General features: G+C 65.4%; 55 protein-coding genes and 1 pseudogene (2 of these 56 cut by a window edge). 28 read left to right on the top strand and 28 right to left on the bottom strand.

What is annotated here, in order from left to right:
• Positions 1–711, bottom strand: partial view of an efflux transporter outer membrane subunit gene (locus tag IX761_RS08500; RefSeq protein WP_194789155.1) — the 5' portion only. Its footprint begins 816 nt before the window's first position; the window shows 711 of its 1,527 coding nt (coding positions 1–711); it begins with the start codon at positions 709–711; its stop codon lies off the left edge, out of view.
• A 180-nt stretch (positions 712–891) separates the two neighbouring features.
• Here IX761_RS08500 and IX761_RS08495 point away from each other — a divergent pair, with 180 nt between their 5' ends.
• Positions 892–1,839, top strand: coding sequence for a LysR family transcriptional regulator (locus tag IX761_RS08495; RefSeq protein WP_194789154.1), 948 nt, complete (start codon positions 892–894; stop codon positions 1,837–1,839).
• 221 nt (positions 1,840–2,060) lie between these two features.
• The gene (locus tag IX761_RS08490; protein WP_194789153.1) at positions 2,061–3,035 is read left to right on the top strand and encodes a 2-hydroxyacid dehydrogenase; all 975 of its coding nucleotides are present in this window, start codon (positions 2,061–2,063) and stop codon (positions 3,033–3,035) included.
• A gap of 169 nt (positions 3,036–3,204) precedes the next feature.
• Here the strand turns inward: IX761_RS08490 and IX761_RS08485 are convergent, their stop codons facing one another.
• Positions 3,205–4,107, bottom strand: coding sequence for a DMT family transporter (locus IX761_RS08485; protein ID WP_194789152.1), 903 nt, complete (start codon positions 4,105–4,107; stop codon positions 3,205–3,207).
• Positions 4,108–4,369: 262 nt separating this feature from the next.
• Between IX761_RS08485 and IX761_RS08480 the strand changes: the two genes are divergently transcribed.
• On the top strand, positions 4,370–5,245 hold the full coding sequence (locus tag IX761_RS08480) for a helix-turn-helix domain-containing protein (RefSeq protein ID WP_194789151.1): 876 nt from the start codon (positions 4,370–4,372) through the stop codon (positions 5,243–5,245).
• Between the two features lie 128 nt (positions 5,246–5,373).
• Here the strand turns inward: IX761_RS08480 and IX761_RS08475 are convergent, their stop codons facing one another.
• The 6 genes from IX761_RS08475 to IX761_RS08450 form a co-directional block, all read right to left on the bottom strand.
• Positions 5,374–7,776, bottom strand: coding sequence for a TonB-dependent siderophore receptor (locus IX761_RS08475; RefSeq protein WP_194789150.1), 2,403 nt, complete (start codon positions 7,774–7,776; stop codon positions 5,374–5,376).
• Between the two features lie 265 nt (positions 7,777–8,041).
• Complete coding sequence (locus IX761_RS08470; RefSeq protein WP_194789149.1) at positions 8,042–9,013, bottom strand: FecR family protein; 972 nt, start codon at positions 9,011–9,013, stop codon at positions 8,042–8,044.
• Positions 9,010–9,585 carry an RNA polymerase sigma factor gene (locus IX761_RS08465; RefSeq protein ID WP_194789260.1) on the bottom strand — a complete coding sequence of 192 codons (576 nt, stop codon included), beginning with the start codon at positions 9,583–9,585 and terminating at the stop codon, positions 9,010–9,012. The genes IX761_RS08470 and IX761_RS08465 overlap by 4 nt, the downstream gene beginning before the upstream one ends.
• Positions 9,586–9,589: 4 nt before the next feature.
• Complete coding sequence (locus IX761_RS08460) at positions 9,590–9,916, bottom strand: DUF3325 domain-containing protein (RefSeq protein ID WP_194789148.1); 327 nt, start codon at positions 9,914–9,916, stop codon at positions 9,590–9,592.
• Positions 9,910–11,478 (bottom strand): PepSY-associated TM helix domain-containing protein, encoded by a 1,569-nt coding sequence (locus IX761_RS08455; protein WP_194789147.1) that lies wholly within the window; start codon positions 11,476–11,478, stop codon positions 9,910–9,912. The genes IX761_RS08460 and IX761_RS08455 overlap by 7 nt, the downstream gene beginning before the upstream one ends.
• On the bottom strand, positions 11,475–11,780 hold the full coding sequence (locus tag IX761_RS08450; RefSeq protein WP_194789146.1) for a DUF3649 domain-containing protein: 306 nt from the start codon (positions 11,778–11,780) through the stop codon (positions 11,475–11,477). The genes IX761_RS08455 and IX761_RS08450 overlap by 4 nt, the downstream gene beginning before the upstream one ends.
• Positions 11,781–12,079: 299 nt before the next feature.
• On the opposite strand from IX761_RS08450, the gene IX761_RS08445 reads away from it, so the two are divergent.
• From IX761_RS08445 to IX761_RS08425, 5 genes are all read left to right on the top strand, one after another.
• On the top strand, positions 12,080–12,574 hold the full coding sequence (locus tag IX761_RS08445; protein WP_194789145.1) for a sigma-70 family RNA polymerase sigma factor: 495 nt from the start codon (positions 12,080–12,082) through the stop codon (positions 12,572–12,574).
• Complete coding sequence (locus IX761_RS08440) at positions 12,571–13,494, top strand: FecR domain-containing protein (RefSeq protein WP_194789144.1); 924 nt, start codon at positions 12,571–12,573, stop codon at positions 13,492–13,494. Before IX761_RS08445 ends, IX761_RS08440 begins: the two co-directional genes overlap by 4 nt.
• 198 nt (positions 13,495–13,692) lie before the next feature.
• Positions 13,693–16,023: a TonB-dependent Fe(3+) dicitrate receptor FecA gene (gene fecA / locus IX761_RS08435; protein WP_194789143.1), complete on the top strand. Its 2,331-nt coding sequence runs from the start codon at positions 13,693–13,695 to the stop codon at positions 16,021–16,023.
• Positions 16,024–16,201: 178 nt separating this feature from the next.
• A complete protein-coding gene (locus tag IX761_RS08430; protein ID WP_110991697.1) occupies positions 16,202–16,549 on the top strand; it encodes an HPF/RaiA family ribosome-associated protein in 348 nt (115 codons plus the stop codon).
• A 126-nt stretch (positions 16,550–16,675) separates the two neighbouring features.
• The gene (locus IX761_RS08425; RefSeq protein ID WP_194789142.1) at positions 16,676–16,963 is read left to right on the top strand and encodes a DUF3509 domain-containing protein; all 288 of its coding nucleotides are present in this window, start codon (positions 16,676–16,678) and stop codon (positions 16,961–16,963) included.
• 3 nt (positions 16,964–16,966) lie between these two features.
• Here the strand turns inward: IX761_RS08425 and IX761_RS08420 are convergent, their stop codons facing one another.
• Positions 16,967–17,437 carry a phosphate-starvation-inducible protein PsiE gene (locus tag IX761_RS08420; protein ID WP_194789141.1) on the bottom strand — a complete coding sequence of 157 codons (471 nt, stop codon included), beginning with the start codon at positions 17,435–17,437 and terminating at the stop codon, positions 16,967–16,969.
• Between the two features lie 247 nt (positions 17,438–17,684).
• Here IX761_RS08420 and IX761_RS08415 point away from each other — a divergent pair, with 247 nt between their 5' ends.
• Positions 17,685–17,948 carry a YebG family protein gene (locus IX761_RS08415; RefSeq protein WP_012274138.1) on the top strand — a complete coding sequence of 88 codons (264 nt, stop codon included), beginning with the start codon at positions 17,685–17,687 and terminating at the stop codon, positions 17,946–17,948.
• A 147-nt stretch (positions 17,949–18,095) separates the two neighbouring features.
• Here the strand turns inward: IX761_RS08415 and IX761_RS08410 are convergent, their stop codons facing one another.
• Complete coding sequence (locus IX761_RS08410; protein WP_194789140.1) at positions 18,096–19,115, bottom strand: Leu/Phe/Val dehydrogenase; 1,020 nt, start codon at positions 19,113–19,115, stop codon at positions 18,096–18,098.
• Positions 19,116–19,238: 123 nt separating this feature from the next.
• Between IX761_RS08410 and IX761_RS08405 the strand changes: the two genes are divergently transcribed.
• Complete coding sequence (locus IX761_RS08405; protein WP_194789139.1) at positions 19,239–20,045, top strand: SirB1 family protein; 807 nt, start codon at positions 19,239–19,241, stop codon at positions 20,043–20,045.
• On the opposite strand, the gene maiA is transcribed toward IX761_RS08405, so the two are convergent.
• From maiA to hmgA, 3 genes are read right to left on the bottom strand one after another with little or no spacing between them, the layout of a single operon-like run.
• Positions 20,039–20,671, bottom strand: a complete 633-nt coding sequence (gene maiA, locus IX761_RS08400; protein WP_194789138.1) for a maleylacetoacetate isomerase — start codon at positions 20,669–20,671, stop codon at positions 20,039–20,041. The two genes, IX761_RS08405 and maiA, sit on opposite strands and share 7 nt — an antisense overlap.
• A gap of 12 nt (positions 20,672–20,683) precedes the next feature.
• A complete protein-coding gene (gene fahA, locus IX761_RS08395) occupies positions 20,684–21,976 on the bottom strand; it encodes a fumarylacetoacetase (protein WP_194789137.1) in 1,293 nt (430 codons plus the stop codon).
• A 3-nt stretch (positions 21,977–21,979) separates the two neighbouring features.
• Positions 21,980–23,281, bottom strand: coding sequence for a homogentisate 1,2-dioxygenase (gene hmgA / locus IX761_RS08390; protein ID WP_194789136.1), 1,302 nt, complete (start codon positions 23,279–23,281; stop codon positions 21,980–21,982).
• A 194-nt stretch (positions 23,282–23,475) separates the two neighbouring features.
• On the opposite strand from hmgA, the gene IX761_RS08385 reads away from it, so the two are divergent.
• Entirely contained in the window at positions 23,476–24,249 is a 774-nt protein-coding gene (locus tag IX761_RS08385) for an IclR family transcriptional regulator (protein WP_194789135.1), read from the top strand.
• On the opposite strand, the gene IX761_RS08380 is transcribed toward IX761_RS08385, so the two are convergent.
• The 5 genes from IX761_RS08380 to IX761_RS08360 all read right to left on the bottom strand — a co-directional run bounded on the left by IX761_RS08380 (position 24,246) and on the right by IX761_RS08360 (position 31,011).
• Positions 24,246–27,425: a hypothetical protein gene (locus IX761_RS08380; RefSeq protein ID WP_194789134.1), complete on the bottom strand. Its 3,180-nt coding sequence runs from the start codon at positions 27,423–27,425 to the stop codon at positions 24,246–24,248. The genes IX761_RS08385 and IX761_RS08380 overlap by 4 nt on opposite strands.
• 403 nt (positions 27,426–27,828) lie before the next feature.
• Positions 27,829–28,743, bottom strand: a complete 915-nt coding sequence (locus IX761_RS08375; protein WP_194789133.1) for an SDR family oxidoreductase — start codon at positions 28,741–28,743, stop codon at positions 27,829–27,831.
• A 117-nt stretch (positions 28,744–28,860) separates the two neighbouring features.
• Positions 28,861–29,766, bottom strand: a complete 906-nt coding sequence (locus tag IX761_RS08370; RefSeq protein ID WP_194789132.1) for an alpha/beta fold hydrolase — start codon at positions 29,764–29,766, stop codon at positions 28,861–28,863.
• Positions 29,767–29,948: 182 nt separating this feature from the next.
• Positions 29,949–30,635, bottom strand: a complete 687-nt coding sequence (locus IX761_RS08365) for an LrgB family protein (RefSeq protein ID WP_194789131.1) — start codon at positions 30,633–30,635, stop codon at positions 29,949–29,951.
• Positions 30,625–31,011, bottom strand: a complete 387-nt coding sequence (locus IX761_RS08360) for a CidA/LrgA family protein (RefSeq protein ID WP_194789130.1) — start codon at positions 31,009–31,011, stop codon at positions 30,625–30,627. The genes IX761_RS08365 and IX761_RS08360 overlap by 11 nt, the downstream gene beginning before the upstream one ends.
• A 98-nt stretch (positions 31,012–31,109) precedes the next feature.
• On the opposite strand from IX761_RS08360, the gene IX761_RS08355 reads away from it, so the two are divergent.
• Entirely contained in the window at positions 31,110–31,997 is an 888-nt protein-coding gene (locus IX761_RS08355) for a LysR family transcriptional regulator (protein WP_194789129.1), read from the top strand.
• Between the two features lie 272 nt (positions 31,998–32,269).
• Here the strand turns inward: IX761_RS08355 and IX761_RS08350 are convergent, their stop codons facing one another.
• Positions 32,270–32,725, bottom strand: coding sequence for a flavodoxin (locus IX761_RS08350; protein WP_194789128.1), 456 nt, complete (start codon positions 32,723–32,725; stop codon positions 32,270–32,272).
• Positions 32,726–32,902: 177 nt separating this feature from the next.
• Here IX761_RS08350 and IX761_RS08345 point away from each other — a divergent pair, with 177 nt between their 5' ends.
• The 6 genes from IX761_RS08345 to chrA all read left to right on the top strand — a co-directional run bounded on the left by IX761_RS08345 (position 32,903) and on the right by chrA (position 37,108).
• Positions 32,903–33,520, top strand: coding sequence for a hypothetical protein (locus tag IX761_RS08345; RefSeq protein ID WP_194789127.1), 618 nt, complete (start codon positions 32,903–32,905; stop codon positions 33,518–33,520).
• Positions 33,521–33,736: 216 nt separating this feature from the next.
• On the top strand, positions 33,737–34,306 hold the full coding sequence (locus tag IX761_RS08340) for an antibiotic biosynthesis monooxygenase (RefSeq protein WP_194789126.1): 570 nt from the start codon (positions 33,737–33,739) through the stop codon (positions 34,304–34,306).
• Positions 34,307–34,382: 76 nt separating this feature from the next.
• The gene (folM, locus tag IX761_RS08335; RefSeq protein ID WP_194789125.1) at positions 34,383–35,075 is read left to right on the top strand and encodes a dihydromonapterin reductase; all 693 of its coding nucleotides are present in this window, start codon (positions 34,383–34,385) and stop codon (positions 35,073–35,075) included.
• A 10-nt stretch (positions 35,076–35,085) separates the two neighbouring features.
• On the top strand, positions 35,086–35,382 hold the full coding sequence (locus IX761_RS08330; protein ID WP_194789124.1) for a DUF1244 domain-containing protein: 297 nt from the start codon (positions 35,086–35,088) through the stop codon (positions 35,380–35,382).
• Positions 35,375–35,716, top strand: coding sequence for a HopJ type III effector protein (locus IX761_RS08325; protein WP_194789123.1), 342 nt, complete (start codon positions 35,375–35,377; stop codon positions 35,714–35,716). Before IX761_RS08330 ends, IX761_RS08325 begins: the two co-directional genes overlap by 8 nt.
• Positions 35,717–35,800: 84 nt before the next feature.
• On the top strand, positions 35,801–37,108 hold the full coding sequence (chrA, locus tag IX761_RS08320; protein WP_194789122.1) for a chromate efflux transporter: 1,308 nt from the start codon (positions 35,801–35,803) through the stop codon (positions 37,106–37,108).
• A gap of 64 nt (positions 37,109–37,172) precedes the next feature.
• Here chrA and IX761_RS08315 read toward each other — a convergent pair whose 3' ends face one another.
• From IX761_RS08315 to IX761_RS08305, 3 genes are all read right to left on the bottom strand, one after another.
• On the bottom strand, positions 37,173–38,081 hold the full coding sequence (locus IX761_RS08315; RefSeq protein ID WP_194789121.1) for an alpha/beta fold hydrolase: 909 nt from the start codon (positions 38,079–38,081) through the stop codon (positions 37,173–37,175).
• Between the two features lie 158 nt (positions 38,082–38,239).
• On the bottom strand, positions 38,240–39,439 hold the full coding sequence (gene fabV / locus IX761_RS08310) for an enoyl-ACP reductase FabV (RefSeq protein ID WP_194789120.1): 1,200 nt from the start codon (positions 39,437–39,439) through the stop codon (positions 38,240–38,242).
• Positions 39,440–39,692: 253 nt separating this feature from the next.
• Positions 39,693–40,553: a LysR substrate-binding domain-containing protein gene (locus tag IX761_RS08305; RefSeq protein ID WP_194789119.1), complete on the bottom strand. Its 861-nt coding sequence runs from the start codon at positions 40,551–40,553 to the stop codon at positions 39,693–39,695.
• A 134-nt stretch (positions 40,554–40,687) separates the two neighbouring features.
• On the opposite strand from IX761_RS08305, the gene IX761_RS08300 reads away from it, so the two are divergent.
• From IX761_RS08300 to IX761_RS08285, 4 genes are read left to right on the top strand one after another with little or no spacing between them, the layout of a single operon-like run.
• The gene (locus IX761_RS08300) at positions 40,688–41,743 is read left to right on the top strand and encodes an agmatine deiminase family protein (RefSeq protein ID WP_194789118.1); all 1,056 of its coding nucleotides are present in this window, start codon (positions 40,688–40,690) and stop codon (positions 41,741–41,743) included.
• Positions 41,740–42,636, top strand: coding sequence for an N-carbamoylputrescine amidase (gene aguB / locus IX761_RS08295; protein ID WP_194789117.1), 897 nt, complete (start codon positions 41,740–41,742; stop codon positions 42,634–42,636). Before IX761_RS08300 ends, aguB begins: the two co-directional genes overlap by 4 nt.
• A 3-nt stretch (positions 42,637–42,639) precedes the next feature.
• Positions 42,640–43,734 carry an extracellular solute-binding protein gene (locus IX761_RS08290; protein ID WP_194789116.1) on the top strand — a complete coding sequence of 365 codons (1,095 nt, stop codon included), beginning with the start codon at positions 42,640–42,642 and terminating at the stop codon, positions 43,732–43,734.
• A 4-nt stretch (positions 43,735–43,738) separates the two neighbouring features.
• Positions 43,739–44,857, top strand: coding sequence for an agmatine deiminase family protein (locus tag IX761_RS08285; protein ID WP_194789115.1), 1,119 nt, complete (start codon positions 43,739–43,741; stop codon positions 44,855–44,857).
• Between the two features lie 166 nt (positions 44,858–45,023).
• Here the strand turns inward: IX761_RS08285 and IX761_RS08280 are convergent, their stop codons facing one another.
• On the bottom strand, positions 45,024–45,557 hold the full coding sequence (locus tag IX761_RS08280) for a cytochrome b/b6 domain-containing protein (protein ID WP_194789114.1): 534 nt from the start codon (positions 45,555–45,557) through the stop codon (positions 45,024–45,026).
• Positions 45,554–45,823: a PepSY domain-containing protein gene (locus IX761_RS08275; protein ID WP_194789113.1), complete on the bottom strand. Its 270-nt coding sequence runs from the start codon at positions 45,821–45,823 to the stop codon at positions 45,554–45,556. The genes IX761_RS08280 and IX761_RS08275 overlap by 4 nt, the downstream gene beginning before the upstream one ends.
• A gap of 196 nt (positions 45,824–46,019) precedes the next feature.
• On the opposite strand from IX761_RS08275, the gene IX761_RS08270 reads away from it, so the two are divergent.
• Positions 46,020–47,198, top strand: coding sequence for an acetyl-CoA C-acetyltransferase (locus tag IX761_RS08270; RefSeq protein WP_194789112.1), 1,179 nt, complete (start codon positions 46,020–46,022; stop codon positions 47,196–47,198).
• 100 nt (positions 47,199–47,298) lie between these two features.
• Here the strand turns inward: IX761_RS08270 and IX761_RS08265 are convergent, their stop codons facing one another.
• Positions 47,299–47,841 (bottom strand): nucleotidyltransferase family protein, encoded by a 543-nt coding sequence (locus IX761_RS08265; protein WP_194789259.1) that lies wholly within the window; start codon positions 47,839–47,841, stop codon positions 47,299–47,301.
• Between the two features lies 1 nt (position 47,842).
• On the bottom strand, positions 47,843–48,550 hold the full coding sequence (locus IX761_RS08260; RefSeq protein WP_194789111.1) for an SDR family oxidoreductase: 708 nt from the start codon (positions 48,548–48,550) through the stop codon (positions 47,843–47,845).
• A gap of 76 nt (positions 48,551–48,626) precedes the next feature.
• On the opposite strand from IX761_RS08260, the gene IX761_RS08255 reads away from it, so the two are divergent.
• The gene (locus IX761_RS08255; RefSeq protein WP_194789110.1) at positions 48,627–49,583 is read left to right on the top strand and encodes an arsenic resistance protein; all 957 of its coding nucleotides are present in this window, start codon (positions 48,627–48,629) and stop codon (positions 49,581–49,583) included.
• Between the two features lie 156 nt (positions 49,584–49,739).
• Here IX761_RS08255 and IX761_RS08250 read toward each other — a convergent pair whose 3' ends face one another.
• Positions 49,740–50,264, bottom strand: a complete 525-nt coding sequence (locus tag IX761_RS08250; RefSeq protein ID WP_194789109.1) for a histidine phosphatase family protein — start codon at positions 50,262–50,264, stop codon at positions 49,740–49,742.
• Positions 50,265–50,362: 98 nt separating this feature from the next.
• Positions 50,363–51,463 (bottom strand): annotated as a pseudogene (locus IX761_RS08245) (5-methyltetrahydropteroyltriglutamate--homocysteine S-methyltransferase); the annotation flags it as partial.
• 182 nt (positions 51,464–51,645) lie between these two features.
• On the opposite strand from IX761_RS08245, the gene IX761_RS08240 reads away from it, so the two are divergent.
• From IX761_RS08240 to IX761_RS08225, 4 genes are all read left to right on the top strand, one after another.
• Positions 51,646–52,569, top strand: coding sequence for a hypothetical protein (locus IX761_RS08240; protein WP_194789108.1), 924 nt, complete (start codon positions 51,646–51,648; stop codon positions 52,567–52,569).
• A gap of 167 nt (positions 52,570–52,736) precedes the next feature.
• Positions 52,737–54,224 (top strand): methylenetetrahydrofolate reductase C-terminal domain-containing protein, encoded by a 1,488-nt coding sequence (locus IX761_RS08235; RefSeq protein WP_194789107.1) that lies wholly within the window; start codon positions 52,737–52,739, stop codon positions 54,222–54,224.
• Between the two features lie 139 nt (positions 54,225–54,363).
• A complete protein-coding gene (locus tag IX761_RS08230) occupies positions 54,364–55,383 on the top strand; it encodes a hypothetical protein (protein WP_194789106.1) in 1,020 nt (339 codons plus the stop codon).
• Positions 55,362–55,511, top strand: the start of a protein-coding gene (locus tag IX761_RS08225) for a hypothetical protein (RefSeq protein WP_194789105.1). It continues 654 nt past the right edge of the window; only the first 150 of its 804 coding nucleotides appear in the window; the start codon lies at positions 55,362–55,364; its stop codon lies beyond the right edge, outside the window. The genes IX761_RS08230 and IX761_RS08225 overlap by 22 nt, the downstream gene beginning before the upstream one ends.

Genomic DNA, 55,511 nt, shown 5'->3' with positions numbered 1-55,511 from the left:
CAGCGGCGCTTCGGCCTGGCTGACCTCGAAATGGGTGCCGATACCGCCGTCCAGGCGGCGCTTGGCCAGGGCGACGATCTGCTCCTGCTGGGCAAGCTCGGCCTGGACGATATCGCGCTGGGCGAACTGCAAGCTGAGCTGGATGTAGCTGCGCACCACGTTGTTCTCCAGCTCGAGCTGGGCCTGGCGCGCCTCGGCGACGCTCATGTGCGCCTGGTCCACGGCCTGCTCGCTGGCATTGCGTTCGCGGCCCCATAGATCAAGGGCGTAGCTGAAGCCGATGGCGGCGTTGTTGTCCCAGGTGTTGGCCCCCGACAACGCGCCCGGGCCGTAGAACTGATCCTCGGGCCAGTTGTGGCGCTTGAGCGTGGCGTTGCCATTGGCCTGGAGTTTTTCCGCCGACTCGACCACGCCGGCCATGGCCTTGGCTTCACGTACCCGCGCGGCGGCCATGGCCATGCTCGGGCTGCCCTCCAGGGCCTGCGCCAGCCAGTCGTTCAGCTGCGCATCGCCATAGCCGCGCCACCACTGTTGGGCGGGCCAATGGGCATCGCGCTCCGCCTCGCGGATGGCGGCGTCGGTGGTCAATTGGTTGGCTTGGATTGTCTTGCTTTGCGGGGCAATGCCCCAGGTTCCGATACAGCCGCTCAAGGACAAGCTAAGGGCACAGGCACTGAGCGCGCTAAGCGCTCTGATGTTGCGACGCGGCACAGCTGCGATTTCCCGAGGAAGAGGTGGAGGGGCTGGGCCATTCTAGGGGTGGGTTGGATTGGCGATAAGCGCATATTCCTGCGAATCTTTGTTACCAAAACAGCGATAATCCGGCTTTAGTCGGACGTGCAAAGTCGTTACTTCATGTCACAATTTTGCCCTCTAAACCGAGAGTGACCCATGGACACCCTGCAAAACATGCGTGCTTTCAGTTGTGTGGCCCAGCTCGGCAGTTTCACTGCCGCCGCCGTGCAACTGGATACGACCACCGCGAACGTGTCGCGGGCGGTCTCCAACCTGGAAGCCCATCTGCAAACCCGCCTGCTCAACCGCACCACCCGGCGCATCGCGCTGACCGAGGCTGGCAAGCGCTACCTGATGCGCTGCGAACAGATCCTGAGCTACGTCGAGGAGGCCGAAGCCGAGGCCAGCGATGCCCATGCCCGCCCGGCCGGGCAGTTGAAGGTGCATTCGATGACCGGGGTGGGCCAGCACTTCGTGGTCGACGCCATCGCCCGCTACCGCGAATCGCACCCGGATGTGACCTTCGACCTGACCATGGCCAACCGCGTGCCGGACTTGCTCGACGAGGGCTATGACGTGTCCATCGTGCTGGCCACCGAGTTGCCGGACTCGGGCTTCGTTTCGCAGCGCCTGGGCATCACCTACAGCATTGTCTGCGCCTCGCCCGAGTACGTGGCACGCCACGGCACCGCGCACAAGCCGGCCGACCTGCTCAAGCATGCCTGCCTGCGCATGGTCAGCCCGGTGATCCCGTTGGAGAAATGGCTGTTCGACGGGCCGGAAGGCCAGGAGATGGTCAACATCACCAGCTCGCCGTTCCAGGTGAACTCGGCCGATGCGATGAAGACCGCGATCCGCAGCAGCATGGGGGTAGGCGTGCTGCCGATCTATTCGGCCATCGATGCCCTGCGCGACGGCAGCATCGTGCGGATCATGCCCGACTACCGTTTGCAGGAGCTGAACCTGTACGCGATCTACCCGTCGCGCCAGTACCTGGATGCCAAGATCAAGACCTGGGTCGAGTACCTGCGCAACTCGTTGCCGGAGATCCTAGCGGCCCATGAGGCGGACCTGAAGACCCACCAGGTGCTGATCGCCAACTGAAAAAGCTGCTGCATTTGGAGTGGGGACAATGGTAGGTTGCTAACCATTGACTTCAGCGTCTGGCAGACAGGCCTATGGGAGGGCTACGCCCTCCATCGCGGGCAAGCCCGCTCCCACAGGTTTACGCGCTCACTGTGGGAGCGGGCTTGCCCGCGAAAGGGCCGCAACGCGGCCCCCGCTTTTCTGCCCGACTCCACTCCCCAGCCTTGCAGAGAAGCCCGATGAAAAAGACCGTCCTGGCCTTCAGCCGCATCACCCCGGCGATGGCCGAACGCCTGCAGCAAGACTTCAACGTGATCCTGCCCAACCCGAAACTGGGCGACATCGCCGCCCAGTTCAACGAAGCCCTGCCCGAGGCCCACGGCCTGATCGGGGTGGGCCGCAAGCTCGGCCGTGCGCAGCTCGAAGGCGCGGGCAAGCTGGAGGTGGTGTCGAGTGTCTCGGTGGGTTACGACAACTATGACCTGGATTACTTCAACGAGCGCGGCATCGCCCTGACCAACACCCCCGACGTGCTCACCGAAAGCACCGCGGACCTGGGCTTCGCCCTGGTCATGGGCTGCGCCCGCCGCACCGCCGAACTCGATGCCTGGACCAAGGCCGGCCAGTGGCAGGCCACCGTGGGCCCGGCACACTTCGGCACCGACGTGCACGGCAAAACCCTAGGCATCGTCGGCATGGGCAACATCGGCGCGGCCATCGCCCGCCGTGGCCGCTTCGGTTTCAACATGAACGTCCTGTACGCCGGCAACAGCCGCAAGGCGGCGCTGGAGCAGGAGCTGGGCGCTCAGTTCCGTAGCCTGGATCAGTTGCTGGCCGAGGCCGATTTCGTCTGCATCGTGGTGCCGCTGTCCGAGGCCACCCGCAAGCTGATTGGCGCCCGTGAACTGAAGCTGATGAAGCCCAGCGCGTTCCTGATCAACATCGCCCGTGGCCCGGTGGTGGATGAGGCGGCGCTGATCGAAGCCCTGCAAAACGGCACCATTCGCGGCGCCGGGCTGGACGTGTACGAGAAGGAGCCATTGGCCGATTCGCCGCTGTTCAAGCTGCCCAACGCCCTCACCCTGCCCCACGTAGGTTCGGCCACCGCTGAAACCCGCGAGGCCATGGCCAACCGGGCGATAGACAACCTGCGCGCGGCGCTGCTGGGTGAGCGGCCGCGGGACCTGGTGAATCCGCAGGTGTGGAAAGGCTAATAGCTGCTTACTGACTGGGCTGGCCCTATCGCCTGTAGGAGCGGCCTTGTGTCGCGAAAGGGCCGCATAGCGGCCCCGGCGATCTTGCGTGATGCCGAAATCCTGGGGCCGCTACGCAGCCCTTTCGCGACACAAGGCCGCTCCTACAGGAAAGCGGCGCGGCGCAGCCTTATTTCATTGCCAGCGCACCGCTCACCGGCTTTGCCTTTGGCTTGCGAAACACCAGCACATTCCCCGCCATCACCACCACCAGCCCCAGCAGCGCCGGCGGTGTCCACTGATACCCCTCGGCGAACGCCGACACGTTCAGCGCCACCAACGGGAACAGTACCGTGCAATAGGCCGCGCGCTCCGGCCCCATGCGCCCGACCAGGGTGAGGTAGGCGGTGAAGCCGATCACCGAGCCCGGGATCACCAGGTACAGCAGCGAACCGATATAGCGCATGTTCCATTCCATCTCGAAGGGAATGCCGCTGACCAGGCAGTACCCCGCCAGCATCGATGCGCCGTAGAGCATGCCCCAGGCATTGGTGGTCATGGGCTTGAGCCCGGCCCGCTGCTGCACGCTGGAGAGCATGTTGCCGGCCGAGAAACACAAGGTGCCGAGCAGCGCCAGGCCCAGGCCGTAGAGGGTTTCGCGGCTGGCGGCGTGGTGTGACAGCTCCGGCCAGAACAGCAGCCCCAGCCCCAGCAGGCCCATGGCACCGCCGGCAAGTACGTTAGCGGCGATCTTCTGGCCGAAGAAGATCCGCGCATTGAGGGCGTTCCACAGGGTGGCGGTGGAAAACACCACGGCGATCAGACCGCTGGCGACCCATTGGCTGGCGGTGAGGAAGCACATGAAGTTGACGCAGAACAGGCAAAAACCCTGGGCCATGCACACCAGATGGCCGCGCCTGTCCATCGGTTGCAGGCGCCGGGTGAGCAGCAGGATGGCGAACAGGATCAACCCGGCCAGGGCGAAGCGGTAGACGATCGACACCGGAATGGCGACCACGCCCAGCTGCAATTTCAGGGCGATCCAGGTGGTGCCCCAGATCAGGACGGTGAGCAGGTAGAGCGACAGGTTCATGGCGACATCCTCAGGCATTGGAACCCGGGGCCGCTGTGCGGCCCATCGCCGGCAAGCCGGCTCCCACAGGAAAAGTGCAAACCTCCTGAGCTGCACACTCCTGTGGGAGCTGGCTTGCCAGCGATCGAGGGCGCAGCCCTCGCCAGGCCTTACAGTCTTCACCGGGCACCTGCCCTGCGCTTGCACAAACTTGCGCTTTTGCTCGGCAGGTAGCTGTCAGCCCCTCGCCATCGCAGTACGATGGCCACCAGAGGATCCGCCCATGCCCGCACTCGACCACCTGCAAGTCTTCAACGCCATGCACGCCTCGCCCCACGCCCGCCTGGAATTGAGCGCGCACCTGGGCGACGGGCTGGCGGCGGCGTTGTGGAGCAACCGCGACGATGCCCGCGACTACCAGGCCCCCAGCCACCACACCCTGTCCTGCTACATCGCCGACGGCACCGGCACCTTCCGCCGCCAGCGCCCCGGCGACAAGGGCGCGCCGGACAAACTGTGCATCATGCCCGCCGGGCAGGAGTCGAACTGGGTGGTCAACGGCTCGATCCGCCTGGCGCACCTGTATATCAGCGAGGAACAGTTCGCCCTGGGCTGCACCCGCCTGCTCGACCGCGAGCCGCGGGAGATGCAGCTGCGCGAGGCGACCTTTCTCGACGATGCCCAGCAGGCGGAACGTTTTCGCCAGCTGATCCAGCTGCACTGGGCCGAGCCCGGCGAACGCCTGCTGGCCAGCAGCCTGGCCCATGCCATCATCGACCACGCGGTATTGAACCAGGCTGGTTTGCGCCAAGGGCTCAAACTCAAAGGCGGGCTGGCGCCGCACCAGCGCCGGCAGTTGGTGGACTACATCGAGGCCAACCTCGACCAGCCCCTGACCCTGGGGGAGCTGGCGCTGCGCTGCAACCTGTCCGAATACCACTTCGCACGGATGTTCCGGGCGAGCTTCGGTCTGCCGCCGCACCAGTACCTGCTGGCTCGGCGCCTGCACCGAGCGTGCGAGCTGTTGCGCCTGGGTGAGTTGCCGCTGGGGCAGGTGGCGTTGATCTGCGGGTTTGCCAGTGCCAGCCATTTCAGCAACCGGTTCAGGCAGGCGCTGGGGGCGACGCCGGGGGAGTATCGGGCGGCGTTTGCCTGTTGATCGCTGGGGCCGCGTTGCGGCCCTTTCGCGACACAAGGCCGCTCCTACAAGAGACCGCGATCAATTGTAGGAGCGGCCTTGCCGGTGCGCCGGACCGGCCGGTAAGGACCGCAAAGCGGTCCCAGTCTTTAGAACTCCAAAGTACTCGACAGGCTCACCTGCCGCGCATCCCCTACCGCGACGAAGTACCGGTTCACCGCCGAGCTGTAGTACACCTTGTCGAACAGGTTCTTCACGTTCAGTTGCAGCAGCACTTTGTGCTCGTCGAGCTTGGTCTCGTAGCTGGCGAAGGCATCGGCCACGGTGTACGCCGGCAGGTCGAAGTCATTGGTCGGGTTGCCGGCTCGCTCGCCCACGTAGCGGGCACCGGCACCCAGGCGCAGGCGGTCGCCGCCGAACAGGCTGCCGTAGTCGTACACCGCCGACAGCGAACCGCTGTGGCGGGCGACGTTCTGCAGGCGGTTACCCTCCAGCACCGGGTCCTTGGTCACTTCGGCATCGGTAAAGGCGTAGGCGCCGATCAGGCTCCAGCGCTCGCTGAGCTGGCCGCTCAGGTCCAGCTCGACACCGCGTGAACGCACTTCGCCGGCGTTGCTGTAGATGATCGTGCCGGGCTGGGTGTCGCCATCGGCCACCAGCACGTTGCGTTTGTTGATATCGAACAGCGCCAGGGTGCCGGTGATCCGGCCCGGGATATCCAGCTTGGCGCCGATTTCCCAGGCCTTGCCCTGCTCCGGCTCGATCCCCGAGTCGAGGGTGAGGGTCTGGCCACCGCCGATGCTCAACGGCGCGATGGTCGAGTTGGGTTTGAACGACTCGCTGTAGCTGCCATACAACGACAGCTGCTCATCGACCTTGTACACCAGGCCCGCATGGGGCACCCAGGTCTGGCCGCTGTTGTCGGTGTTGACGTTGAATGGGCGACCGCGGCCAGCGTACTGGTCGAACTGCTGGAAACGCCCGCCGGCGACCAGGATCCAGTGATCGTCCAGGTGCCAGGCATCCTGCAGGAACAGCGAGTCGGTGCGCAGCTTGTCGGTCTGGTCGCTGTCGCTGGCGCGCACCGTGGTGCCTTCCACTTCACGGCCATAGACCGGGTTGAGGTAGCTGAAGGTCGAGCGGCTGTTCTGGCGGATCAGGTCGGCGCGGTAGACCTTGCGGTCTTCGTGATCGACACCGACCAGCAGGTCGTGGCGCTGGCCGGCCAGCTCGACGGTGCCATTGAGGCTGAAGGTGGCGAACTGGTCGCGGCTCATGGCGCCCTGGGTGCCGTCGATGCTGCGGGTCAGCGTGCCTTTCGCCTCGTTGACGCCGGTCACGCGGACCTGGCTGGCATCGTAGGTTTCGCGGTTGAAGCTGTAGCCGAAATGGGTTTTCCAGGCGTCGGTCAAGGCGTGGTCGACCTCCAGGCGATACAGGTCGGAGCGGCCCTCCATGTCATTGAACGGCTCGTCCAGGCGGCGGGTGGCCGGGATGTCCAGCGGGTGGCCGTTGCTGCCAAAGGCCGTGCCGCGGTCGAACGGGTACAGGAACTCGCGGTGTTCGTAGGCCAGCACCACTTGGGTGTCCTCGCCCAGCCAGGCCAGCGACGGCGCCACCAGCGACTCGCGGTGCACACCGTAGTTGCGCCAGTAATCTTCATCCTCGTGGTCGACGATCAGCCGATAGGCCAGGTTGCTTTCGCCCAGTGCGCCGGTGCTGTCCAAACCGCCGCCGCTGCCGTTCTTGCCGCTGCCGTAGGTGGAGCCGCGCAGGGTCAAGGCGTTGTACTGCTCAAGTTGCGGGCGCTTGCTGACCACGTTGATCACCCCCCCCGGGTCCTGGATGCCGTACAGCAACGAGGCCGGGCCCTTGAGCACTTCGACCCGCTCGGTGCTGGCGTTGAGCGCGCGGCCCTGCACGATGGGCATGCCGTCGCGCATGATCGAGCCGTCGCGGTTGTCGCCGAAGCCGCGCTTCATCACGGTGTCGGCGGTGCCGCCGAAGTTGTTGCCCTGGGTGATGCCGCTGACGTTGTACAGCGCGTCGTCGAGGTTACGCGGCGCCTGGTCGCGGATCACCTGCGCGGGCACCACGTTGATCGCCTGGGGGATGTCCTGGGTCGGGCCCTGGCCGCGCATGATCGAGGCGCTGGCCGGGGGCTGGTAGCTAAAGTCGTCGGCCTGGGAGGTGATGGTGGTGGCTTGCAGGTTGAGCGCGCCGGCGCTGTCAGGTTGCTCGAGGGTCAGGGTGCGGGCGTCGAGGCGGCGCCAGGCCAGGCCAGAATTGCCCAGCAGCTGCTGCAAGGCCTGCTCGGCGCTGAACGCGCCGTTCAAGGCAGGGGCTTGCTGGTCAGGCAGCGCCAGGGTGTAGACCACGCTTTGCCCGGTGGCGCGGCTGAAGGCATTGAGCGCCTGGGCCAGGGGCTGGCTCGGCTGGGCGAAGGTATAGACCTGGCTCTGCTGCTCGGCCATTGCCTGGGGGGCCATGGCCAGCACGGACGAGGTGGTGAGGCCGAACCAGAGCGGGACGCAACGCGGGGTGAACTTCATGGACGCTGACCTGTGAGAGGGATGAACGCTTGCGAATGAATCGCACTTCCACTCACTACACGGATGCCGAGAGCGGGTACCTCACCTCCCCCTTGAATTTTTTTCCGCGCGACCTGTAGGAGCGGCCTTGTGTCGCGAAAGGGCTGCGTAGCGGCCCCAGGTTTTCGGCGGCGACGCAGGAATTGCCGGGGCCGCTCTGCGGCCCTTTCGCGACACAAGGCCGCTCCTACAGGGGCGTGTAAGCCCGTCGGACGGGGCTCACGCATCAGCGCAGAAGGGTCAACCGCCCCAACAGCGTCTGGCGCGAGAAGCCCAGCACCTTCCCCAGCGAGTCCAGCGCCACCAGCGGCTCGGCCACCGGGAAGCTGCCGCTGACCTTGCGCTGCGCCAGCTCGCCATCGAGCAGCAGGATGCGCCCGGGGTAATAGCGCCCGAGGTCATCGAGCACCTGCCCCAGCGGCACTTGGTAGTAGTTCAGCCAGCCCTGGCGCCAGGCCAGGCGGCTGTCGCTGTCCACAACACCGATCTCCCCGGCCACGCCATCGACATAGGCCAACTGCTGGTTGGCGGTCAGTTCGCGAGCGACCTGGCCTTGGGCCGCAGTGACCGCCACCCGGCCGTTGCGCACGGTGACCTGGGCACCATCGTCCTGGTCGCGCACCTCGAACTGTGTTCCCAGCACCCGCACCTCGCCGCCATTGGCCTCGACCAGGAACGGCTGGCCGGTGTGGGTCACCTCGAAGAACGCCGCACCACGCAACAGCCGCACACGCCGTTCGCCGTGGTCGAAGTCCACGGCAAGCGCGGTACCGGCATCCAGCGTCAGCTGTGAACGATCCGCCAACGTGACCTGGCGCACCTGATCACCGCTGGTGTAGTCGGCGCGCAGGTCCTGCAACCAGTGCTGCGGCTGCCAGCCGGCCACACCACCCAACCCCAACACCAGGCAGGCGGCCACGGCGAAGCGTGGCCAGCGCGGTTTGCGCTCGGGGCGATTCATCGCGCGCAGGTACTGCTGCAAGCTGGCCTGCTCTTGCGCCGCCAAACGTGCGGCCGGGGCCTCGGTCTGGCGCCACAACACTTCGGCCTCGGCATAGGCCCGGCGATGGGCCGGGTCCGCCAGCAACCAACGCTTGAACGCGGCGCTGTCGGCCTGCTGCGGCTGCTGGTGGATGCGCCCCAGCCAACGCAAGGCGGCCTGGGACTGTTCGGCGGTGATCGGCGGTTCGAGGCTCATCGACGGGCGCTCCCTGGCCGGCGCGGTGGGGGTGCGGCTTCGGCGACGCTCGCCTTGCACGCTTCGAGGGCGCGCATCATATGCTTTTCCACCGCACTCTGGGACAGCTGCATGGCCTTGGCGATCTCGCCATAGGTGCAGCCGTGGATGCGGTTGAGCAAGAAGATCTGCCGGGTGCGTTCGGGCAGTGCACGCAGCGCCGTCTCGATGCGCTGCAGGTCATGGTCGACCTCCAGGGCCTGCTCGGGCGCCTGGGCGAACGGTTCGTCGTCAGTGTGCTGCAAGCCTTCGGCTGCGCGGTCGCGGCTGCCCTCGCTGCGCAGGTAGTCGATGGCCAGGTTGCTGGCACTGCGTAGCAGGTAGGTGTCGAGGGCCTCGACCTTGACCTCGGGGCGGCGCCAGAAACGCAGGAACAGGTCCTGCACCAGGTCGGAGGCGGTGGCGCGGCAGCCGATGCGCCGGCTGACCAGCGCCTCCATGCGTGCGCGCTGGGCGAGGAACACCTGGACGAAGCGCGCCCGGCCAGTGCCGGCCTCGGCGTCTGGCTCGATCAGCTCCCCCGGTTCGCGCAACACCTCACACCGCCAGCACGGCCAGCAGCGGCCCGAGCACCAGGCTGGCCGCGGCCAGGCCCAGCAACAGCCGTGGCTGGTAAGGCAAACCGAATACCCAGAGCGTCACCCCGGCCATCAGCACGGCGATCCACTCCACCAGGCCCAGGGCCCAGCCCTGAAAGTGCACGGCCAGCACCAGCGACAGCGCCAACAGCACCCAGCCGCCAAGGCGCAGGGCCTTGAGCTGAAGGGCCGTGGGCTTGCGCCCAAGCAGGTCGTTGAAGTGTTTTTCCATGGCCAGGCACAGGCCGGCGAAACCGGCGAAGCCGAGCAGCGCGACGCTCAGCATCCGCTCACCTCCACGGCTTTGGCGACCTTGGGCGCGCGCTTGGCCACGGCCTTGGGCGCACGCAGCATCTTGCCGGCGGCCCAGGCCAGGAACACAGCGGTGCCCAGCGCGGTCAGGTCGAAACCGGCCATGGCCCAGTCACCCACGGCCACGGAATGGTTCAGGCCCTGGCCGGTGGTCAGGCCATTGAGCAGGGGCAGCAGGGCGAAGGCCAGCGCGCCCAGCGCCAGTTGTTCGCCCCAGGCCCGGCGCCCAGGGCGCAGCACGGCGTGCACCAGCGACAGCGCCCAGGCCAGGAAGAAGCTGTTGATCTCCCAGTCGGCGCGGCCTTGCAATGCCGTCGGCAGTAACCGGTTGGCCCAGAAGAACGCCGCCACCGCCAGTAGCAGGCCGCTCATGCTGGCGATATTGAGCACCTCGACCAGACGCAATTCGACCGGCATGTGCGCGCTCTTGGCATGCTTGAGCTGGCGCTTGCCCAGCCACATCACCAGGCCGGTGCCGATCACCGCCGTGCCGGCCACGCCAAAGGCGAAGTACAACCAGCGCAGCCAGGGGCCGGCGAAGTTGCCCATGTGCAGGCCGACGAAAGTGAACGAGGTCATCATCGCTGCGCTTTCCGGCGCACCCTGGCTCAGCAGTGCGCCGCTGGCGCCGTCGAAGGTCCAGTTGGCGCTGCGTTGGTAGGCCACGCTGTCGGCCGAGGCGCGGGTGAAGGTGACCCGGGCGTTGGCATCGCCAGGGTTATGCACCTGGATGAAACCCATGCGCGCCCCGGGGGCCTGTGCCTGGACCTTGGCGTAGAGCTGCGGCAGGGGTGCCAGCGGCGCCGCCACGCCGGCCAGCGCGGGCTCGTCGTCGCGGCCGAACAGGTCGCTGAAGTAGCCGTCGCTGTCGCCGTAGCTGGCGATGATGCTGGCCGGCATCACCATGGCCATGAAGATCACCAGGCTGCTGTAGCTGATCATCAGGTGGAACGGCAGCACCAGCACACCGATGGCGTTGTGGCCGTCGAGCCAGGACCGCTGGCCCTTGCCGGGGCGGAAGGTGAAGAACTCCTTGAAGATCTTCTTGTGGGTGATGATGCCGGTGACCAGGCCCAGCAGCATGATGAAGGCGCAGAAGGTCGACAACCAACGCCCCCAGGGGTGGGGCATCTGCAACTGGAAGTGGAACCGGTAGAAGAACTCGCCGCCGCGGCTGTCGCGGGCCTCGACGGGTTCGCCGCTGCGTGCGTCCAGCTCTTTGCTGACGAAGCCGCGCCGCCCGCCGCCATTGGGGTCGCGCCAGCTCACGCTGAGCGCCGGCTCGCGCTCGCTGGGCAGGCGGATGAACCAGCCGCTGGCGTGGCCGGCGTGTTGCTGCAGGTAGCCCTGGGCCATGGCCAGGCTGGCCGCCGCATCCAGCGGGTGATGGCTGATCTCGGGCTGGCTCCAGTGGTTGATCTCGTCCTTGAAGTACGACAGCGTCCCGGTGAGGAAGATGGCGAACAACAGCCAGCCGAAGATCAGGCCGGTCCAGGTGTGCAGCCAGGCCATGGCCTGGCGGAAGCCTTCTTTCATCCGTTTTTCATCCAGTAGGCCAGCCCGTCGATCACCCCCAGCACCAAGGCCGGCAGCAGCACGCCCAGCCAGGCGCGCCAGGCACTGCGGCAGGCGAAGCACCAGATGAACGCCAGCAGGTAGACCACGAACGACAGCATCGTGCCGGTGAGCACCGCGTCGACCTGGGCCATCGGTGTGAGCAGGGTGATGCACACGCCGGCCAGGGACGCCAGCAGGTAGCCACCGAGCAGCGCGGCCAGGCTGCGGGAAGCCACGGCCAGGCGGTAGCGTGCGGTGATGCCGGTGGCTTTGCTGGACATGGCGGTGGTCCGGGGGAATGGGGGTGCAATAGTAATGATTTCAATTCTCATAAGCAAAATTGACGAGATGGATTGCCTGCGCCGCTTTTGTGTAGGAGCGGCCTCGTGTCGCGAAAGGGCCGCAAAGCGGCCCCGGCAGTCTTGAGGCGTGGTTGTAATCCTGGGGCCCTTTCGTGGCACGAGGCCGCTCCTACAGGGGGCGCGCAAGCTGCCTGAACGATTGCCGAATAGTTCGCATACCACTACAATGCGAACAATTCTTACTTCCAGTTGCGTCATCAGGCGCCGGAGTCGTATCGGTGTCCAGCGCCCTCTCTTCCACTGTCGAAGGCCTCTACCGCAACCACCACAGCTGGCTCACCGGTTGGCTGCGGCGGCGCCTGGGCTGCCCGCAAAGCGCCGCGGACCTGGCCCAGGACACCTATGTACGCCTGCTCCAGGCCCGCGAAGCGCCGCAACTGGCGGAGCCGCGCGCCTTCCTCACCACCGTGGCCAAGCGCGTGCTGTGCAACCACTTCCGCCGCCAGGAGCTGGAGCGCGCCTACCTCGAAGCCCTGGCCCAGGTGCCGGAGCAGGTAGCGCCGAGCGAGGAAGACAAGGCGATCATCTTCGACACCCTGCTGGAGCTCGACCGCCTGCTCGACGGCCTGCCACCGCTGGTCAAGCGCGCCTTCCTGCTGGCCCAGGTCGATGGCCTGGGCCAGGGCGAGATCGCTCGCGAACTGGGCATCTCGCTGGCAACGGTCAAGCGCTACCTGCACAAGGCAGCCCTGCGCTGCTACTTCGCCCTATGAACACGACGTTCGCGCCGCAAATCGCCGAGCAGGCCGTGCACTGGCTGATCGAGTCGCAGACCGAGGGCTTCGACCAGCAGCAGGCCCTGGAGCACTGGTTGCAGGCCGACCACGAGCACCAGCGTGCCTGGGCCCATATCCAGCAGGTCAACCAGCGCCTGCGCGGGGTGGCCGCGCCGGTGGTGCACGCCACCTTGCAGGCGCCGCCCTCCCCGGCCCGACGCCGGGCGCTCAAGGCGCTGTTGCTGGTGGGCATGGCCAGCGCCACCGGCCTGGGCTTGCAGCAACACAACCCGCTGCCGGGGCTGATGGCCGACTACCGCAGCCCCGTGGGCCAACGCCGACGCCTGACCCTGGACGACGGCAGCCAGCTGCACCTGAACACCCGCAGCGCCGCCGATGTGCGCTTCGATGGCCAGCAGCGGCTGGTGCACCTGCAAGAGGGCGAGTTGCTGCTGGACGCGCTCGATGACCCACGCCCGTTGCGCCTGCGCACCGCCGAAGGTGACATGCAGCTGGGTCGTGGCCGCTTCGATGTGCGCCAGTTCGAAGGCTTCAGCCTGGTCTCGGTGTTCAGCGGCAGTGCCAGCGTGGCCGGGCAGACGCTGCTGGCCGGGCACCAGGCGCGCTTCGCCCGCACGGGCTGGCAGGCGATCGCCCCGCTGGACCCGAACCGCGCGGCCTGGGTGGACGGCATGCTGGTGGTGTCGCAGCTGCGCCTGAGCGATTTTCTTGCCGAACTGTCGCGCTATCGCCTGGGGCAACTGGGCTGTAGCGAACGGGTGGCCGACCTACGTATCTCCGGGTCGTACCCGCTGGACGACAGCGAACGGATCCTGGCCATGCTGGAAGTGGCGTTGCCGGTGAAGGTGCGGCGGTTTACCCGGTATTGGGTGTCGGTCGAGGCGGCCATAGGCTGAGCCTGTGCCGGCCCTATCGCCGGCAAGCCGGCTCCCACCCCGACCGCATTGACTTCAAACCATACGCCACCCTGTGGGAGCTGGCTTGCCAGCGATGAGGCCGGTGGAACCTCAAAAATAGTTGAAGCAACTTGAGCCATTTCCCGAACCTCGCGTGACAGAGAAGGCAGAACCCCCTTCTCACAGGACCACCGCCCCATGCTTCTGCGCCTCAGCCCCCTCGCCCAAGCCCTGCTGCTCGCCACCAGCCTCGGCCTTGCCGTGCCTGCCGCCCAGGCCGCCGACAGCCGCGCCTACCACATCGCCCCCGGTAACCTGGAAGCGGCGCTCAACCAGTTCGGCCGTGAGAGTGGCGCGCTGATCTCGTTCGGCTCGGCCCTGACCCAGGGTCTTGCCAGCCCAGGCCTCGAGGGTGAGTACGACGTCAGCCAGGGCCTCGACGCGCTGCTGCGCGGCAGCGGCCTGCAAGCCCGACAGGAGGCGGATAACGCCTACAGCCTGCAACCGCTGCCTGCCGCTGGTACCGGCGCGGCCGTGGAGCTGGGCGCCTCGACCGTGGTAGGCGACTGGCTGGGCGAGGCGCGCCAGGACAACGTGTTCGAGCACCCCGGCGCGCGCGATGTGGTGCGCCGTGAGGAGTTCGAACGCAGCGGCGCCAGCACGGCCCGTGAAGTGCTCAACCGCATCCCCGGGGTGAACGCCCCCGAGAACAACGGCACCGGCAGCCATGACCTGGCGCTGAACTTCGGCATCCGCGGCCTCAACCCGCGCCTGGCCTCGCGCTCCACGGTGCTGATGGATGGCATCCCGGTGCCCTTCGCGCCCTACGGCCAGCCACAGCTGTCGCTGGCGCCGATCAGCCTGGGCAACATGGACGCGGTGGATGTGGTGCGCGGCGGTGGCGCGGTGCGCTACGGGCCGCAGAACGTCGGCGGTATCGTCAACTTCGTCACCCGCGCCATCCCCGAAGAGGCAACGTTCAAGGCGGCGATGCAGAACCAGGTCAGCCCGTCGTCCAGCCAGGACGGTTTCAAGAACAGCGCCAACCTGCTGGTGGGCGGCACCAACGCCAACGGCCTGGGCGGCGCGCTGCTGTATTCCGGCACCCGGGGCGGCGACTGGCGCGAGCACAGCGACACGCAGATCGACGACCTGATGCTCAAGGGCAAGCTGCAACTGGACGAGGCCAACAGCCTGCATGCCATGGCCCAGTACTACGAGGGCGAGGCGCAGATGCCCGGCGGCCTGAGCGCGGCAGCCTTCGATGACGACCCGTACCAGTCGACCCGCCTGAAGGACAAGTTCTGGGGCCGCCGCACCCTGGTCAACTTCGGCTACGACCACAAGCAGGACGACCGCCAGTTCAGCGTCAACAGTTTCTTCACCAAGACCCTGCGCAGCGGCTACCTCGACCAGGGCAGCTTCGTCTCACTGTCGCCCCGCGAATACTGGGTGCGCGGCATCGAGACGCGCTTCTCGCAAGGCGTGGCGCTGGGTGACAGCTGGCACGAGCTGGGCATCGGCTACCGCTACATCAACGAGGCCGGCCACGAGCTGCGCTACCGCGAGCCGAGCCGCAGCAACCTGCTGCCCACCACCGACAGCCGCAACGACCGCGACACCCGTGGCAGCACCGAGGCCCACGCGATCTACCTGGACGACCGCATCGACATCGGCCGCTGGACCATCACCCCGGGCATCCGCTACGAGATGATCGACTCCGAGCAAAGCAACAAGCTCAGCAACCAGCGCTACCAGGGCAGCTACAACACCGCGCTGCCGGCACTGAATGTGATGTACCACCTGACCGACAGCCTGAACCTGTACGCCAACACCGAAGGCTCGTTCGGCAGCGTGCAGTACAGCCAGATGCCCAACCGCGTGAGCAGTGGCGAGGTGAAGCCGGAGAAGGCGCGCACCTGGGAAGCCGGCATGCGCTACGACAGCGGCGACCTGCAGGCCGAGCTTGGCGCGTTCCTGATCAACTTCGACAACCAGTACGAGAGCAACCAGACCAACGACTCGGTGATCGCCCGCGGCGAGACCCGCCACCAGGGCATCGAGACCAGCGTGCGCTACGCCCTTGACGGTCTGAGCCCGGCCCTGGCCGGTTTCGACGTGCACGCCGGCTACGCCTTCGTCGACGCCACCATCCGCGAAGACGGGCCGAACAAAGGCAACCAGGTGCCGTTCTCGTCGCGCCACAAGGGCACCCTGGGGGTTGGCTACACCGACGGCCCTTGGCAGCTGAACCTGGACAGCAGCTTCCAGAGCAGCCAGTACGCCGACAACGCCAACACCAGCAGCGAGAGCGCCGACGGCAGCACCGGGCGCATCCCCGGCTACATGCTGGTCAGCACCCGCGCCGGCTACGACTTCGGCGCGCAGCTTTCGAACCTGAAGGTGGCGGTGGGGGTGAAGAACCTGTTCAACCGCGAGTACTACACCCGCTCGTTCGATGACAACAACAAGGGCAAGTATGTGGGGGAACCCCGTACTCTATACTTGCAGACCTCGGTTGAGTTCTGACCGACGACAACAAAAGCCCGGCCAATGCCGGACTTTTTGCAACAGGAAATTTTTCTTGCGCAGGGGGTTGAATTCGTCGCGCGGATGCCTGACCTTAGAGTCAAGAGGCGCAAAAAGACCAACGCCCTCAGTGGCTTGAAAGTGCCTCCCGCGAGCAAGCTGAATAAGGATTGAAGTCATGCAAATCCAGGTCAACAGCAGCAACCATTTCGAAGGCAACAACCGTCTCGACGAGTGGGTCCGCGCCACGCTGCACAGCAGCCTTGAGCGCTACGAAGAAGACCTCACCCGCATCGAAGTTCATTTGCGCGACGAGAACGGCGCCAAGCCCGGACCGCACGACAAACGCTGCCAGATGGAGGCTCGCCCCAAAGGCCACCAACCGATTTCCGTGACCCATACCGCCACTTCGCTGGACCAGGCGGTCGATGGCGCCGCAAACAAGCTTAACCACGCGCTGGAACATTTCTACGGCAAGCTGCGCAGTAAACGTGGCGTGCTTGAACTGAGTGATCCGGACGCCTGATCCAACCGCGTCACACAAAACGCCCGGCCTTGCGCCGGGCGTTTTCGTTTGTACCGATCAGCGGACCTGAACCAACCCAAGGTCGACCCGGTCAACTTCAGCAGTCATTAATTGCAGGCCTGGACCATGAACAACCCCTTCGAGCAGATCAGCGCGGCGTTCGCCCCCGAATACCGGGTCAACCTGAGCATCGAGCGCCTGGACGGCAGCATCATGCTGACCCTCTCGGACGACAGCGGCGTGGTGGCCAAGCGGCTGATCAGCGAGGCCCAGCGCAACGACCCGGTGCGCCTGCAGCGGGTCATCGACAGCATCCGCCTGGGGCTGGCCATCGAGCTTGGCCAGAACCCGCTGCAAGTACTGGCCGCATTGACCCGCGACCACCGTCACCCGGCGTCCAACCTGGCCAACTGAGGGTTACTTGCCCTCGTCCACTTCCTTGCCGTTGGCGTCCAGCGCCTTGGTCGAGGGGTAGCGATACGAGGCGTAGCGCACCACCAGGATGGCGAACGCCAGCAGCAGGATGCCCCCACACACGTACAGCAGCCCGACATCCGGCGCCTTGTGGTGCGACACGTCACCGATCAGCAGGCGAGTCAGCGCGGTGATCGCCACGTAGAGCAGGAAGCGGATGGGCATGTGGTTGGTCTTGAAGTAGATCCCCACCATCGCCCCCAGCTCCAGGTAGATGAACAGCAGCAGGATGTCGTCGACGCTGACCCCGCCCTTGCCCAGCATATCCAGGAAGGTGACCACCGCCGCATAGGCGGTGATCGCGCCGATGCCGAACAGCGCCAGGTAGTGGAACGCCTCCACGCACAGGTTGCCCAGCGAGTCGGCGGAGCCGTGCAGGCCCTTGCGCAGTTTGTCTGCCCATTTGATGTTCACGATGTTCGATTCCCCGATACGGCTGAAGGATGGTGCGTCACGCCTGTGACATTTCTTGTGCATGCAGTTAAAGGGCCATGGCCCCTGTCTTGGAAGGCGGTCGATTGCCGCAGGGCACCTGTGGGCTACGCTGTTTTTCTGCACAAATGGCCATCATCATGGTTGCAGCGGGGTGGCCGGCCCATGTACTGTATAAAAACACAGTTAACCACTACCCCCAAACAGCAAAAAGGCACAGAGGTGATGAATGGCCGTCGAAGTGGTGTACCGCAGCAGCCGCGACCCGGAGCGCTTGTTCATGGATAAGGCCGAAGCCGATCGTCACGACAAGATGCTCGAACTGGCCGAGCGCCTGGCTGAAGTGCTGCACAAGGCAGTGCCGTCGCTGAGCGAGCAGCAGGTCGAGGAAGCTGGTATCTACATGGCCAAGAATCGCGATGTGTTCGCCCGGGCGTTCAAGAGCCAGCCGGATGCGCTGGCGGAACTGCTCGAAGGTGGGGCGGCCGAGTAACATCGGCACTGCCCCTGTAGGAGCGGCCTTGTGTAGCGAAAGGGCTGCGCGGCGGCCCCAGAATTCTGGTAAGCCTCCAACAGCTGGGGCCGCTTTGCGGCCCTTGCGCGGCACAAGGCCGCTCCTACAGGGATCGCGCAAGCCTTTTCAGCCGTACAGCAACCGCTCCGCCAGCATTTGCGCCACGCGCGCTGGCGAGCGCTTCTCTGCCTGGGCGTGGGCGAACACCTCGGTCAGCCGCGTGGGGATCCGCGCCAAGTGCGCGGTGATGGTGCCAACATCCTCGCCGCGATGGGTCAGCGCCACATAGATCAGCCCGCCGGCATTGATCACATAATCTGGCGCATACAGGATCCCGCGGGCCTCCAACTGATCGGCCACCTGCAAGGTGGTCAGCTGGTTGTTGGCCGAACCGGCCACCGCCGCACAGCGAAGTTGCATCACACTCTGCCCGTTCAGCACCGGCCCCACCCCGCACGGTGCGAAGATGTCGCAAGGGGTGCTGATCAGCGCATCGTTGGCCACCGGATGGGCATTGAACTGCTCCACCGCCAGCCTCACCCTGCCCGGGTCCAGGTCACTGACCAGCAACTCGGCGCCCGCTGCGTGCAGTTGCTCGGCCAACGCATAGCCCACGTTGCCCAACCCCTGCACCGCCACCCGCAAACCCTCCAGATTGTCGCTGCCCAGCCGAGCCACGGATGTTGCCCGGATACCGGCAAACACGCCCATCGCGGCATGGGGGGAGGGATCACCCGAGGCGGTGGTGCTGGTGACATGTGGGGTGGACTGCGCGATGCAGTCCATGTCCAGGGTCGAGGTACCACTGTCTACAGCCGTGATAAAGCGGCCCTGCAACGTGTCGACGAAACGCCCGAATGCCTCGAACAGCGCAGCTCGGTTCTCGACATGCGGGTTGCGCACGATCACTGCCTTGCCCCCGCCCATCGGCAACCCCGCCAGGGCAGCCTTGTAGCTCATGCCCTGGGCCAGGCGAATGGCATCGGTCATGGCGCTTTCGTCATCGGCGTAAGGCAGGTAGCGGCAACCGCCCATGGCGGGCCCCAACTGCTCGCTGTGGATCACCACAACGGCCTTGAGGCCCGTGGGCGGGTCGATGAACAAGTGCAGCGACTGAGTGCGGGTGCTTTGCATGAGCGCGAACATCGACGGGCTCCCCCGAGAGGTGCTCCTACCAGTATAGGCAGGTCAAGGCCGCACACCGCGCGGGCGGACCACTGGACGAAAAGCCCCGCCAGAGCTAATAGTTAAGCGTGATGGAGAGGTCCCATGAACTCACGCCAAGCCTGCCTGGCCTGCCTGGAACGCGAGCCGATCGCCCTGCTGGAGGCCACCTTGTGGATCGCCGCCGAGCATGACCGCAGTGTCGAGCCGGCCACGTGCCTTGCACGTGTGCACGAGCTGCAACGCGAGGTCAGCACCCACCTGCCGATCCTGCCGCTGAATGAACTGGCCCAACCCTTGTTGCGCCAACTCAACGCACTGGGTTTCCAGCAGGATGAATACCACCCCTTGCGACCACAAGCGGCGCTGATGGACAAGGTGCTGCAACGCCGTCGCGGCCAACCATTGTTGCTGGCGATCCTGGCGCTGGAACTTGCGCGGCGCCTGTCGATCCCGCTCGAAGGGGTCAACTTCCCCGGCCACTTCCTGCTGCGCGTGCCGGGGGCCGACCACTTGCTCGACCCGTGCGGTGGTCGCCGCCTCTACCCCGCCGATTGCCGTGAACTGCTGGCCCGCCAGTTCGGCCCGCAGATGCAGCTGAGCGCCGAACACATGCGCAGCGCCTCGCCCCTGCAGATGCTGCAACGCCTGTCACGCAACCTGCGCCAGCTGCACAGCAGCAACGACAACCACCTGGCCGCGCTGGTCGATGCCGAGCGGGTGATGCAACTGGGCCCGGTGCAAGTCGGCGACTACCTGGCCCGGGCCACCCTCTACCAGCACCTTGACTGCCCCCAGGCCGAGCGTTTCGACCTGGAGCATGCCTTGCTGCTGACCGATGACCCGATCCAGCGCCTGAAGCTGAGCGAGCGGCTTGGCCAGCTACCCTCGGCCAAGCGCTCGATTCACTGAGCGGGTGTGTCCGGCTGGTTTGCCGGGTGGGCCTTGGCGAACGCTGGATGTTCCGCTGCCAACGCGGCGACCCGGCGGATACGCGGATAGCCACTGAGGTCGGTGTTGAAACGCTCGGCGGCATACAGCTGCGGGATCAGGTAGACATCGGCCAACCCCGGTGCAGTACCAAAGCAGAAACCGTCCTCGCCTATCAACTGCTCCACCGCCGCCAGGCCCTGGCCAATCCAGTGAGCAATCCACTGGTTGACCTGGCCCTCATCGTGCCCCAACTGACGCAACTGGTTGAGCACACTGACGTTGTGCAGCGGGTGGATGTCGCAACCGATGATCGCCGCCACGCCACGTACCTTGGCCCGAGCCTCGGCCGATGCCGGCAGCAGCGCAGGTTGTGGGTACTGCTCCTCCAGGTACTCGATGATCGCTGGCGACTGCACCAGCAGCTCACCGTCGTCGGTGCGCAAGGCTGGCACCCGCCCCTGGGGGTTGAGCGCCAGGTACTGCGCGCCTCGTTGCTCACCCTTGAGCAAATTCACCGGCAATGCCTGGTAGCCCAGGCCCTTGAGCGCCAGGGCGATGCGCACCCGATAGGACGATGTGGAGCGGTAGTAAGTGAACAGTTCCATCGCCCCGCCCCCTCAGTTGGCCGCAACGACAGTGCCGCGGCACTCGCCGAAGCCGATGCTGGCCACGCCATCCGCCACGCAACGGGCGCTCAGGATGATCTCGTCGCCATCCTCGAGGAACTTGCGCACCTCGCCACTGGCCAGCTCCAGCGGGTGCTTGCCACCCTCGGTGATCTCCAGCAGGCTGCCGAACGAGCCCGGTGCTGCACCCGACAGGGTGCCCGAACCGAACAGGTCGCCCGGCTGCAGCTGGCAACCGTTGACGCTGTGGTGGGCGACCATCTGTGCCACGGTCCAGTACATGCTGCGGGTGTTGCTGAGCGTGAGGCGATGGGCTGGCAGGTTCTGCTCGCGCATGCGCGCGGTCAGCAGCAACACTTCCAGCTCGATGTCGAAGGCGCCGCCCGCCTGGTCGCGTTTGTCCAGCAGGTAAGACAGCGGCTGTGGGTCGCCTTCCGGGCGCGCCGGCTGGGCGCAACGGAACGGCTCCAGGGCCTCGGCGGTGACTACCCAGGGCGAAACCGTGGTGATGAAGCTCTTGGACAAGAACGGGCCCAGCGGCTGGTACTCCCAGGCCTGGATATCCCGCGCCGACCAGTCGTTGAGCAGGCAGTAGCCGGCTACATGTTCGGCGGCATCGCCGACCGGGATCGACTGGCCCATTTCGTTGCCCTGGCCGATCCAGATACCCAGCTCCAATTCATAGTCCAGGCGCGCACAAGGGCCGAAGTTCGGCTCGGTCTGGCCGGCAGGCAGGGTCTGGCCCTTGGGGCGACGCACGTCGGTGCCCGATGGACGGATGGTCGAGGCTCGGCCGTGATAACCGATGGGCACATGCTTGTAGTTCGGCAGCAATGGGTTGTCCGGGCGGAACAACTTGCCGACGTTCTTGGCGTGCTCGATACCGACGTAGAAGTCGGTGTAGTCACCGATCTTCGCCGGCAGGTGCAGCTGACATTCACTGGCCGGGTACAGGGCGGCTTTCAGCGCGGCCTGGTGCTCGCTACCTTCACCTAGCAGCACCAGCAGGCGCTCGCGCAGGGCCACCCGGGCCGAACGGCCGAGCGCGAAGAAGGCGTTCAGCGCACCACCGACAGTGGCCTGGACCGCAGCCTTGGCCGCGCCCTCGAACAGCCCGGCAGCCAGCACGGCCTCCAGGTCGAGGATGGCGTCGCCGATGGCCACGCCGCAACGCGGTGCCTGGCCCGGGCGGCTGAAGATGCCCAGGGGCAGGTTCTGCAGCGGGAAGTCGCGGTGCCCGTTGGCGTGCTCGACCCAGCTACGGGCAATGGCGGTGTGGTTCATCGGTTATCTCCGGTTCGGGGTGAAGGTGCTCGGCAAGGTGGCCCAGCAACTATCGTAGTCGGTCTGCAATTGGGGGCTTTCCAGGGCCTGCACGCTCGCACGCAGCACCTGGCTGGTCTCGAACATGAAGGCCATGGTGTTGTCGATCTTGTGTGGCGCAAGGTCTGCGGCAATGGCCTTGTCGCAAGTCTCGGCGTCCGGGCCATGGGCACTCATCACCCCGTGCAGCGAGGCGCCACCGGGCAGGAACCCTTCGGCCTTGGCGTCGTAGGCGCCCTGGATCAGGCCCATGAATTCGTTCATCAGGTTGCGGTGGAACCATGGCGGACGGAAGGTGTTCTCGGCCACCATCCAGCGCGGCGGGAAGATCACGAAGTCCATGTTGGCCAGGCCATGCACGCTGGTCGGTGAGGTCAGCACGGTGAAGATCGACGGGTCGGGGTGATCGAAGCTGACCGTGCCGATGGTATTGAAGCGGCGCAGGTCGTATTTGTACGGCACGTTGCTGCCGTGCCAGGCGACCACGTCCAGCGGCGAATGCGAAAGCTCGCAGGCCCAGTGCTCGCCGAGGAATTTCTGCACCAGCTGGACCGGGCCGTTGGCCTCTTCGTAGTGGGCCACCGGGGTGAGGAAGTCACGCGGGTTGGCCAGGCCGTTGCTGCCGATGGGGCCAAGGTCCGGGATGCGCAACGGCGCACCGTGGTTCTCGGCAATGTAGCCCCGGGCCTGGGCATCGAGCAGTTCGACGCGGAACTTCATGCCACGCGGAATCACCGCGATCTCCAGCGGCTCGACCTCCAGCACGCCCAGCTCGGTGGCGATGCGCAGGCGACCGAGTTCAGGCACCAGCAGCAACTCGCCGTCGGCATTGAAGAACACCCGCTCCATCGAGCGGTTGGCGCGGTAGATGTAGATACTCACACCGGCCGGTTTCTCCGACGCCGAGTTGGCCACCATGGGTAACCAGCCGTCGATGAAATCGGTGGGTTCGGCCGGCATCGGCTGGGGGCTCCAGCGCAGGCGGTTGGGGTTGACCGGCCCCAGCGCGCCGGTCAGCGGCTGGCGCTCCAGGCGCTCGAAACGCGGGTGCAAGGCAGACGGGCGGATGCGGTACAGCCAGGTGCGGCGCAGCTCACTACGGGCCATGGTGAACGCCGTGCCCGACAGCAGCTCGGCGTACAGCCCGTAAGGGGCCTTCTGCGGCGAGTTCTGCCCGACCGGCAGCGCCCCGGGCAGGGCTTCGCTGGCGAATTCGTTGCCGAAGCCGCTCAGGTACTCAAGTTCAGGTGAGGTGTCGCGGGTCATCTCGGGGCCTCCGGGCGGCTGGGCGCCGTCATGGGCAGCTGGCTGCGAAGCCCGATCCTGAAACCGGCACCTGGAGCGGCAGCGCGTCTGCATTGTTATTTTCGTAATCAGATTACGAATAACGTAATTTGCTCCTGTGCAGGCGTCAAGCTATAAAGGCGCCACCCCGTAAAATCTGGATGAACGTGTCCCCCATGGCCAAAGCCAGCAGTACCGATAACGGCAAACAGAAAGTCCGCTCGGCGGAAGTCGGCACCGACATCCTCAAAGCCCTGGCCGAACTCTCCCCCTCCACCTCGCTGTCGCGCCTGGCCGAGCATGTCGACATGCCGGCGAGCAAGGTCCACCGCTACCTGCAAGCGCTGATTTCAAGCGGTTTCGCCGAGCAGGACGCAGCCACCAACCATTACGGGTTGGGCCGTGAAGCGTTGCGCGTGGGGATGGCGGCGCTGGGCAGCATCGATGTGCTGAAGGTGGCGGCACTGCCGTTGTCGCAATTGCGCGATGAGCTGAACGAGAGCTGCTTCATCGCCGTGTGGGGCAACCAGGGGGCGACGGTGGTGAGCATCGAGCCGGCGGTGCGCGCGGTAACGGTGGTGACCCAGATCGGCTCGGTGTTGCCGCTGCTCAGTTCGTCCACCGGGCTGGTGTTCGCCGCCCATTTGCCGGAGCGCGAAACCGTGGAGCTGCGCGACCGGGAACTGGCAACGCTTGGCCAGGCCGCCAGCGACTACGCGCCCCTGCTGGAGCAGATCCGCCTGCGCGGCCTGCACCATGTGCATGGCCTGCTGATGCCCGGGGTAGACGCGCTGTCCGCCCCGGTGTTCAACGCCATGGGGCAGGTCGCGGCGGTGATGACCGTAGTCGGTCCCACCTCGATCTTCCATGCCGACGAGCAAGGCCCGGCGGCGCAGCGCCTGCTGGCAGCCGTGGCGGCAGTCAGCAGGCGCATGGGGCATCAGCCTTAGGTCGCCGAACGCGCACTCTGGTCTAACTGCGACAGTGCCGCCCGTTCGGTAAGCAAGGCCATCTGCTCGTCGAATTTGCTGTAGAGCACCTTGGCCACATCCACCTCCAGCTTGTACCGCTCATACAGCGCTTTGAGGTACTCGCAGATCTTCTTGAGCCGCAGGCTCAGGCTGGAGGAAGGGCCGGGGAATATGATCGACCAGAGTTTGCTGCCGTAGGTGAACAGCCGGCCAGCGTAGTGCGAGACCACGCCAGTGAACCCTGGCAGTTCGGTCAGGCTTGTGAACAGGAGCCGGATCGCCCCGAGCCTGTCACCATCGCGCAAGGCCACGAGGCTGCGATAGAGGCCAATACCCGCGTTGATGAAACCGATCACGACACTTGCGGGGGGGTATACCAGCGCCACCACATCGCCCACCAGCTTCACTGTCGACCACAACACCTGGGCGATGCGTCTGGCTGCGCTGTAGGCATCACGCTGGGCCTCGTCCAGCAACAGCTTGATACGCTCGCGCAGGGCATCGCTCAAATCTTTGATGTTATGCAGAACCTGCAGCGCGTCCGCGATACATTTGTCGCCCTGCTCAAATGAATCATCATTGTCGTTGTTCTCAACGCACTCATTGAGTTTCCGAATCTTTTCCTCGTCATCGACGTCGATGCGCTCATAGACCCAGTCCTGCATGGGGGCGCCACGCCAGTGCTCGATGAAGTCCTGAACCGTGAACAGCGACCGCCCTTCGGGGCCGTCACTGAGGTAGATCAACGTACCGCGCGCCTCGCTCGACTGCAGCAGGTAGGCGCCGGAAATACCGGCGCCATTGATCTGCAACTCGGCGAGCTGGCAGTCCTGAACGAAACTCCCAGCATGGAAACGCAGGCAGGCCGGTATCAACCAACGGGTATGCTCTTTGTTAAGCGTGCCGCGCTGCACCTCGAGCAGGCAGTCGCGTTGGATCTTCATCCCCATCAAGTGGCGATGCAGTTCAAGAGGCCTCGATTGGGCACTGCCATCCGGGTGAAGATAAGTTTGGGCGATCTCATCGCAGTAGCCTTTACCCAGCTTTGCGGCGCGAATATAGCGGTCGATCAAGCGCCTGTTCAGGTGCGACAGATCCTGCCCCACTGTCGAACTGAACCGGGCGTAGGCCGAGAAGTTGAAGTCTGCCGGATAACCGCTGGCCACGACCTTGGTCAACGATTGCCTGATACCCCCTTCCAGCTCGACCAGCACCGTATCGGCGTCGATCCAGCCACCCCGATTACCCGAATACTGGTTTATCCGCTCACTCACCTTGTTGCGGGCATACGCCATGAAGGTTGGGATCTCTGCTACCGCTTGATAGTCCACCAGCAGCGCACTCAGCTCATGATCAATATCAGCCACTCGCCGTTGCAATGACGCGTCAGCGTTCGCCAACTGCTCCGGACGCACCATCTGCAGGTCATCGATGATCTTCAATACCCTCAATTTGGCCCAGTGCTCAATGGTCTGGCCCCAGCTAGCGATCGGCAGCGGCTCTACGACCACAGTTTCTTCAGACCACTCTTGAGGCAGGCGCTCGATCAACTTCAGGTAAGTGTTCATCTCAACGCGTTCGTCATGCAGGACATGTTCCAACAAATATTCGCGTCCATGGGGGATAGCGCAGAGCAAGCCGATCTGCTGGCTCATGGACAAGGCTGAATTGAAGACCTGGAAATCACCCATCGGCGAACCCGGGGCATAAAGAACATGGGTGTCGTTATCGTGCAGGTACAGATGGTCGGTCAGCAGCTGCATCCCATTGATAGACAGTCGCCCAACCGTGATGTCGGGTTGCTTCGGGTCCTGTGCCCAGCCCTCCCGGGTGATCGTCTGCAGAAGTGCCACTGCATTGCGGTCCAGCCCCTGGAAGTCAGCGGCCAACATGGAGAGCCGCAACTTGGTATCGAGCGCCTTCGCCAACAATTGCACGACCTGGTCATTCTGGTAGATACCCTCCACCTCATCGACATAGCGCTGACGCAGTTGCAGGTCGTGCGCCATCCTCGACAACCCATCGCCACCCAAGGCTTCACGCAGATCGTCGTGTCGAATCTCTATGGCAAGGCGCTCACCGTGATAGGCGCCGGCGCACACCCAGTCGAGCAACGTGGTCACCTGTACCTGCGCGTCAGCGGTGAAGTCATGCCTGACGTGCAGCGCCACGTCGGCAGGTTCCACGTGCTCGACGCCCTCGTTGAGCAACCACATCTTGATCTGTCGCACGGCGTAATCATGGAAGTCACTATGCCCGGACACCCTCACCAGCAGCGCCTCTGCGTCATTGAGTTGCGTGTCCAGAGCCTCCAATCGCTGGCGCTCGTCACCCGACAGATTGCGTAGCCATTCCGGGGCTTGGTCGTTGCGCAGCAGGGCGAGGATGTCAGCGACCTGGCGCTGTAGCCCCTCAAGCAAGGGTTCCAGTACCACTGCCGCATCGGCATCACCCGCTTCGGCGTGCAACGCCTGTACGACCAGCTGGAGCTGGAGCGTGCGCATATCCTTGAGCAGATAGTCCTCCAGGCCATCCTCCTGCGGTGCACGTACCAGCTCGACGTGCTCGGCGGCCATCAATGCCTCGCGCTCGGCTGCGGTTACGGCAAGCAACCAGCGCTCGTCGTCGCGCAGACGTTCGAGCAGCTTATCGGCCACAGACTGCGGCCGGGCGAACCATGTGCCCAACCCGAGGCCGAAAAGTAACAGAGGCTCCTCGTCATCGAACAGGTTGTGAGCCAACACCAGGCAACCTGGGATCCGCACTTGTATACCGTCCGGGGTATGCAGCATGACCCGGCCCAGCACCGGCTCCTCCGGAGCATCCGGCAACAGCGCCTCGATGTCCGCTTTCGGCGCGCCATGACGCATCGCCTGCGCACGGATAAGCAGGCTCGACAGTTGGCGCAGTTGCTCCTGCAGGCTGCTGGTTTGCTCCTCCCACCACTGTGCCGTATCGGCCTGCCACTGTGGCAGGTGCTCCTCCAGCCACTGCGCCGGATCTTCAACGGGCACTTCGCGGTCGGGCAGTGTCGGCGTCAAAGCCAGATGCGCCTGCAAAGCCAAGGTATGCACAACCAGGGCACTCAGCACCGTTTGATCAAAATGTGCGAGTGAATCGTCCGACTCAAAGGCAGAAAAAGACTTCAAATTCATGGGGCATCTCCGGGATCAATGTAGGAGCCCGAACGATGCAGAAACCGTGATAAACAAAGAGGAGGGAAGTACTTACGTACTAGTTAACAACCTGCCTACAGGTGTTTATGACTTTATTGGCGCGAACGCCGGAAATACGGGGGATTATCGCGGGATATGTAATAGAGAATGTCACGAGCAGCTATTTTTCCTACGAAGACGATTGCTTATTCTTACCTCACTGGCCGGCACGAAGGGCTCTCCCCCGCCGCTCGCGCTGGCCCAGGTTCACCGACGTTGATTTTGAAGCTCCTTGATCTGACGTCTCGATTGGCCGCTGCCTTTGCAGCGGCCTTTTTTATATGTGCAAGCATCATCAGACCGGCGTTACCCCATCACGGGCAAGTCGCAGCAGCGAAGGGCTTCAACTCGATGGATACTGCTGCAAGTTCGCCATCAACTGCTGCAACGCTTGCATGCTGTCACGCGGGTGCAACGCCGCTTCGAAATCGCCAATCCGCCCCCAGTTGTCCGCCACCTGCTCCGGGGTGAAACCCTCGCGCGGGTCAAAGCCCACGCCCTGGCTGCGCTCCCAGCGCACCTTGCCCACCCAGCCGCCGCCCACCTCGTACAGCTCGCCGCTGTCCTGGCACTGCTCGCTGCCGAGAAACACCACCAGCGGGCTGATCAGCTCAGGCTTGAGGCGTTCGAACACCTGTGGCGGGATCAACCCCTCGGTCATCCGGGTAGCGCCGGTGGGGGCGATGGCGTTGACCAGGATGCCGTGCTTGCGCCCTTCGATGGCCAAGGTGCGGGTCAAGCCGTACAGGCCAAGCTTGGCCATGCCGTAGTTGGATTGGCCGAAGTTGCCGTAGATACCCGACGTGGAAGACGTGAAGATCACCCGCCCCCAGTTCTGCTCGCGCAGATGCGGCCAGGCGGCGTGGGTGACCTTGTAGGCGCCCTCGACATGCACGCGATAGACCAAGTCCCAGTCGCTGTCTTCCATCTTGTGGAAGCTCTTGTCGCGCAGGATGCCGGCATTGTTCACCAGCACGTCCACCTGGCCGAAGCTGTCCATCGCCTGCTCGACGATGCGCGCACCGTCGGTCACCGAATCGTGGTTGGCCACCGCCGTGCCGCCGGCAGCACGAATTTCCTCCACCACACGGTCAGCAGCGGACTGGTTGGCGCCCTCGCCCTGGCTTGAGCCACCCAGGTCGTTGACCACCACCCTCGCGCCGCGCGCAGCGAACAGCAAGGCATGAGCCCGCCCCAGGCCGCCGCCGGCCCCCGTGACGATCACCACTCGATCTTGCAGACGTACCGGCTCGCTCATGCTCAAGGCTCCTGGCAAATGAAGGGATGCCGGGGAGTCTCCGCCAGCCGCCCGGCGCGGGCAATCAAGCCCACCCAGGCGAATGCCGGTGGATAACGCAGGGCGATGATCACCCGGTCACGACCAGGCGACTTTCAGCGGCACGTAGCTCAGCGGCTGTTCACGAAAGGCCAGGTAGTGACGCAGCACCTGCACCGGCGCCTCGGTGTGCGGGTAGTGGCCGATACCCTGCAGCACCACGGTATCGGGGTCGGGTACCACTTGCCGGTAGCGCTCGACCATGTGCGCCCCTGACAACGGATCGACCGCGCCGTTGATGAAGCGCATCGGCACGCCCTCGCGCTGCATCGCGCTCACCCAGCGCTCGCGCTGCGCACGGCGCTCGGGCAAGAAACCGATCAGCTTGTGCAGGATGCGCTGGCCGCGGTTGGCGGCGATCAGGCTCCAGCAGTCGTCCAGCGCACTTTCGCTAGGGTGGGTGCAGGGCCCGTAGACCTGGGTGACATTGCGCACCAGGTCGTCACGCCCGAACGAGCGCCCCACCAGCCAGCCCAGGCGGCTGAGCAGCAGCTTCTGGATCAGCAGCACACGGCAGCTCTCGGGGAACAGCCCGCTGTTGAGGAATACGCAGCTGGCGATGTCCAGGCGCTGCTCGTGATGCCGCGCCAGCAGCTCCTGGGCGACACTGCCACCATAGTCGTGGGCCAGCAGGTGCACCGGCTGGTGGATGTTCAGGTGTTCGAGCAGTGCCTGCTGCAGGTCGGCCTGCTCCAGCAGGCTGTAGTCGTGGTCGGCGGGCTTGGCCGAGTCGCCAAAGCCCAGCATGTCGCAGGCCACCACGCGAAAGCGTTGGGTGAGCGGGCCCCACAGGTAGTGCCAATCCCAGCTGGCGGTGGGGAAACCGTGTAGCAATAGCAGAGGCTCTCCTTGCCCTGCCGTCCAGTAGCGGATGCTCTGGCCCCGGAAGGTGAAACCCTGGCTCCGGGTGCGCCAGACGCACAATGGAATCTCGGCCAGTGGCATCAGGGTCGTCCCGGGTGTTGTTGCGTGCAAGTGTCGGAATAGGGCAAGGCTGCGTTCATTGCATTTCACCTCGGCACATACATGTGCTCTCTATGTCGAGGCTGAGTCTAGAAGGCAAAACGAAAGTATTAAGTCGCCTTGGCAGCCAGCCTGATGACCGTGCGAGTCAGTGGCACGAACGGTCAGATCAGCCACACCAGCAGGGGCGCGGCGAACAGGTTGAGCAGGCCGGTGAGGACCATGACCAGGCCGGCCACCGAGCCCTCCTCGCGGCCAACCTCCTGCGCCCTGCTCACCCCGGCGCCATGGGCGCCCACGCCGAACAGCGCGCCCCGCGCCAGCGGCGTGCGCAGCGGCAACCAGCGCAGCAGGATGCCGCCGAACATCGCCCCCAGCACCCCGGTGAACATCACGAACACTGCGGTCAGCTCCGGCACCCCGCCCAAGTCCTGGGCCACCGGCATGGCGAAGGGCGTGGTGATCGAGCGCGGCAGCAGCGACAGGCTGACCGACTCATCCAGCGCCAGGCCGTGGGCCAGCGCCCAGGAGCTGCCGATCGACGCCACGCTGCCGGCCAGCATGCCCACCAGCAGCGCCGGCCAGTGCCGCGCCAGCAGTGCCCGCTGTTGCCAGATCGGTATGGCGAAGGCCACCGTCACCGGGCCCAGCACGCCCATCAGCCAATGGGTGTTGCGGGCATATTCGGCGTAGGCCGTATGCAATGGCACGGCTACCGCCAGGAGCAGGGCCGGCACCAGGATCAGCGGCGAAAGCAGGTAGCGGCCGCTGCGCCGATACAGCCAGCGGCTGCTCACATACGCGCCCAGGGTCAGCGCGAGCCAGAACAGCGACATGGGTTCAAGGCTCATGGCGCAACCTCCACCGGCACACCAGCTCCACGGTCAGCGCAGTGACCACCATCACCAGCAGGGTGCTGATGGCGATCACCAGCAGGATGCGCCAGCCCTCGCTGCGCAGCAGGCTGCCGTAGTCCAGCAGGCTCATCAGCGCGGGGATGAAGAACAGCAGCATCTCGGCCATCAGCCAGCCGGCCCCCATTTGCAGGGTGGTGGGCTTGATCAGGCCAGTGGCGAACAGCGCCAGCAGCAGGGCCAGCCCCATCACGCCACCGGGGATCGGCCAACCGAGCCAGGCGGCGAGCTGGCCGCCGATCAGGAACAAGGCGAGCAGTACGGCCAGTTCGGCAAGCAGGCGCAGGGTTTTCTTGAGCAATACAGGATTCATGGCGGGGTTCCTCGACAACGCCCCCATTGTAAAAGTCGCTCTACCAGGCCAGAAGCGAATTGTTAGACTTGAAGCCATTCCACAATGGAATCCAGAGCATGGAATTCAAGCAACTGCGCAGCTTCATCGAAGTGATCCACCGTGGCGGCTTCACTCAGGCGGCAGGCACCTTGCACATCAGCCAGTCGGCTGTGAGCAAGCAGGTCGCCCAATTGGAACAGGACCTCGGCCAGCCCTTGCTGGAGCGCCAGGGCTCGCAGTTGTTGCTGACCGAGGCCGGGCGCATCGTGCTCGCGCGCGGCGAAGTGCTCATGCGCCAGCGCCAGGAGCTGCTCAACGAGTTGGACGACCTGGGGCAGATGGCCCGTGGCGAATTGCACCTGGGCCTGCCGTTGCTGGGCAGCGATGCGCTGTTCGCCGGGTTGTTCGCCGAATACCGGCGGCGCTACCCGAACATTGCCGTGCACTTGCTCGAAGGCGGCAGCCGGACCATCGAGCAAGCCGTGAAAAGTGGCGAGCTGGAGTTGGGCGGCAGCCTCACGCCAAGCGACCCGGCATTTGCGTCCGAGCCTTTCTGCAATGAACCGTTGGATGCCCTGCTGCCGGTCGACCATGCCCTGGCGGGCCAGGCCGAGGTCGCACTGGCGCAGCTGGCCGACACCCCCTTCCTGCTGTATCAGCGCAGCTTCGTGCTCAACGACCGGCTACTCAACGCCTGCCAGCAGTTGGGCTTCACACCGAAGGAAGGGGGGCGCAGCGGCCAGGCGGACTTTCTCGCCGCGCTGGTGGCGGCGGGACAAGGGGTGGTGCTGTTGCCGAGGATCGTGGCCCAGGCGCTGGAGCGGCCGGGGGTGGTGCGCTTGCCATTGAGCGCACCAGATTACCTGCGCTGGGACATTGCCTTCATCTGGCGGCGCGGGGCGTATCTGTCGCGGGCGGCGCAGGCGTGGCTGGCGTTGATGCGTGAATCCAGTCGAAAAGTGTAAAGCCCTGAAGGCCCAATCGCCGGCAAGCCGGCTCCCACAGAAATTGCCCAGGGCTCGAATGGGAGCAACTGTCTTGCACAGGCCTTCTGTAGGAGCGGCCTTGCCGGGGCGCCGGACCGGCCGGAAAGGGGGGCGCAGCGCCCCCAGGATCTCGAGTACGCCCCAGATCGCCGGGGCCGCTTTGCGCCCCTTTCGCGGCACAAGGCCGCTCCTACAGGTGACGTGCAAACTTCAGGGTGGGGCTTGCCGGCGATTGGCCAGCAAGGGCGGCATCAACCCTTGAGAGCCGCCGCGAACTGCGCCAGCCACGGCTCGGCATCGGTCTCCGGCGTCACGGTTTCGCTGGCATCCAGGCGCAACATCGGCAGCACCTCATTGACGCCCAGCTCGGCGAACAACTCGCGCATCTGCTCACCGCCGCCGCAATAGGTGTCGCCATAGCTCGAATCGCCCAGGCCGATCACCGCCCCCGGCAAACCGCGCCAGGCGGCCGGCAATGTGTCACGGATAGTGCTGTACAGCGGCATCAGGCTGTCCGGCAGCTCGCCCATGCCGGTGGTCGAGGTCACCGCCAGCAACGCTTCGGGGGCGAAACCTTCGAGGTCCTGCAGGGTGGCGCGGGCGGCTTGCCAGGCTTCGAAGCCGGCAGCCTTGAGCTGCGCTTCGGCGTGACGGGCAACTTCTTCGGCGGTGCCGTACACCGAACCGGAAATAATGGCGACTTTCATCGAACGAGGATTCCGAAACTGAGTGAAAACGTAGGATACTAGCACCCGACAGTGGCAAAAGGCCGCATCCGTCGAAAGTCACATCACTGATGACCATCCGACGAATGGCTTGAACGAAGCGCATTCGCCACGGTCAATCGCCGTGCAGTCACCCTATCGATCGACCCGAGCTCGACCATGCAAGCAGACGCCCTCCTCTCCCAGGCCGAACTGGATTTCATCCAGGACATGCAGCATTCCCCCCAGCTGAACCTGGCCGACCCGGTGTCGAGCCTGCGGGTCAATGGCGACCGTCGCCTGAATGAGCTGCTCACCCGCCTGATCGCCAACGAGCAAGTCACGCTGCAGGCCAACTTCAACAACCAGCAACTGAGCTTCCCCCTGCAACTGGTCGAGGACGAGTTCCACGCCCTGCACCTGCAACTGGGCTCACCGGACATCTACGAAGACGGCCCCATGCTGCGGCCATGGCGCCTGTCGCTCGAGCGCCCATCACCGCTGCTGGGCGACCACGGCCAGGCAAGCGACTTGTGGGTGCGCGATATCTCCTTCAAGGGTGTGCTGCTGGAAGTGCGTGGCAACGCCAAGGCCCCCAGCCGTTTCGACCTGCGCTTCGCCCCCGGCGATGTTCCGCCGATCGGCCTGCGTGGCGTACTGCGCCGGCGCATCAACGCCCGGCATGCCGCCTATGATCTGTCGCAAACCCCCGCCGAGGAAATCGAGCGCCTGCGCGAGTACATCCTCCAGGCCCACCGCCAGGCCCACCCCGAGCTGCACGCGCAACCTGCCTTCTGACGACCTGAACCGCGATGGGCCCTGAGGTTTTTTGCTCCATCCGAGACTGCTGGGGCCGCTGCGCGCCCCGATCGCGACACAAGGCCGCTCCTACAGTCATGATCGATCGGCGATAATCCGTGCCCGATTCTTGCAAGAGCGCCTGCGCCGCCCACCACCCCGGGCCGCATGCCAAGGGGCCGGCTACCCGCCAGCCCCGTCGCCAGGAGATACACGATGTCTACCCCCGTCACCCTGATGGTGTCGCGCCGCGCCGCCCATGGCCGCTACCAGCACCTGCTGGCCTGGCTGCACGAAGGCGAGCAGCTGGCCACCGACTTCCCCGGCTACCTTGGTTCGGGCATCCTCGCCCCGCCCAGCGAAGGCGATGAATTCCAGATCATCTTCCGCTTCACCAACGAACAGACCCTGCACGCCTGGGAGCATTCGGCTTCGCGCCGGGCCTGGCTGCAACGCGGCGACGGCCTGTTCGAGCGCCCCAAAGAGAGGCGCGTGAGTGGCATCGACGACTGGTTTGGCACCAATACGGTGCAAAAACCGCCGCGCTGGAAGCAGGCCACGGCCATCTGGCTGGCGTTCTTCCCGGTATCGCTGCTGTTCAACCTGCTGTTCGGCCACTGGCTGGCGGCCCTCGACCTGTTGCCGCGCGTGCTGCTGAGCACCCTGGCCCTGACCCCACTGATGGTGTACCTGTTCATCCCGCTGTCCACGCGCTTGCTGGCCGGTTGGCTGAACGCCACACCACGCCCCGCCGACAGCAGCCCGCAAGGCCTGCGCAGCCGCTGAGGCACGGGCTCGCAAGGCGGTGCAGTTCGGGTATGCTGGGGCATCACGCACGGACAGACGAACAGACCGCCCGAACATGAACAGCCCAATCCTCATCACCGGAGCCAGCCAGCGCGTCGGGCTGGCCCTGGCCCTTGAGCTGGCACAGGCCGGCCATACGGTGGTCAGCGCCAGCCGCAGCCTCAACCCGCAGGCCGAACACCCGAACATCCACCCATTCCAGGCCGACCTCACCCACACTGCCGACCGCCAGGCCCTGATCGACCACCTGCACAGCCACTACGACGGCCTGCGCGCGATCATCCACAACGCCTCGCTGTGGCTCGACGACGATCTCGACAACCTCGACACCATGTTCCGCCTGCATGTCGAGGCGCCCTACCACCTCAACCTCGCCCTGGGTGAGCTGCTGGGCAAAGTGGACAAGGCCGACATCATCCACATCTGCGACGAGACCTCCTCGCGCGGCAGCAAGAGCCATATCGGCTATGCCGCGACCAAGGCCGCGCTGCAGAACATGGTGCTGTCGTTCGCCGAAAAGTACGCGCCCACGGTGCGCGTCAACGGTATCCTGCCCGGGCTGCTGATCCTCAAGGAAGGGGGCGACGAGCACTACCGCCAGCAGACTCTGAAAAAAGCCTTGCTGGAGTTCGAACCCGGCGCCCGCCCGCTGATCGACGCCGTGCTGTTCCTGCTGCACAGCCAGTACAGCACCGGCAGCCAGGTGGTCATCAACGGTGGCCGCCATCTGAAGAACCGCATGACCTGAGAGACCGCCCATGACCCCGCAACAACAGCTCGAACTCGAAGCCGCCGCGTTCCGGCGCCTGGTCGACCATCTGCAAAAGCGCACCGACGTGCAGAACATCGACCTGATGAACCTCTCCGGCTTCTGCCGCAACTGCCTGTCGAAATGGCTCAAGGCCGCCGCCGACGATCGCCAGATCGAGCTGAGCCTGGACGATGCCCGCGAGCAGGTGTACGGCATGCCCTACAACGACTGGAAAGCCCAGTACCAGAACGAAGCCAGCGCCGAGCAGAAAGCCGCATTCGAACAAGGAAAACCCCGTGACTGACCTGAACACCCTGCGTGCCAGCCTGGCCGGCGGCGAACACGTATTCGCCGACACCCTGGCCTTTGTCACCGCCCACTACAGCTACCAGCCCCAGGCCTTCGACAATGGCGACGTGCACAACGCCGCCGGGCAGAACGAAGGCTCGTGCAAGACCCTGGGCCTGGCCCTGCTGGAAGGGCTGAGCGACCAGGAAGCGCTGCTGGCGTTTGGCGAGCATTACCGCAGCGTCGTGGCCACACCTGAGGGCAGCGACCACGGCAACATCCGCGCGCTGATCAAGCATGGGCTGGCGGGGGTGAAATTCGCTGCGCAGCCGCTGGCGCGCCTGGGCTGATAGCCCATCGCGGGGCAAGTCGCAGCGGCGGTGCGCCGATGCGACTTGCCCCGCGATTCCCCCTCACTGCCGGAACTCACCAGCATGCAAACCAACAGCATCCCCTTGCGCCAGGCGCTGCTGTTCTGGCTCAAGCTCGGTTTCATCGGCTTCGGCGGCCCCGCCGGGCAGATCGCCCTGATGCACCGGGAGATCGTCGAGCGGCGCCGCTGGCTCAGCGAGTCGCGCTTTCTCCACGCCCTCAACTACTGCATGCTGCTGCCCGGCCCCGAGGCCCAGCAACTGGCCACCTACCTGGGCTGGCTGATGCACCGCACCTGGGGCGGCATCGTTGCCGGCGCACTGTTCATCCTGCCCTCGCTGTTCATCCTCATCGGCCTGTCCTGGGTGTATGTCGCCCACGGCCAGCAACCCCTGGTGGCCGGCGTGTTCTACGGGCTCAAACCGGCGATCACCGCCATCGTTTTGCAGGCGGCCTGGCGCATCGGCTCGCGGGTACTGCACAACGCCGCGCTATGGGGCATCGCCCTGGCTGCGTTCGTTGCCCTGTTCGGGCTGGGGCTGCCGTTTCCGTTGATTGTGCTGGGCGCCGGGTTGATCGGTTACCTGGGCGGGCGCTGGCGCCCGCACCTGTTCCGTACCACAGCCACTGCGGTCGAAGACACTGACACGCAGCAGCCGGCCCCGGCGCACACGCGGTTTCGCTGGTCGCGGCTGGTGCTGCTGGTGCTCTGCGGCGCTGCACTGTGGTGCCTGCCAATGGCCACGCTGACGGTGCTGTTCGGCTGGCAAGGCACCTACACCCAGATGGCCTGGTTCTTCACCAAGGCCGCGCTACTGACCTTCGGTGGCGCCTATGCGGTGCTGCCCTACGTGTACCAGGGCGCGGTCAGCCACTATGGCTGGTTGACACCGACCCAGATGATCGACGGCCTGGCTTTGGGGGAAAGCACGCCCGGCCCACTGATCATGGTGGTGGCGTTCGTCGGCTTCGTGGGTGGCTACGTGCAGGCGCAGTTCGGCCCGGAACAGGCATTCCTCGCGGGTGCGCTGGCGGCCTGCCTGGTCACCTGGTTCACCTTCCTGCCATCGTTCCTGTTCATCCTGATCGGCGCGCCGCTGGTGGAAAGCAGCCGCCGGCAGTTGCGCTTCACTGCGCCGCTGACGGCGATCAGCGCGGCAGTGGTGGGGGTGATCCTCAACCTGGCGCTGTTCTTTGCCTACCACGTGTTCTGGCCACATGGGTTTGCCCAGCAGGTGGACTGGGCCGCGCTGGGGATCGCGGTGCTGGCCGGGGTCGGGTTGATGATATTCCGGCGCGGGGTGCTGGAGGTATTGATCGTCTGCGCGCTGGCCGGGCTGGTAGTGGCGTTGTACGGCTATCCCATCTGAACGCCATCGCGGGGCTGACGTGGGAGCGGCGGTGCGCCGATGCGACTTGCCCCGCGATGGCCCCTCAGCCGATAACCCGGCCCGGCACCTGTTCCGGTAACCGCCCGGCCTGCAACCAACCCAGCGCGGTTGGCCACAGGCTGTCGCGAAAGCGGTCATGGAAGAAAGCGAAATGACCGATCGCCTCCACCTCGATATCCCCAGGTGCCACCCGCAGATGGCTGCGTTGGGCCGGGTGAAGATACCCCAGCAACCGTTCGGTGGCCGCCACTGTGCCAAACGGGTCATCGGTCAGGCTGATCGCCAAGGTCGACGCATTGACCTGGGCAAAGGGCAACGTCTCCAGTGAGCGCCCGCTGGGCCGCTGCTCGTAGCGCGGCGTGCGGGTGCTCCAGTCCCATACCACGCCAGCCGGGGTGTCTTCCAGCCAGCCCAGGCGCTTGCCCGGGAAATAGCCAAATAACCGGGTGAGCAATGGCATCAGCACATGCCATTTGCCATAGAGCTGCCAGCGCTGGCCCGCCGCGTAATCGCGCCAATAGGCGAACTGCGCCCCCACCAGTACCGCGTGCCTCACCTGCGCCGCCGACGGCGCCAGCCCCAGCGCCCAGCCCCCGAAACTGTGCCCGACCACGTGCACCGGCTGCTGCGGGTGCTCGATGGCGGCCAGTTGCAGCATGGCTTCGAAATCCAGCCGGCCCCAGTCGCTCCAGGTGGCCTGGAACCCGCGCAACGACGCCGGGCGCGACTCACCGATGCCCCGGTAGTCGTAGGTCAGCACATCGAAGCCCTGGGCGAACAGGTAGTCGGCGAAACGGGAGTAGTAGCGGCAGCGCACCGAGGTGGCGGCGTTGATGATCACCAGCGGGCGCTGGCTATCGGGGGTGGCGTGGCGCCAGCGGAAACCGCCGAGGCTGTAGCCGTCGGGGGCGATGTGGCGAAAGGCGGTGGCGGGTTGGGTAAGGCTGCTCATGGCGCGCTTTGTGTGTTGTTGTGCGCCAACGCTAGCAAAAAATCTGTCGCCTGTACCGGCCTCATCGCCGGCAAGCCGGCTCCCACAGGATCACCACTTTCTTAAACATTGTGGAAGTCCTGTGGGAGCTGGCTTGCCAGCGATAGGGCCGGGTGCGCTTACAGCTCGATGCAGTCGAACTTCACATCGGTGGCCACGTCTTCGTCGTAGTTGACGTCAGCGCGCTCGAAGCCGAACAGGTTGAGGAACTGTTTCTTGTAACCGGCATAGTCGGTCAGTTCGAACAGGTTCTCGGTGGTCACGTTCGGCCACATGGCCTTGCAGGCGTCCTGCACGTCGTCGCGCAGTTCCCAGTCGTCCAGGCGCAGGCGGCCCTTCTCGTCCAGCGCCGCCGGGGCGCCGTCGGCGCGGTACATGCGGTCGCGGAACATGCGGTCCAGCTGGTCCTGGGTGCCTTCGTGCACGCCCTTCTCCTGCATGATCTTGAAGACCATGGACAGGTACAGCGGCATCACTGGGATGGCCGAGCTGGCTTGGGTGACCACCGACTTGAGCACGGCCACGTTGGCGCTGCCACCGACCTTGCCAGCCAGGCGCTGGGCGGTTTCGTCCAGGTCCTGCTTGGCCTTGCCCAGGGCGCCGTGCCAGTAGATCGGCCAGGTGATTTCGGTACCGATGTAGCTGAAGGCCACGGTGCGGGCCTGTGGCGCCAGTACGCCGGCAGCGTTCAGGGCATCGATCCACAGCTCCCAGTCCTGGCCGCCCATCACGGTGACGGTGTCGGCGATTTCCTGCTCGGTGGCCGGCTCGATACTGGCCTCGATGATGGTGTCCTTGTTGGTGTCGATGGCGGTCGACTTGTACGGCTGGCCGATCGGCTTGAGCGCCGAACGGATCACTTCACCGGTCTGCGGCAGCTTGCGCACCGGCGAGGCCAGGGAGTAGATGACCAGGTCGACCTGGCCGCCCATTTCGTTCTTGATCAGCTCGATCACTTTGGCACGGGCTTCGTCGGAGAAGGCGTCACCGTTGATCGACTTGCTGTACAGGCCCTCGGCCTTGGCGAACTTGTCGAAGGCTGCCGAGTTGTACCAGCCGGCGGTGCCAGCCTTGGTCTCGGTGCCCGGCTTTTCGAAGAACACGCCCAGGGTGTCGGCCTTGAAGCCGAACGCCGCGGTGATGCGGGCGGCCAGGCCGTAGCCGCTGGAGGCGCCGATTACCAGGACTTTCTTCGGACCATCCTCGCGCACGCCCAGCTTGCGGGTGGCTTCGATCTGGTCACGGACGTTGAGCTCGCAGCCCTTGGGGTGAGTCGTGGTGCAGATGAAACCGCGAACCTTGGGATGAATGATGGCCAATGTCTGTACCTCGTCAGGTTTAGGCTGGGGCAGCGCCCGGATCCGGGGGCTGCCGGTTGATCTAGAGGGTGAGACTACCCTCGCATGTCATCCGACACATATTACGGGGTGATTCGAAATGCTGCATGGTCGCACTCACTCTTGTAGGAGCGGCCTTGCGTCGCGAAAGGGCCGCAGAGCGGCCCCGGCGATCTTGAGGTGATTCACAAATCCTGGGGGCGCTTCGCACCCCTTTCGCGACGCAAGGCCGCTCCTACAAGGGCGCCGCTGGCTGCAGGGCTTGGCGCACCCACGCCAGGAACCGCCGCGCCTGCGGGTCGTCCTGGCTGTCGCGATGCACCAGGCAGCTCCACGCCGGGCCCCGCACGCGCTGGGCAGACAACGCCTGCAACCGCCCCTGCTCCACCAGCCGCTGCGCCAGCAGCTGGCTGACCAGGGCAACCCCCAAGCCCTCGCCCGCCGCCTCCAGCAACAACCCCGGGTCGGAAAAATTCAGCCCCTTGCCCTGCTGCCCGACGTCCTCGCCGCCTTCGACCTGCCAATGGCTCCAGTCCATCTCCCGCTCACCATGCAAGGTGGTGCGCCCCTGCGCGGGCACCTCCGGGTGGCACGCCGGGTACAGCTGGTCCTGGTGCAGCACGGTGAAGCTGCACTCGGCCTGGGCGCCGATGTCGTCGCGGATCGCCAGGTCGATGGTCTCGCTGGCCATGTCTGGTGCCTCGAAGCTGGTGAACAGCCACAGGTCCACCTCCGGATAGCGCTGGTGAAAGTCCGCCAGGCGCGGCAGCAGCCAGTGCCGGGCGAACGCCGGGGTGGTGTTGACCACCAGCTGGTTGGGCTTGCGGTACTGGTCGAGCCGGCGGATGCCCACCGCCAGCTGCTGCAACAGCGTCTGCGTGGTGCTGAGCAGGTCATGCCCGGCATCGGTCAGGCTGACACTGCGGCCATTGCGATGGAACAGCGGCTGCTCCAGGTAGCCTTCCAGGCTGCGAATCTGCTGGCTGATCGCCGATTGGGTGAGGTTCAGGGCCTCGGCGGCCTTGTGGAAACTGCCCAGGCGAGCGGCGGCTTCGAAACCGCGCAGGGCGTTGAGCGGGGGCCAATGCTTGAGCATGCTGATAAGCCTGACTGATCAGAAATACGCTAAATCTATCGTTTGTCGCGCAGGATGCCCAGCCATAACATGGGCACCAACACCCGCGACGGCGGGCTTCGTTGATAAAAATCCCTAATAGATCGGAGTTCACTATGACCCTGTCCCACGACAGCGGCTGGCGCATGCCTGCCGAATGGGCCCGCCACGCCGCCACCTGGATGATCTGGCCGCACAATAAACCGCTGTGGGAGTCGGGCTGGGGCGTGACCCTGGCCGACGTGCAGCGCGACTATGCCCGGGTGGCCGCCGCCATCGCTCGCTTTGAACCGGTGAAGATGGTGGTCGACCCGTCCGCCATGGCCACCGCCCGCGACCTGTGCGTGCCGGGCATCGAGCTGATCGAACTGGCCGTCGACGACAGCTGGTGCCGTGACAGCGGCCCGAGCTTCCTGGTGCATCCGCAACAGGGCGTGGCCGGCCTGAGCTGGCGCTTCAACGCCTGGGGCAACAAGTCCGAGCACGGCAAGGACCGCAGCCTGGCCCGGCGCATCCTCGACCAGCTTGGTTTCGAGGGCTTGAGCACCCCGCTGTGCAACGAAGGCGGCGCCATCCATGTCGATGGTGAAGGCACGCTGATCACCACCGAATCGGTGCTGCTCAACCCCAACCGCAACCCGGGCGTGAGCAAGGCCGACTTCGAGGACTGCTTCGCCCGCCTGCTGGGCATCCGCAAGACCATCTGGCTGCCGGGCGACCCGCAGTACGTGACCGGCGACATGACCGACGGCCATGTCGATGGCGTGTGCGCCTTCGCCCGCCCCGGGGTGCTGTTGGTGGATGCCACCCACGACGAGGGTTCGGTGTATGCCGAAGTGGCTCGCGAGAACCGCCGCGCCCTGGAACTGGCCACCGACGCCCAAGGCCGCCGTTTCGAACTGCTCGACCTGTACGAAGCCACGGCAGCGGTCGACACCGACGCCGAAGTGTTCTGCGCCTCCTACACCAACTTCTACCTGGCCAATGGCGCGGTGATCATGCCGGCCTATGGCATCGACGCCGACCAGGCCGCCGCCGACCAGCTGGCCCGGGCCTTCCCCGGCCGCGAAGTGGTGCCGGTGCGCATCGACCACATCGCCCACGGCGGCGGTGGTATCCACTGCATCACCCAGCAGCAGCCGGCCTGGCCGGTGCAGGGAGAACGCCCATGACCGTACTGCGCATCGCCACCACCCAGATGGCCTGCAGCTGGGACCTGCCGGCCAACCTCGATCGCGCCGAGCAACTGGTGCGCCAGGCCGCCGCGGACGGCGCCCAGGTGATCCTGCTGCAGGAGCTGTTCGCCACCCCGTACTTCTGCATCGAGCAGTGCCACAGCCACCAGGCGCTGGCCGAGGACTACCACGACAGCCCGCTGCTGCGCCGCTTCGCCGCCCTGGCCAAGGAACTCGGCGTAGTGCTGCCACTGAGCTGGTACGAACGGGCCGGCAACGCCTTCTTCAACTCGCTGACCGTGGCCGACGCCGACGGCACGCTGCTGGGGGTGTACCGCAAGAGCCATATCCCCAACGCCATCGGCTACCAGGAAAAAGAGTACTTCAGCCCCGGCGACACCGGCTTCAAGGTCTGGGACACCGCCTTCGGCCGCCTGGGGATCGGCATCTGCTGGGACCAGTGGTTCCCAGAGACCGCCCGCTGCCTGGCCCTGATGGGCGCCGAAGTGTTGCTGTTCCCCACCGCCATCGGCTCCGAGCCCGGCGCCGCCGGGCTGGACTCGCGCGACCATTGGCAGGTGGCCATGCGCGGCCACGCCGCCGCCAACCTGCTGCCGGTGGTGGCGGCCAACCGTGTCGGCGTGGAAGTGGCCAACAGTGACGACAGCCTGTCGATGCGCTTCTACGGCTCGTCGTTCATCTGCGACCACAAGGGCGCCTTGATCGCCGAAGCCGACCGCGACAGCAGCGGCGTGTGGCTGCACGACCTGGACCTCGACCTGATGCGCGAGGACCGCCTGAGCTGGGGCGTCTACCGCGACCGCCGCCCCGACCTGTACGCGCCGTTGATGACCCTCGACGGCCGCACCCAGCCAACCGCGAGGGCCTGAACCATGCCACGCCATCCATCACGCCTGCTGGCCATCGCCGCGCTGCTGGCCTGCACCAGCGCCGCCCACGCCGAACAGGACGCCCTGCGCCTGTACAACTGGGCCGACTATTTCGCCGAGGACACCCTCAAGCAGTTCACCGCCGAAACCGGTATCCCGGTGATCTACGACGTCATGGATGGCAGCGAGGTGCTCGAAGCCAAGCTGATGTCCGGGCGCAGCGGCTACGACCTGGTGTTCCCCGGCGACACCGTCGCCGAGCGGCTGATGCGCGCCGGCAGCCTGCAACCGCTGGACCACAAGCAGCTGACCGCGCTCGACGACATCGACCCCAGCCTGCGCAAGTTGCACGACCGCTACCCCAAGGCCAGCCAGGCCACCGTGCCCTACACCTGGGGCACCATCGGCCTGACCATGGACGCGAAGAAGATCCGCGAGCGCATGCCCGACGCCCCGCTGGACAGCCTCGACCTGCTGTTCAAGCCGGAGCTGGCGGCCAAGTTCGCCGATTGCGGCATCTCGATGATCGACTCGCCCGACGAAGTGCTCGCCGTGGTGCTCCACTACCTGGGCCGCGAGCCGCGCAGCGCCAAGCGCGAAGACCTGGCCGCCGCCAGCGAGCTGCTCAAGGGCATCCGCCCCTACGTGCGCAAGCTGCAGTCGCAACCGGTGACCGAGCTGGTCAACGGCAACACCTGCCTGTCGCTGGGCTACAGCGGCGACGTGATCCAGGCTCAACGCACCGCCGAGGCCGCCGGCAAGGCCATCGACTTCCAGTACCGCGTGCCCCGCGAAGGCACCACGGTGTGGATGGACACCATGGCCATCCCCGCCGACGCCAAGCACCCGGAGTACGCCTATCGTTTCATCAACTTCGTCATGCGCCCGCAGAACATGGCCGCCATCAGCAACTTCACCGGCTACCCCACTGCCAGTGCCAAGGCCCGGCCAATGGTCGATACGCGCCTGCGTGACAACCCCGACATCTATTTGAATGACGCTGCCTTCACCCGGCTGATCCCGGGCAAGGACATCCCCCAGGCCGACATGCGTGCGCGCATGCGCGTCTGGACCCGCTTCAAGACTGCACAGGACTGACCCCATGCCCACTCGCCGCACCTTCCTGCAACACATGAGCGTGATCGCCGGCCTTGGCGCCGCCGCCAGCTTCGGCCTGCCCCTGGGCAGCGCCCACGCCGCCGAGGCCGGCCGCTGGTTCATGCCCGACGAGGGCGAACCGCAGCAGCGCGCCTACATCGCCTTCGGCGCCCAGGATGCCATCTGGGAAGACTTCACCGAGGACGTCCAGGCCGCGCTGGGCCGTATCGCCCGGGCCATCGCCGCCTACCAGCCGGTGACGGTGTTCTGCCGCGCCAGCGAGCGCGACATCGCCGAGGAAGAATGCGGCAGCCACAACATCACCTATGTCGAAACCGAGCTGGACGACATCTGGATGCGCGACATCGGCGCCAACTTCGTGGTCGACGACGATGGCGCGCTGAGCGCGGTGGACTTCAACTTCAACGGCTGGGGCGGCAAGCAGCAGCATCGCTACGACGCCAAGCTGGCCGCCCGCGTGGCCAAGACGGCTAATGCTGCGTACCAGCGCAGCGAGCTGGTGGGCGAAGGCGGCGGCATCGAGGTGGACGGCCACGGCACCGGGATCATGACCGAGAGCAGCTGGATCAACCGCAACCGCAACCCCGACTGGAGCAAGGCCGAGGTCGAGCAAGAGCTGAAGGCGCGCCTGGGGCTGCGCAAGATCATCTGGCTGCCGGGCATCAAGGACAAGGACATCACCGACGCCCACGTGGACTTCTATGCCCGCTTCGCCGCGCCCGGGGTGGTGGTGGCGAACCTGGACAACGATCCGGATTCCTACGACTACGCAGTGACCCGCAAGCACCTGGAGATCCTCAAGAACGCCACCGATGCCGATGGGCGCAAGTTGCAGGTGCATACGATGTCGCCGCCGTTGAAACCGCGCAGCAACAAGTTCAGCAAGGGCAACCCGGACTTTGCCGCGGGGTACATCAACTACTTCTTGATCAATGGCGCGGTGATCGCCCCGCAGTTTGGCGATCGCAGTGCCGATGAAAAGGCTCGGGCGTTGCTGGTGCAGTTGTACCCGGGGCGCAAGGTGGTGCAGCTGGATATCGATGCGATCGCAGCCGGAGGGGGTGGGATTCACTGCGTGACCAACCAGTGCCCGGCGGGGTAAATGCTAATGCAGGGGCTGCTGCGCAGCCCTTTTCGCCGGCAAGCCGGCTCCCACAGGTCCGAGTGATTCCCTATGGGTGCAACTGTCCTGCTCACAATTTAAAGACCTAGCGCGATCCCTGTGGGAGCGGGCTTGCCCGCGGAAGGGCCGCAAAGCGGCCCTACGTTCACGGATCCTCAGACGACCGCCGCCGCCCGGTCACCATCGACAGCGGCAGGTTCTCCCGCAACCTCACACTCTCCACCACCGCCGCCAGCAGATGCACGCCCACCAGCGCCAGCAGCGCATCGGCCAGCCAGCTGTGCAGGGTCTCCAGCCACTCGGCGCCCCACAGCGCATCCACCTCCAGCATCATCCAGCCGGTCACACCTAGGCTGGCGATGCCGGTCATCATCAGCACCATCACCAGCGCGCCGATCGGCGTGTGCCCCATGCGGTGATAGCGCTCGCCGCGCCACAGCGCCCGAGCATGGATTTTCAACCGCGCCCGGGTCGGCCAGAAATCCGCCCAACGCGCACTGCGCGGCCCCACGAAGCCCCACCCCAGGCGCAGCACCAGGCAGGCGCAGGCGTAATAGCCCAGCCACTGGTGCCAGTCGTCCCCGGCCTCGTTGAAAAAGTAGTTGGCGAAGAACACCCCAGCGAGCGACCAGTGGCACACCCGCAGCAACGGGTCCCACAGCCGCACGCTGGCGGTCATTTGTGGATCTCGGTCTTGACCGCCTTGCCCGTGACCGGGTCGTGGTAGATCTCGACCTTGCGACCGTCCTTGTCAAAGCCGTAGATCTCGTAGCAATTACCCTTGGTGACCTGGAACTTGTTGATCGTGTAGCCCTGCTCCTTGAGCCGGGCCTGGAACGTGTCGGCATCCTGCCAGGTGCTACGGTCGGCCGTAGTGCATTCGGTCTTGGCGAAGGTATTGGCGCTGGCGAGCAGCAGGGTGATGGCAATCACTGAGTAGCGCATGGCAGGAAGCTCCGATCGGCTGATTGAAAACGCTCCCCCCGAAGCTGATGCCAAGCTTAGTTGCCGGCGGTGCAAGCGTGGCCCTGCCCCACTCATTCATTTGAAATTCGGATCAATGGCAAAGAAAAACAAACTTCTCAAATAAGCACCCAGCAAGGATGCTGTGGCGATCACGCCCGCATTCCGGAGAACAACAATGAACGAAGTCGTCATCGTCGCCGCCACCCGCACTGCCATCGGCAGCTTCCAGGGGGCCCTGGCCAACGTGTCCGCCGTCGAGCTGGGCGCCGCGGTGATCCGCCAGCTGCTGGCCCAGACCCAGCTGGACCCGGCCCAGGTCGACGAAGTGATCCTCGGCCAGGTGCTCACCGCCGGTGCCGGGCAGAACCCCGCCCGCCAGGCCGCGGTGAAGGCCGGCCTGCCCTACGAAGTACCGGCGCTGACCCTGAACAAGGTCTGCGGCTCGGGCCTCAAGGCCCTGCACCTGGCCGCCCAGGCGATCCGCTGCGGCGACGCCGAGGTGGTGATCGCCGGTGGCCAGGAAAGCATGAGCCTGGCGCCCTACGTGATGCCTTCGGCCCGCACTGGCCAGCGCATGGGCCATGGCCAGCTGATCGACAGCATGATCACCGACGGCCTGTGGGACGCGTTCAACGACTACCACATGGGCATCACCGCCGAGAACCTGGTGGATAAATACGCCCTCACCCGCGAGCAGCAGGACGCCTTTGCCGCCGAATCCCAGCGCAAGGCCGTGGCCGCCATCGAGGCCGGGCGCTTCAAGGACGAAATCACCCCGATCCACATCCCGCAGAAGAAAGGCGAGCCGCTGGTGTTCGACACCGACGAACAGCCACGCCCCGGCACCAGCGCCGAATCCCTGGGCAAGCTGCGCGCGGCGTTCAAGAAGGACGGCAGCGTCACCGCCGGCAATGCCTCCAGCCTCAACGACGGCGCCGCCGCGGTGCTGCTGATGAGCGCCGCCAAAGCCAAGGCCCTGGGCCTGCCGGTGCTGGCGAAGATCGCCGCCTACGCCAGCGCGGGCGTGGACCCGGCGATCATGGGCATCGGCCCGGTGTCGGCGACCCAGCGCTGCTTGGACAAGGCCGGTTGGAAACTGGCCGACCTGGACCTGATCGAGGCCAACGAAGCGTTCGCCGCCCAGGCGCTGGCGGTGGGCAAGCAACTGGAGTGGGATGCGGCGAAGGTCAACGTCAACGGCGGCGCTATTGCCCTGGGCCACCCGATCGGTGCGTCCGGCTGCCGAGTGCTGGTGACCTTGCTGCACGAAATGATCAAGCGCGATGCCAAGAAAGGCCTGGCCACCCTGTGCATCGGCGGTGGCCAGGGCGTGGCGCTGGCGATCGAGCGGTAATCTTCACGGATTGATCCGGCCCTATCGCCGGCAAGCCGGCTCCCACAGGAATGTGTGGGAGCCGGCTTGCCGGCGATAGGGCCAATACAGGCAACGCACCTTACGGCGCCATCCGCAATTGCGGCCACCGCGCCAGCCACCCCTTGTCGCGGACCCGCACCGCCATCACCTCGGCTTTGCCCGGCGTCGAACGCACCTTAAGCCCGAACAGATCCTCAAGCCCCAGCGGCGCCAGCACTTCACAGCGATCATCGCCTGTACGCCGCACCGCCACCGCCGTGGCCGTCTCCGCCCAATAGCGCATGGCATCCTCGGTCGAGGCATAGGGCGCCTGCCCGTTGCGCAGGTGCATCCGCGCCTGGTTCTTCACCGACCACATCACCCCGGGGGCCCAGGCCCGCAGTTGCGCCTCCAGCCGCTTATCCTCGGCAGGGTCGCTACGCGCCTGGTCGAACCACAGCACATCCACATCGCCGTCCGGCGCCGTTGGCTGGCGACCATGAAGGTGGTCCCACACCGCGTTGCGCACGAAGCCCGCGCCGATCCAACAATCCGGTAACGCCAGCTCCCGTACCCACACCAGCAATCGCCAGCGCACCGGGTCATTGTGGATAACCTCGCGAACCTGCTGCTCGAAGTGCATCTCAGAAGCGCTCATCGCGCAGCGCCGGCAGGGTGATGTCGCGCACGTAGCTGGCCGCGGACAGGCTCAACATCATCCGGCACACCTGCACCACATCGTGCAGCGGGATCAGCGCGCCCTCGCCGCGCTGCTCGGCCTGGGCCAGCGGTACGTCCAGGCCATCTTCGGTGTTCAGGTAGCCAAGGTTGAGGCAACTCACCCCCAAGCCCTGGTCACGGAACCCCTCGCGCAGGGTTTCGGCGATACCGCGCAGGCCGAACTTACTGGCGCCGAAGGTCACCTCTGGCCGGCCACTGCCCGGCAGGCCGGAGGTGGAACCGGTGAGGATGATGCGTGGCCGCGGGCTCTGGAGCAGCACCGGCAGCAGGCGCTTGATCAGCAGCAATGGTGCGGTGAGGTTGGTCGCGACCATGCGCTCGATCTGCCCATCGTCATCGTCGAGGAAGCGGTAGCCCTCTTCGAAGGCCCCCTGCTCCCAGATGCCGACGTTGTAGACCAGCACGTCCAGCCCGCCCTCGGCCACCGCTTCATGAATGGCCGCCGCGGCCTGGCGCGGTTGACCGAGGTCAGCCTCGACCCAGTGCACATTGCCCGGCAACGACGCAGGCCGTGTGCGCGACACGCCGATCAGCGTATCGCCCGCCTGGCCCAGGCCCTCGACCAGTGCCTTGCCCAATCCCTTGCTCGCACCTACCACTAGAATTCGCATCGAATCACTCCCTATGGTTTGCGCCAGATAGTACCCTGCCCCACCCCGTAATTCAGTCGCAAATGCCAGGACGCCCGTGGACAGAGAGCAGCTCGAACGCAACCAGATCCCCCTGTACTTCATCGCCGTGGCGCTCGCCGCCGCCGTCGGCCTGCTGGCGCCGGGTGCGGCCCGGCCACTTGAACTGCTGGTGACGCCAGCGATCGCGGTGCTGATGTATGCGATGTTCTTGCAGATCCCCTTCCTCGACCTGCGCGCTGGGATGGGCAACCGGCGCTTCATGGGCGCGCTGCTGCTGGCCAACTTCGTGCTGGTGCCGTTGCTGGTGTGGGCTGGCACCCGTGGGCTGGTCGAGCACCCCGCCGTGCTGGCCGGTGCGCTGCTGGTGCTGCTGACGCCGTGCATCGACTACGTGGTGGTGTTCACCCATATCGGCAAGGGCGACTCGCGCCTCACCCTGGCGGCCACGCCGGTGTTGTTGCTGCTGCAGCTGGCATTGCTGCCGCTGTACCTGGCGCTGATGCTCGGGGCTGACAGCGCTGTCGAGATTGCCGTGGCACCGTTCGTGGAGGCCTTCGTGCTGCTGATCGTGCTGCCGTTGCTGCTGGCCGTGGCCACCAGCGCCGGGGCACGGCGATCAGTGATGGTCGCGAAGTGGAACGACGCCTGGGCCTGGCTGCCGGTGCCGGCCATGGCGCTGGTGTTGGTCGCGGTGATCGGCTCGCAGATCGGCGTGGTGGTCACGCGCCTGGATGACCTGCTGCCGGTGCTGCCGGTGTATGTCGGTTTCGCCTTGCTGGCGCCGCTGTTGGGGTGGTTCGCGGCGCGGCTGTTCAGGTTGCCCGCAGGTGAGGCCCGGGCGGTGACCTTCAGCGCGGCGACGCGCAATTCGCTGGTGGTGTTGCCGTTGGCGCTGGCCCTGCCGGAACCGATCCGTGGGCTGGCGGCGGCGGCGGTGATCAGCCAGACGTTGGTGGAGCTGGTCAGTGAGTTGGTTTATGTGCGCGTGGTGCCGGCGGTGGTGCGGGGTTAGTCCATCGTTCGAGCTGATGCCGTCGGGGCCGCTTCGCGCCCCAATCGCCGGCAAGCCGGCTCCCACACACGACTGTGGGAGCAACTGTCTTGCACAGTTTTTGTAGGAGCGGCCTTGCCGGCGATTGGGCTGCGAAGCGGCCCCAGCGATTTTGGCTCAGGCCAGCACCACCCGCCATTGCCCGTAATGGCTCAGGCGCACCCGAGCCAGGGGCGGTACATCGATGCGGTGGAACGCCTCGAAAGGCGCCCCCAGCCCATGCAGCATCGCAGCGCGAATGACGAAAGGGTGAGTAATGGCGACCCACTCGCCCTCGCCCAGGCCACTGTCCATCCAGTGGGCAACCCGCTGGCACAGGGCGGCGATCGATTCCCCCCCATGGGGCGTGGCATACGGGTCACTTAGCCAGGCCTGGAGTTGCTGTTCGTCCAGTTGCTTGAGGGCCATGCCTTTCCAGGAGCCCAGGTCGCAGTCGCGCAAACCGTTCTCGACCGTCGCCGCCAGGCCCTCGGCGGTTTGCCGAGTGCGATGCTCGGGGGCGGTCAGGCAGCGGGCGGTTGTGGATAACTGGGCGAGAACAGACGGTGGATCACGCAGCGGCTCGTCGTCCTGGGCGAAGCGCCCCACCCGCTGCGCTTCGGTGCGGGCGTGGCAGATCAGGGTGAGGTGGGTAGGCTTCATCGCGGGACTTCGGTAGGCATGTCCGGGCACTCTAACCGAACTGGGGCCGCCCAGGGTCAGGCCGTGGCAAGCAAAGTCGGCGCCGCCCTGCTCACCCGCGCGGCGAGCACGTTGGCGACTGCGGGCTGGTTGAGCGCCTGGGTCAGCGCTGCCACTTCCTGGCACTTCTGCACCGCGAAGGCCTGCCCGCCTTGCAGTTCGTCGTCGAGTGGGTGTTCACGGCCCAGGTCCACCGGGCTGTGCAGCAGCGAGCACGACGGCGCCACCCACAGCCGGTCGCCCAGACGCTCCTGGGCATCGCGCAGCAGCTCAAGGGCCTTCTCCAGATCGCAGTGCCAGCCGTTGCAGCCGTTGACCACGCCCAGCGACAGCACCTTGTAGGCCGGCAGGCGGTCGAGGATGGTCGGGTACTGGTCCGGGGCGCACACCAGGTCGATGTGCAGGCCGTCCACCGGCAGGTTGGCGGCCAGGCCCAGGTTGCCAGCCAGGCCACCGAAGTAGGTGGCGATCAGTTTTTTCAGCGGCGCGCGCTGGAGGATGTTGTAGACACGCTCGTAGGCGTTCTTCCAGTCCTGCGGCAGGTCCAGGGCCAGGATCGGCTCGTCGATCTGCACCCACTCCACGCCCTGCGCGGCCAGGCGGTTGAGGATCTGGTCATACAGCGGCAGCAGGCGGTCGAGCAGCTCCAGCTTGTCGAACTCGCCGCCCTTGGTTTTGCCCAGCCACAGGTAGGTCAGCGGGCCGATCACCACCGGCTTGACCGCATGGCCCAAGGCCTTGGCTTCGTCGACTTCGTCGAACAACTGCTCCCAGCTCAGGGTGAATTGCTGGTCGGCGCTGAACTCGGGGGCCAGGTAGTGGTGGTGGGTGTCGAACCACGGGGTCAACGCCTGGGCGCGGGCCATGGCGAACAGGGTGTGCAGGGTGGGTTTGGCAGCGTCCTTGGCCTGGAAGCGCTCGGGGATCACGCCGAAAGTCAGCGAGTGAGTGAGCACCTGGTCGTACCAGGCGAAATCGCCGACCGGCAACAGCTCGATGCCAGCGGCCTTCTGCACTTGCCAGTGCGCGGCGCGCAGGGCACGGCCCACGGCACGCAAGCCGGCTTCGTCCAGCTCGCCGTTGCAGAAGGCCTCCTGGGCGTTCATCAGCTCACGGTCGCGGCCGATGCGCGGAAAACCCAGGTTGTGTGCCAGCGCCATGTTCGTGCCCCTCGATACTTGAAAATGAATGAGGGGATTCTGCGGGGACAGGTGATGTGAAACAAACTCATTAAATTTGAGATGAACTCAAGATTAATTCATGTAGCCAATGATCTCTTGAGTCGCTACGTGCGGTGATACAGTGATGCCACTAGGCCACCCATGAACACAAGGAGCGTTCGATGCTTGACCTGATCTATATCGTGGATGAGGACTGCGCCTCTGCTACCAAAAGCGATTACAAACCCAATTTCGTCCTACCTGGCCGGGAGACATCTTCCCCGCTCGTTACAACGGCGGCGTTGGTACTGCCCACTCCGCTGATCATTTCGGCATTGCTGGGTGTTCCAAGCCTGATGTCCTTGTTCAACAAAGACAGCAACACCCCTGAAACGGACGACGCCGAGCGCCAGCAGGCTGAACTGCTTGCACAGTACGTCGAGCGGCACTCCATTTCGCCCAGCCAGGCAAGGGCAGAGGGTTACAGCTTTCAGCCTGGGCATCCGGTGGTTGGCAAGACGTACCGCAAGCATCCACTGACAGGTTACGATTCTGCGGGCGCAGGCAAACTCTATATCCCCAGCGACAGCTACGACTCGATCCTGCTCGAGGAGCGAGAGTCCGAGCTCATCAAGCTGCTTGTTCATCTGGGCGCCGTCAAAATCACGATCACCAAAAAAGCCTCGGACAACACCACCCGTTCAGTCAGCGCTGGAGTTTCGGCCCAAGCAGGCCCAGCAGCTGGTGGTGGCCTCAGCTATCAGGGCAACTCCGAGAGGACGACCGACAACCTTGATACCCGCGAGTTCGTTCTTGAAGGCAGGAGCTGGCGTGCAGGCAGTGCAGTGGAGCAAGGCGACTTTTTCTGGCTCGCCTATGAGCCATCCTGGAAAGCCGTGGTATTTGCACGCGAACAAGGCGGGTGTCTCAGCGCTTCGTTGGAAATCAAGGAAAGTACATCGTTCTCCTCAGACAAGAACCTTGAGATGTCGGTGAAGGCGAAAGTCGTAGAGGCCAAGGCCCAGGCAGGCCTGAAAAGCGCCGGAAATGAAGAGAAAACCTATTACGTGAAAGCAGAATTCGCGCCCATTGCCCGCCAGGCGTGAGCGCTCAGCTGACTGCCATAGCGCTCCGATCAGCGGTTAGAACCGCGATTGGAGCGCGCCCCACCCACAATGATGTCTCAACCAGCACAATCCCCCGCGCAACCAGACATGCCCCGCCCGCCAACCTGCGCCACACTGCCACCCTGCCCAATCCGGTAGCCCGCCCCATGAGCCTGCTGAAAACGACCCTGGACGCCAACGCCTTCGCCTGCATCCTGGAATTCGTCCCCAAGCCCTGCGCCGAGCGCTTGGCCACCCTCGAAGCCCTCATGGCCCGCACCCGGCTATGCGGCTGGCCGCTGACCGTGGCCATCGGCGACCGCGTCGGCAGCGCGCTGGACCTGTCGCCGCTGGACGCCTTCACCAGCCTCAAGCAACCGGTGCCCGTCCTGCTGCACTTCTCCGGCAAGGACCGCGAACGCCGCGACCTGCTCGCCCAACTGCAACGCATGGACGCCGCCGGCCTCGACCAGTTGCTGCTGCTCACCGGCGACCGCCTGCCCGGCCACACCCCGGGCGAGCGCCCGGTGCGCTACCTCGAATCGGTCGCTGCGTTGCAGCTCGTGCGCCAGGCCCGCCCGCACTGGCTGCTGGCTGCCGCGCTCAACCCGTTCAAGTACCGGGAAGCCGAGGGCGGCGCGCAGTACAGCAAGGCGCAAAAAAAACTCACCGCCGGCGCCGACCTGTTCATTTTGCAGCTCGGTTTCGACATCGAGAAACATCAGGAAGCCTATGACTGGATGCAGCGCCAGCCCCGGCCCAAGCCGCTGATGGCCTGCATCATGGCGCTGACCGCAGGCCGGGCCGCTATGCTCGACCACGTCGCCGGGGTAACCGTCACGCCATCGATGCGCGCACTGCTGGCGGCCGAGGCGGCAGTATCGAAACAGTACGCCCAGGCCCGCGCCACCCGGCGCCTGGCCCTGCAAGTGATCGGCCTGAAGCTGATGGGCTATGCCGGCGTGCACCTGTCGGGCATTCACGATGTGGCACAGTTCGAGGCATTGGAGCAGGCCATCGACGACCTGCAAGGGCAATTCACCTCGCTGGCAGACTGGACCCCGGCCTGGCAAGCGGCCTGGCAGCAGCCTGACCTGGCACCGGTCACCTTCCACCCGCCTGGGCACGCCTGGCGCCTTGGGCAACGGCACATCGAGGCCTCGACGAAGGAGAAAGCCCGTTATCACCTGCTGTCGGCGATGCACCACCAGCTGTTCAGCCGCACGACTACGTTGAGCAAGGCGTTCGGCTGGGCCGTGACCCGACCGCTGTGGGCCAACCCCACGGGGGCACGCTGGCTGCATCAGCTGGAACGGCGCATCAAGCGCCCGCTGGTGGGGTGCGATACCTGCGGCAGTTGCCGGCTGCAGGACACCCTCTACACCTGCCCCGAGACCTGCCCCAAGGGCCTGGCGAACGGGCCGTGTGGCGGAACGAACCTGGACCGCTGCGAGTTCGGCGACCGCGAGTGCGTGCACAGCGCCAAGTACCGGCTGGCGGTGAGCGTAGGGCGGACCGAGGTGCTGACCGACAGGTTGATCCCTTGCGTGCAGGTGGAGAACCGGCAGCGCAGTTCGTGGCCGGTGTGGTTCGAGGTAACTGCGACCGGCCCTCTCCCCTCACACACCGCTGCCACACCGGAACTCAACGACTGATCGCGTTCTGCGAGTCAGCCTGCACAGGCTCTTGTGGGAGGAGGCTTGCCCGCAACGGCTCGTTGTTAATCATTTTTTTGATTAGTTATCTATTGAAGCTTACAGTTCAATAAAGCACTTAACACAGTAGCTCTTCGCAATGACCAAACTGCGCTTAGCCACCCAACGCTATCTTGAGTCGATCCTGGGCGTACCCACGCACTTGAAGCCCATTTCGCTCAAGCTGCCCTACCACCTCCAAGACGCCTACACCTGTATCGTACTCACCCTGCAGTTCGCCCCAGCGCCCCTGGACCTGCTGCTGCTGTTACCCAGCAACCCCACTTATCTCGGCGCCGTCACCCTGACCAAGCACTTCGCCCAGATACGCAAAGCCACCCCCGCCACCCCCGTCTATGTCTGCCAGGCCCTGTCCTCCGCCGACCGGCGCAGCCTGATCAGCCACCAGCTCAACTTCATCCAGCCCGGTTACCAGTTGTTCGTCCCCGAACTGGCCATTGACCTGCGTGAGCGCGTCCGCCAACGCCAGACCCAAGCCCAGATCACTGCCCTGCTCCCGGCTGCCCAAGCCATGCTGCTCGCCCGTCTTTATAAAATCGGAAGCAATGACACGCCGTTCCCGGCCAGCGGGCTCATGGGCAACTTGAGCTACAGCCGGGTGACCCTTTCAAAGGTCGTGGATCAATTGCTGCAGATTGGGCTGCTTGACCCCGTTCCTCTCAAAGGTGCGAACCAGGCCTATACGTTCAGCGCCAGTGCAACCGAGGTGTTCAAGCGGGCACGCCCCTACCTTCGCTCACCGGTGAAACGCCAGGTCGCAATTTCCACTGAGCTCGCGCCAGAGCACGGAACATTCCTCGCGGGTGAATCAGCACTGGCCAAGCACACGCTTCTGGCCGCTCCGGCGCAGCCCATCTATGGCATGACTCGCCCGCACTTTGACGCATTGCTTGCACAAGGCTCGATACAACTCAGCACGTCGGTGGACGACACCAAGGCGTGGGTGCAAATCTGGGCCTACGACACGCTGGAGACATCCGGCAACGGTGCCGATGAAGCCTCCCTGCTCTTGAGCCTGGACAATAGCCAGGACGCGCGCATCCAAATTGCGCTCGATGAACTCAAGGAGCGGGTTGAATGGTTGGGATCAGGGGATTAGCGCTTTTCGGTCAGCACTTCAGTTGCTTTCGCGATCAGTACGTATTGATTGGCGGGGTAGCCTCATCACTGTCGATGGATGAAGCCGGCATTCCCTTCAGGGCCACCAAGGACCTGGATATCGTGTTG

This window comes from Pseudomonas sp. UFMG81 (assembly GCF_015354575.1).
Taxonomy (GTDB): Bacteria; Pseudomonadota; Gammaproteobacteria; order Pseudomonadales; family Pseudomonadaceae; genus Aquipseudomonas.
This window is presented reverse-complemented; position numbering and strand designations above follow the sequence as displayed.

Excerpts from the sequence above, each read along its gene's own strand:
- IX761_RS08360 (WP_194789130.1), bottom strand. The coding sequence starts at position 31,011 with ATGAATCCTGTATTGCTCAAGAAAACCCTGCGCCTGCTTGCCGAACTG.
- IX761_RS08385 (WP_194789135.1), top strand. The coding sequence starts at position 23,476 with ATGGCCAAAGCCAGCAGTACCGATAACGGCAAACAGAAAGTCCGCTCG.
- IX761_RS08300 (WP_194789118.1), top strand. The coding sequence starts at position 40,688 with ATGACCCTGTCCCACGACAGCGGCTGGCGCATGCCTGCCGAATGGGCC.
- IX761_RS08375 (WP_194789133.1), bottom strand. The coding sequence starts at position 28,743 with ATGAGCGAGCCGGTACGTCTGCAAGATCGAGTGGTGATCGTCACGGGG.
- IX761_RS08285 (WP_194789115.1), top strand. The coding sequence starts at position 43,739 with ATGCCCACTCGCCGCACCTTCCTGCAACACATGAGCGTGATCGCCGGC.
- IX761_RS08495 (WP_194789154.1), top strand. The coding sequence starts at position 892 with ATGGACACCCTGCAAAACATGCGTGCTTTCAGTTGTGTGGCCCAGCTC.
- IX761_RS08365 (WP_194789131.1), bottom strand. The coding sequence starts at position 30,635 with ATGAGCCTTGAACCCATGTCGCTGTTCTGGCTCGCGCTGACCCTGGGC.
- IX761_RS08370 (WP_194789132.1), bottom strand. The coding sequence starts at position 29,766 with ATGCCACTGGCCGAGATTCCATTGTGCGTCTGGCGCACCCGGAGCCAG.
- hmgA (WP_194789136.1), bottom strand. The coding sequence starts at position 23,281 with ATGACCCGCGACACCTCACCTGAACTTGAGTACCTGAGCGGCTTCGGC.
- folM (WP_194789125.1), top strand. The coding sequence starts at position 34,383 with ATGAACAGCCCAATCCTCATCACCGGAGCCAGCCAGCGCGTCGGGCTG.
- maiA (WP_194789138.1), bottom strand. The coding sequence starts at position 20,671 with ATGGAACTGTTCACTTACTACCGCTCCACATCGTCCTATCGGGTGCGC.
- IX761_RS08345 (WP_194789127.1), top strand. The coding sequence starts at position 32,903 with ATGCAAGCAGACGCCCTCCTCTCCCAGGCCGAACTGGATTTCATCCAG.
- IX761_RS08275 (WP_194789113.1), bottom strand. The coding sequence starts at position 45,823 with ATGCGCTACTCAGTGATTGCCATCACCCTGCTGCTCGCCAGCGCCAAT.
- IX761_RS08305 (WP_194789119.1), bottom strand. The coding sequence starts at position 40,553 with ATGCTCAAGCATTGGCCCCCGCTCAACGCCCTGCGCGGTTTCGAAGCC.
- IX761_RS08315 (WP_194789121.1), bottom strand. The coding sequence starts at position 38,081 with ATGAGCAGCCTTACCCAACCCGCCACCGCCTTTCGCCACATCGCCCCC.
- IX761_RS08415 (WP_012274138.1), top strand. The coding sequence starts at position 17,685 with ATGGCCGTCGAAGTGGTGTACCGCAGCAGCCGCGACCCGGAGCGCTTG.
- IX761_RS08405 (WP_194789139.1), top strand. The coding sequence starts at position 19,239 with ATGAACTCACGCCAAGCCTGCCTGGCCTGCCTGGAACGCGAGCCGATC.
- IX761_RS08490 (WP_194789153.1), top strand. The coding sequence starts at position 2,061 with ATGAAAAAGACCGTCCTGGCCTTCAGCCGCATCACCCCGGCGATGGCC.
- IX761_RS08475 (WP_194789150.1), bottom strand. The coding sequence starts at position 7,776 with ATGAAGTTCACCCCGCGTTGCGTCCCGCTCTGGTTCGGCCTCACCACC.
- chrA (WP_194789122.1), top strand. The coding sequence starts at position 35,801 with ATGCAAACCAACAGCATCCCCTTGCGCCAGGCGCTGCTGTTCTGGCTC.
- IX761_RS08250 (WP_194789109.1), bottom strand. The coding sequence starts at position 50,264 with ATGAAGCCTACCCACCTCACCCTGATCTGCCACGCCCGCACCGAAGCG.
- IX761_RS08350 (WP_194789128.1), bottom strand. The coding sequence starts at position 32,725 with ATGAAAGTCGCCATTATTTCCGGTTCGGTGTACGGCACCGCCGAAGAA.
- IX761_RS08230 (WP_194789106.1), top strand. The coding sequence starts at position 54,364 with ATGACCAAACTGCGCTTAGCCACCCAACGCTATCTTGAGTCGATCCTG.
- fecA (WP_194789143.1), top strand. The coding sequence starts at position 13,693 with ATGCTTCTGCGCCTCAGCCCCCTCGCCCAAGCCCTGCTGCTCGCCACC.
- IX761_RS08330 (WP_194789124.1), top strand. The coding sequence starts at position 35,086 with ATGACCCCGCAACAACAGCTCGAACTCGAAGCCGCCGCGTTCCGGCGC.
- aguB (WP_194789117.1), top strand. The coding sequence starts at position 41,740 with ATGACCGTACTGCGCATCGCCACCACCCAGATGGCCTGCAGCTGGGAC.
- IX761_RS08340 (WP_194789126.1), top strand. The coding sequence starts at position 33,737 with ATGTCTACCCCCGTCACCCTGATGGTGTCGCGCCGCGCCGCCCATGGC.
- IX761_RS08240 (WP_194789108.1), top strand. The coding sequence starts at position 51,646 with ATGCTTGACCTGATCTATATCGTGGATGAGGACTGCGCCTCTGCTACC.
- fahA (WP_194789137.1), bottom strand. The coding sequence starts at position 21,976 with ATGAACCACACCGCCATTGCCCGTAGCTGGGTCGAGCACGCCAACGGG.
- IX761_RS08430 (WP_110991697.1), top strand. The coding sequence starts at position 16,202 with ATGCAAATCCAGGTCAACAGCAGCAACCATTTCGAAGGCAACAACCGT.
- IX761_RS08280 (WP_194789114.1), bottom strand. The coding sequence starts at position 45,557 with ATGACCGCCAGCGTGCGGCTGTGGGACCCGTTGCTGCGGGTGTGCCAC.
- IX761_RS08265 (WP_194789259.1), bottom strand. The coding sequence starts at position 47,841 with ATGCACTTCGAGCAGCAGGTTCGCGAGGTTATCCACAATGACCCGGTG.
- IX761_RS08270 (WP_194789112.1), top strand. The coding sequence starts at position 46,020 with ATGAACGAAGTCGTCATCGTCGCCGCCACCCGCACTGCCATCGGCAGC.
- IX761_RS08260 (WP_194789111.1), bottom strand. The coding sequence starts at position 48,550 with ATGCGAATTCTAGTGGTAGGTGCGAGCAAGGGATTGGGCAAGGCACTG.
- IX761_RS08450 (WP_194789146.1), bottom strand. The coding sequence starts at position 11,780 with ATGTCCAGCAAAGCCACCGGCATCACCGCACGCTACCGCCTGGCCGTG.
- IX761_RS08425 (WP_194789142.1), top strand. The coding sequence starts at position 16,676 with ATGAACAACCCCTTCGAGCAGATCAGCGCGGCGTTCGCCCCCGAATAC.
- IX761_RS08290 (WP_194789116.1), top strand. The coding sequence starts at position 42,640 with ATGCCACGCCATCCATCACGCCTGCTGGCCATCGCCGCGCTGCTGGCC.
- IX761_RS08455 (WP_194789147.1), bottom strand. The coding sequence starts at position 11,478 with ATGAAAGAAGGCTTCCGCCAGGCCATGGCCTGGCTGCACACCTGGACC.
- IX761_RS08485 (WP_194789152.1), bottom strand. The coding sequence starts at position 4,107 with ATGAACCTGTCGCTCTACCTGCTCACCGTCCTGATCTGGGGCACCACC.
- IX761_RS08380 (WP_194789134.1), bottom strand. The coding sequence starts at position 27,425 with ATGAATTTGAAGTCTTTTTCTGCCTTTGAGTCGGACGATTCACTCGCA.
- IX761_RS08235 (WP_194789107.1), top strand. The coding sequence starts at position 52,737 with ATGAGCCTGCTGAAAACGACCCTGGACGCCAACGCCTTCGCCTGCATC.
- IX761_RS08470 (WP_194789149.1), bottom strand. The coding sequence starts at position 9,013 with ATGAGCCTCGAACCGCCGATCACCGCCGAACAGTCCCAGGCCGCCTTG.
- IX761_RS08355 (WP_194789129.1), top strand. The coding sequence starts at position 31,110 with ATGGAATTCAAGCAACTGCGCAGCTTCATCGAAGTGATCCACCGTGGC.
- IX761_RS08410 (WP_194789140.1), bottom strand. The coding sequence starts at position 19,115 with ATGTTCGCGCTCATGCAAAGCACCCGCACTCAGTCGCTGCACTTGTTC.
- IX761_RS08460 (WP_194789148.1), bottom strand. The coding sequence starts at position 9,916 with ATGCTGAGCGTCGCGCTGCTCGGCTTCGCCGGTTTCGCCGGCCTGTGC.
- IX761_RS08440 (WP_194789144.1), top strand. The coding sequence starts at position 12,571 with ATGAACACGACGTTCGCGCCGCAAATCGCCGAGCAGGCCGTGCACTGG.
- IX761_RS08480 (WP_194789151.1), top strand. The coding sequence starts at position 4,370 with ATGCCCGCACTCGACCACCTGCAAGTCTTCAACGCCATGCACGCCTCG.